The organism is Streptomyces sp. NPDC007991 (assembly GCF_042958445.1).
Classification (GTDB): domain Bacteria; phylum Actinomycetota; class Actinomycetes; order Streptomycetales; family Streptomycetaceae; genus Streptomyces.
Window position 1 is genome coordinate 229,607 of sequence record NZ_JBIBJD010000011.1, and the last position, 53,546, is coordinate 283,152.

Annotated in this window: 58 protein-coding genes, 3 tRNA genes and 3 pseudogenes (2 of these 64 running past the window's edge); 32 read left to right on the forward strand and 32 right to left on the reverse strand. The window is 71.3% G+C overall.

Annotated elements, in window-relative coordinates; translation table 11 throughout:
* Both ACFZDA_RS30255 and ACFZDA_RS30260 read right to left on the reverse strand, forming a co-directional pair.
* Window positions 1-3,471 carry the 5' portion of a PAS domain-containing protein gene (locus ACFZDA_RS30255; protein WP_391087761.1) on the reverse strand. 1,449 nt of this gene lie to the left of the window's left edge, so the window shows 3,471 of its 4,920 coding nt (coding positions 1-3,471); the start codon lies at window positions 3,469-3,471; its stop codon lies beyond the left edge, outside the window.
* Between the two features lie 334 nt (window positions 3,472-3,805).
* Window positions 3,806-4,372 carry an SSI family serine proteinase inhibitor gene (locus ACFZDA_RS30260; protein WP_391087764.1) on the reverse strand — a complete coding sequence of 189 codons (567 nt, stop codon included), beginning with the start codon at window positions 4,370-4,372 and terminating at the stop codon, window positions 3,806-3,808.
* Between the two features lie 211 nt (window positions 4,373-4,583).
* Here ACFZDA_RS30260 and ACFZDA_RS30265 point away from each other — a divergent pair.
* A tRNA-Ser gene (locus tag ACFZDA_RS30265) sits at window positions 4,584-4,674 on the forward strand.
* Between the two features lie 198 nt (window positions 4,675-4,872).
* Window positions 4,873-4,945 (forward strand) — tRNA-Arg (locus ACFZDA_RS30270).
* Window positions 4,946-5,143: 198 nt separating this feature from the next.
* Here ACFZDA_RS30270 and ACFZDA_RS30275 read toward each other — a convergent pair.
* A complete protein-coding gene (locus ACFZDA_RS30275; protein ID WP_391087767.1) occupies window positions 5,144-5,980 on the reverse strand; it encodes a protein kinase in 837 nt (278 codons plus the stop codon).
* A 324-nt stretch (window positions 5,981-6,304) separates the two neighbouring features.
* Complete coding sequence (locus ACFZDA_RS30280) at window positions 6,305-6,547, reverse strand: hypothetical protein (protein ID WP_391088112.1); 243 nt, start codon at window positions 6,545-6,547, stop codon at window positions 6,305-6,307.
* A 134-nt stretch (window positions 6,548-6,681) separates the two neighbouring features.
* Here ACFZDA_RS30280 and ACFZDA_RS30285 point away from each other — a divergent pair.
* From ACFZDA_RS30285 to ACFZDA_RS30295, 3 genes and pseudogenes are all read left to right on the forward strand, one after another.
* Window positions 6,682-7,397 (forward strand): annotated as a pseudogene (locus ACFZDA_RS30285) (XRE family transcriptional regulator).
* Between the two features lie 2 nt (window positions 7,398-7,399).
* On the forward strand, window positions 7,400-7,870 hold the full coding sequence (locus tag ACFZDA_RS30290; RefSeq protein ID WP_391087770.1) for an NUDIX domain-containing protein: 471 nt from the start codon (window positions 7,400-7,402) through the stop codon (window positions 7,868-7,870).
* Between the two features lie 547 nt (window positions 7,871-8,417).
* Window positions 8,418-8,744: a GYD domain-containing protein gene (locus ACFZDA_RS30295; RefSeq protein ID WP_391088115.1), complete on the forward strand. Its 327-nt coding sequence runs from the start codon at window positions 8,418-8,420 to the stop codon at window positions 8,742-8,744.
* 14 nt (window positions 8,745-8,758) lie between these two features.
* Here the strand turns inward: ACFZDA_RS30295 and ACFZDA_RS30300 are convergent, their stop codons facing one another.
* Together ACFZDA_RS30300 and ACFZDA_RS30305 are read right to left on the reverse strand one after the other, a co-directional pair.
* The gene (locus ACFZDA_RS30300; protein ID WP_391087773.1) at window positions 8,759-9,001 is read right to left on the reverse strand and encodes a hypothetical protein; all 243 of its coding nucleotides are present in this window, start codon (window positions 8,999-9,001) and stop codon (window positions 8,759-8,761) included.
* A 258-nt stretch (window positions 9,002-9,259) separates the two neighbouring features.
* Entirely contained in the window at window positions 9,260-9,736 is a 477-nt protein-coding gene (locus ACFZDA_RS30305; protein ID WP_391087776.1) for a MarR family transcriptional regulator, read from the reverse strand.
* 104 nt (window positions 9,737-9,840) lie between these two features.
* Between ACFZDA_RS30305 and ACFZDA_RS30310 the strand changes: the two genes are divergently transcribed.
* From ACFZDA_RS30310 to ACFZDA_RS30345, 8 genes are all read left to right on the forward strand, one after another.
* Window positions 9,841-10,236 (forward strand): HGxxPAAW family protein, encoded by a 396-nt coding sequence (locus tag ACFZDA_RS30310; protein ID WP_391087779.1) that lies wholly within the window; start codon window positions 9,841-9,843, stop codon window positions 10,234-10,236.
* A 59-nt stretch (window positions 10,237-10,295) separates the two neighbouring features.
* Window positions 10,296-11,174 carry a DUF2797 domain-containing protein gene (locus tag ACFZDA_RS30315; RefSeq protein ID WP_391087782.1) on the forward strand — a complete coding sequence of 293 codons (879 nt, stop codon included), beginning with the start codon at window positions 10,296-10,298 and terminating at the stop codon, window positions 11,172-11,174.
* 174 nt (window positions 11,175-11,348) lie between these two features.
* Window positions 11,349-12,089: a response regulator transcription factor gene (locus ACFZDA_RS30320; protein ID WP_306965605.1), complete on the forward strand. Its 741-nt coding sequence runs from the start codon at window positions 11,349-11,351 to the stop codon at window positions 12,087-12,089.
* Complete coding sequence (locus ACFZDA_RS30325) at window positions 12,086-13,675, forward strand: ATP-binding protein (RefSeq protein ID WP_391087787.1); 1,590 nt, start codon at window positions 12,086-12,088, stop codon at window positions 13,673-13,675. Before ACFZDA_RS30320 ends, ACFZDA_RS30325 begins: the two co-directional genes overlap by 4 nt.
* Before the next feature lie 14 nt (window positions 13,676-13,689).
* Window positions 13,690-15,156 carry a glycosyltransferase gene (locus ACFZDA_RS30330; RefSeq protein ID WP_391087790.1) on the forward strand — a complete coding sequence of 489 codons (1,467 nt, stop codon included), beginning with the start codon at window positions 13,690-13,692 and terminating at the stop codon, window positions 15,154-15,156.
* Complete coding sequence (locus ACFZDA_RS30335) at window positions 15,153-17,345, forward strand: glycosyltransferase family 39 protein (protein ID WP_391087793.1); 2,193 nt, start codon at window positions 15,153-15,155, stop codon at window positions 17,343-17,345. Before ACFZDA_RS30330 ends, ACFZDA_RS30335 begins: the two co-directional genes overlap by 4 nt.
* A gap of 106 nt (window positions 17,346-17,451) precedes the next feature.
* Window positions 17,452-18,948, forward strand: coding sequence for a DHA2 family efflux MFS transporter permease subunit (locus ACFZDA_RS30340; protein ID WP_391087796.1), 1,497 nt, complete (start codon window positions 17,452-17,454; stop codon window positions 18,946-18,948).
* A gap of 135 nt (window positions 18,949-19,083) precedes the next feature.
* Complete coding sequence (locus tag ACFZDA_RS30345) at window positions 19,084-19,851, forward strand: TetR/AcrR family transcriptional regulator C-terminal domain-containing protein (RefSeq protein ID WP_391087799.1); 768 nt, start codon at window positions 19,084-19,086, stop codon at window positions 19,849-19,851.
* Window positions 19,852-19,864: 13 nt separating this feature from the next.
* Here the strand turns inward: ACFZDA_RS30345 and ACFZDA_RS30350 are convergent, their stop codons facing one another.
* Complete coding sequence (locus ACFZDA_RS30350; protein WP_391087802.1) at window positions 19,865-20,335, reverse strand: TIGR03618 family F420-dependent PPOX class oxidoreductase; 471 nt, start codon at window positions 20,333-20,335, stop codon at window positions 19,865-19,867.
* A 10-nt stretch (window positions 20,336-20,345) separates the two neighbouring features.
* The gene (locus tag ACFZDA_RS30355; protein WP_391087805.1) at window positions 20,346-20,639 is read right to left on the reverse strand and encodes an STAS domain-containing protein; all 294 of its coding nucleotides are present in this window, start codon (window positions 20,637-20,639) and stop codon (window positions 20,346-20,348) included.
* Between the two features lie 276 nt (window positions 20,640-20,915).
* Between ACFZDA_RS30355 and ACFZDA_RS30360 the strand changes: the two genes are divergently transcribed.
* Entirely contained in the window at window positions 20,916-21,638 is a 723-nt protein-coding gene (locus ACFZDA_RS30360; protein ID WP_391087808.1) for an ANTAR domain-containing protein, read from the forward strand.
* Window positions 21,639-21,695: 57 nt separating this feature from the next.
* Window positions 21,696-22,397: an ANTAR domain-containing protein gene (locus ACFZDA_RS30365; RefSeq protein WP_391087811.1), complete on the forward strand. Its 702-nt coding sequence runs from the start codon at window positions 21,696-21,698 to the stop codon at window positions 22,395-22,397.
* Here the strand turns inward: ACFZDA_RS30365 and ACFZDA_RS30370 are convergent.
* The 3 genes from ACFZDA_RS30370 to ACFZDA_RS30380 all read right to left on the reverse strand — a co-directional run bounded on the left by ACFZDA_RS30370 (window position 22,380) and on the right by ACFZDA_RS30380 (window position 26,373).
* Entirely contained in the window at window positions 22,380-23,234 is an 855-nt protein-coding gene (locus ACFZDA_RS30370) for a YceI family protein (RefSeq protein WP_391087814.1), read from the reverse strand. The two genes, ACFZDA_RS30365 and ACFZDA_RS30370, sit on opposite strands and share 18 nt — an antisense overlap.
* A gap of 90 nt (window positions 23,235-23,324) precedes the next feature.
* On the reverse strand, window positions 23,325-25,871 hold the full coding sequence (locus ACFZDA_RS30375; RefSeq protein ID WP_391087817.1) for an MFS transporter: 2,547 nt from the start codon (window positions 25,869-25,871) through the stop codon (window positions 23,325-23,327).
* 13 nt (window positions 25,872-25,884) lie between these two features.
* Window positions 25,885-26,373, reverse strand: a complete 489-nt coding sequence (locus ACFZDA_RS30380) for a MarR family transcriptional regulator (protein WP_391087820.1) — start codon at window positions 26,371-26,373, stop codon at window positions 25,885-25,887.
* A 215-nt stretch (window positions 26,374-26,588) separates the two neighbouring features.
* Here ACFZDA_RS30380 and ACFZDA_RS30385 point away from each other — a divergent pair, with 215 nt between their 5' ends.
* Window positions 26,589-26,786, forward strand: coding sequence for a hypothetical protein (locus ACFZDA_RS30385; RefSeq protein WP_391087824.1), 198 nt, complete (start codon window positions 26,589-26,591; stop codon window positions 26,784-26,786).
* A 286-nt stretch (window positions 26,787-27,072) separates the two neighbouring features.
* Here the strand turns inward: ACFZDA_RS30385 and ACFZDA_RS30390 are convergent, their stop codons facing one another.
* The 8 genes from ACFZDA_RS30390 to ACFZDA_RS30425 all read right to left on the reverse strand — a co-directional run bounded on the left by ACFZDA_RS30390 (window position 27,073) and on the right by ACFZDA_RS30425 (window position 31,904).
* Complete coding sequence (locus ACFZDA_RS30390) at window positions 27,073-27,978, reverse strand: SigB/SigF/SigG family RNA polymerase sigma factor (protein WP_391087827.1); 906 nt, start codon at window positions 27,976-27,978, stop codon at window positions 27,073-27,075.
* A 315-nt stretch (window positions 27,979-28,293) separates the two neighbouring features.
* Window positions 28,294-29,151, reverse strand: a complete 858-nt coding sequence (locus ACFZDA_RS30395; RefSeq protein ID WP_373432239.1) for an RNA polymerase sigma factor SigF — start codon at window positions 29,149-29,151, stop codon at window positions 28,294-28,296.
* A 157-nt stretch (window positions 29,152-29,308) separates the two neighbouring features.
* Entirely contained in the window at window positions 29,309-29,602 is a 294-nt protein-coding gene (locus ACFZDA_RS30400) for a Dabb family protein (protein WP_391087831.1), read from the reverse strand.
* A complete protein-coding gene (locus tag ACFZDA_RS30405) occupies window positions 29,602-29,778 on the reverse strand; it encodes a hypothetical protein (protein WP_391087834.1) in 177 nt (58 codons plus the stop codon). Before ACFZDA_RS30405 ends, ACFZDA_RS30400 begins: the two co-directional genes overlap by 1 nt.
* 83 nt (window positions 29,779-29,861) lie before the next feature.
* Window positions 29,862-29,946: transfer RNA gene (locus ACFZDA_RS30410), tRNA-Ser, on the reverse strand.
* Between the two features lie 55 nt (window positions 29,947-30,001).
* Entirely contained in the window at window positions 30,002-30,433 is a 432-nt protein-coding gene (gene tadA, locus ACFZDA_RS30415; protein ID WP_391088118.1) for a tRNA adenosine(34) deaminase TadA, read from the reverse strand.
* A 413-nt stretch (window positions 30,434-30,846) separates the two neighbouring features.
* Window positions 30,847-31,383: a hypothetical protein gene (locus ACFZDA_RS30420; protein WP_086564720.1), complete on the reverse strand. Its 537-nt coding sequence runs from the start codon at window positions 31,381-31,383 to the stop codon at window positions 30,847-30,849.
* A 275-nt stretch (window positions 31,384-31,658) separates the two neighbouring features.
* Window positions 31,659-31,904, reverse strand: coding sequence for a hypothetical protein (locus tag ACFZDA_RS30425; protein ID WP_391087837.1), 246 nt, complete (start codon window positions 31,902-31,904; stop codon window positions 31,659-31,661).
* A 132-nt stretch (window positions 31,905-32,036) separates the two neighbouring features.
* Between ACFZDA_RS30425 and upp the strand changes: the two genes are divergently transcribed.
* Entirely contained in the window at window positions 32,037-32,672 is a 636-nt protein-coding gene (gene upp / locus ACFZDA_RS30430; RefSeq protein ID WP_391087840.1) for a uracil phosphoribosyltransferase, read from the forward strand.
* Between the two features lie 18 nt (window positions 32,673-32,690).
* Here upp and ACFZDA_RS30435 read toward each other — a convergent pair whose 3' ends face one another.
* The 5 genes from ACFZDA_RS30435 to ACFZDA_RS30455 all read right to left on the reverse strand — a co-directional run bounded on the left by ACFZDA_RS30435 (window position 32,691) and on the right by ACFZDA_RS30455 (window position 35,313).
* Window positions 32,691-33,308, reverse strand: coding sequence for a LytR C-terminal domain-containing protein (locus ACFZDA_RS30435; protein WP_391088121.1), 618 nt, complete (start codon window positions 33,306-33,308; stop codon window positions 32,691-32,693).
* 122 nt (window positions 33,309-33,430) lie between these two features.
* Window positions 33,431-33,727 carry a type II toxin-antitoxin system VapB family antitoxin gene (locus ACFZDA_RS30440; RefSeq protein WP_003991361.1) on the reverse strand — a complete coding sequence of 99 codons (297 nt, stop codon included), beginning with the start codon at window positions 33,725-33,727 and terminating at the stop codon, window positions 33,431-33,433.
* A gap of 193 nt (window positions 33,728-33,920) precedes the next feature.
* Entirely contained in the window at window positions 33,921-34,067 is a 147-nt protein-coding gene (locus tag ACFZDA_RS30445; protein WP_391087844.1) for a hypothetical protein, read from the reverse strand.
* A gap of 59 nt (window positions 34,068-34,126) precedes the next feature.
* Window positions 34,127-34,465: a hypothetical protein gene (locus tag ACFZDA_RS30450; protein ID WP_391087846.1), complete on the reverse strand. Its 339-nt coding sequence runs from the start codon at window positions 34,463-34,465 to the stop codon at window positions 34,127-34,129.
* A 254-nt stretch (window positions 34,466-34,719) separates the two neighbouring features.
* Window positions 34,720-35,313: an HhH-GPD-type base excision DNA repair protein gene (locus ACFZDA_RS30455; RefSeq protein WP_391087848.1), complete on the reverse strand. Its 594-nt coding sequence runs from the start codon at window positions 35,311-35,313 to the stop codon at window positions 34,720-34,722.
* Here ACFZDA_RS30455 and ACFZDA_RS30460 point away from each other — a divergent pair.
* The 3 genes from ACFZDA_RS30460 to ACFZDA_RS30470 all read left to right on the forward strand — a co-directional run bounded on the left by ACFZDA_RS30460 (window position 35,296) and on the right by ACFZDA_RS30470 (window position 38,121).
* Window positions 35,296-35,565 carry a hypothetical protein gene (locus tag ACFZDA_RS30460; protein WP_391087850.1) on the forward strand — a complete coding sequence of 90 codons (270 nt, stop codon included), beginning with the start codon at window positions 35,296-35,298 and terminating at the stop codon, window positions 35,563-35,565. The two genes, ACFZDA_RS30455 and ACFZDA_RS30460, sit on opposite strands and share 18 nt — an antisense overlap.
* The gene (locus ACFZDA_RS30465) at window positions 35,562-36,044 is read left to right on the forward strand and encodes a cupin domain-containing protein (protein WP_391087852.1); all 483 of its coding nucleotides are present in this window, start codon (window positions 35,562-35,564) and stop codon (window positions 36,042-36,044) included. The genes ACFZDA_RS30460 and ACFZDA_RS30465 overlap by 4 nt, the downstream gene beginning before the upstream one ends.
* A 205-nt stretch (window positions 36,045-36,249) precedes the next feature.
* A complete protein-coding gene (locus ACFZDA_RS30470) occupies window positions 36,250-38,121 on the forward strand; it encodes a copper resistance protein CopC (protein ID WP_391088123.1) in 1,872 nt (623 codons plus the stop codon).
* Here the strand turns inward: ACFZDA_RS30470 and ACFZDA_RS30475 are convergent.
* Window positions 38,021-38,992: a DUF72 domain-containing protein gene (locus tag ACFZDA_RS30475; protein ID WP_391087855.1), complete on the reverse strand. Its 972-nt coding sequence runs from the start codon at window positions 38,990-38,992 to the stop codon at window positions 38,021-38,023. The genes ACFZDA_RS30470 and ACFZDA_RS30475 overlap by 101 nt on opposite strands.
* 222 nt (window positions 38,993-39,214) lie before the next feature.
* Here ACFZDA_RS30475 and ACFZDA_RS30480 point away from each other — a divergent pair, with 222 nt between their 5' ends.
* The 3 genes and pseudogenes from ACFZDA_RS30480 to ACFZDA_RS30490 form a co-directional block, all read left to right on the forward strand.
* The gene (locus tag ACFZDA_RS30480; protein WP_391087857.1) at window positions 39,215-41,737 is read left to right on the forward strand and encodes a SpoIIE family protein phosphatase; all 2,523 of its coding nucleotides are present in this window, start codon (window positions 39,215-39,217) and stop codon (window positions 41,735-41,737) included.
* Between the two features lie 13 nt (window positions 41,738-41,750).
* Window positions 41,751-42,218 carry a DUF4383 domain-containing protein gene (locus ACFZDA_RS30485; protein WP_391087860.1) on the forward strand — a complete coding sequence of 156 codons (468 nt, stop codon included), beginning with the start codon at window positions 41,751-41,753 and terminating at the stop codon, window positions 42,216-42,218.
* 18 nt (window positions 42,219-42,236) lie between these two features.
* Window positions 42,237-42,383 (forward strand): annotated as a pseudogene (locus tag ACFZDA_RS30490) (pyrimidine dimer DNA glycosylase/endonuclease V); the annotation flags it as partial.
* A gap of 22 nt (window positions 42,384-42,405) precedes the next feature.
* Here ACFZDA_RS30490 and ACFZDA_RS30495 read toward each other — a convergent pair.
* Window positions 42,406-43,473 (reverse strand): hypothetical protein, encoded by a 1,068-nt coding sequence (locus tag ACFZDA_RS30495; RefSeq protein WP_391087863.1) that lies wholly within the window; start codon window positions 43,471-43,473, stop codon window positions 42,406-42,408.
* A gap of 121 nt (window positions 43,474-43,594) precedes the next feature.
* Between ACFZDA_RS30495 and ACFZDA_RS30500 the strand changes: the two genes are divergently transcribed.
* A complete protein-coding gene (locus ACFZDA_RS30500; RefSeq protein WP_391087866.1) occupies window positions 43,595-43,930 on the forward strand; it encodes a metalloregulator ArsR/SmtB family transcription factor in 336 nt (111 codons plus the stop codon).
* The gene (locus ACFZDA_RS30505; RefSeq protein WP_391087869.1) at window positions 43,930-44,649 is read left to right on the forward strand and encodes a cation transporter; all 720 of its coding nucleotides are present in this window, start codon (window positions 43,930-43,932) and stop codon (window positions 44,647-44,649) included. The genes ACFZDA_RS30500 and ACFZDA_RS30505 overlap by 1 nt, the downstream gene beginning before the upstream one ends.
* Before the next feature lie 112 nt (window positions 44,650-44,761).
* On the opposite strand, the gene ACFZDA_RS30510 is transcribed toward ACFZDA_RS30505, so the two are convergent.
* Together ACFZDA_RS30510 and ACFZDA_RS30515 are read right to left on the reverse strand one after the other, a co-directional pair.
* Window positions 44,762-45,229, reverse strand: a complete 468-nt coding sequence (locus ACFZDA_RS30510) for an ArsI/CadI family heavy metal resistance metalloenzyme (protein WP_391087872.1) — start codon at window positions 45,227-45,229, stop codon at window positions 44,762-44,764.
* Between the two features lie 28 nt (window positions 45,230-45,257).
* The gene (locus tag ACFZDA_RS30515) at window positions 45,258-46,622 is read right to left on the reverse strand and encodes an NAD(P)-binding domain-containing protein (protein ID WP_391088126.1); all 1,365 of its coding nucleotides are present in this window, start codon (window positions 46,620-46,622) and stop codon (window positions 45,258-45,260) included.
* 146 nt (window positions 46,623-46,768) lie between these two features.
* Here ACFZDA_RS30515 and ACFZDA_RS30520 point away from each other — a divergent pair, with 146 nt between their 5' ends.
* A complete protein-coding gene (locus ACFZDA_RS30520) occupies window positions 46,769-47,149 on the forward strand; it encodes a metalloregulator ArsR/SmtB family transcription factor (protein ID WP_391087875.1) in 381 nt (126 codons plus the stop codon).
* Here the strand turns inward: ACFZDA_RS30520 and arsB are convergent.
* Both arsB and ACFZDA_RS30530 read right to left on the reverse strand, forming a co-directional pair.
* Window positions 47,127-48,215, reverse strand: a complete 1,089-nt coding sequence (gene arsB, locus ACFZDA_RS30525; protein WP_391087878.1) for an ACR3 family arsenite efflux transporter — start codon at window positions 48,213-48,215, stop codon at window positions 47,127-47,129. The two genes, ACFZDA_RS30520 and arsB, sit on opposite strands and share 23 nt — an antisense overlap.
* Window positions 48,212-48,520, reverse strand: a complete 309-nt coding sequence (locus ACFZDA_RS30530) for a metalloregulator ArsR/SmtB family transcription factor (protein WP_391087880.1) — start codon at window positions 48,518-48,520, stop codon at window positions 48,212-48,214. The genes arsB and ACFZDA_RS30530 overlap by 4 nt, the downstream gene beginning before the upstream one ends.
* A 46-nt stretch (window positions 48,521-48,566) precedes the next feature.
* Between ACFZDA_RS30530 and ACFZDA_RS30535 the strand changes: the two genes are divergently transcribed.
* Together ACFZDA_RS30535 and ACFZDA_RS30540 are read left to right on the forward strand one after the other, a co-directional pair.
* On the forward strand, window positions 48,567-48,986 hold the full coding sequence (locus ACFZDA_RS30535; protein WP_391087883.1) for an arsenate reductase ArsC: 420 nt from the start codon (window positions 48,567-48,569) through the stop codon (window positions 48,984-48,986).
* Window positions 48,987-49,108: 122 nt separating this feature from the next.
* Window positions 49,109-49,186: pseudogene (locus ACFZDA_RS30540) on the forward strand (hypothetical protein); the annotation flags it as partial.
* Between the two features lie 138 nt (window positions 49,187-49,324).
* Here the strand turns inward: ACFZDA_RS30540 and ACFZDA_RS30545 are convergent.
* Window positions 49,325-49,987 (reverse strand): methyltransferase domain-containing protein, encoded by a 663-nt coding sequence (locus tag ACFZDA_RS30545; protein WP_391087887.1) that lies wholly within the window; start codon window positions 49,985-49,987, stop codon window positions 49,325-49,327.
* Window positions 49,988-50,060: 73 nt separating this feature from the next.
* On the opposite strand from ACFZDA_RS30545, the gene ACFZDA_RS30550 reads away from it, so the two are divergent.
* The 4 genes from ACFZDA_RS30550 (at window position 50,061) to ACFZDA_RS30565 (ending at window position 53,021) form a co-directional block, all read left to right on the forward strand.
* The gene (locus ACFZDA_RS30550) at window positions 50,061-50,300 is read left to right on the forward strand and encodes a hypothetical protein (protein WP_391087890.1); all 240 of its coding nucleotides are present in this window, start codon (window positions 50,061-50,063) and stop codon (window positions 50,298-50,300) included.
* Between the two features lie 501 nt (window positions 50,301-50,801).
* Window positions 50,802-52,007, forward strand: coding sequence for a cellulase family glycosylhydrolase (locus ACFZDA_RS30555; protein ID WP_391087893.1), 1,206 nt, complete (start codon window positions 50,802-50,804; stop codon window positions 52,005-52,007).
* Between the two features lie 367 nt (window positions 52,008-52,374).
* A complete protein-coding gene (locus ACFZDA_RS30560) occupies window positions 52,375-52,623 on the forward strand; it encodes a hypothetical protein (RefSeq protein WP_391087897.1) in 249 nt (82 codons plus the stop codon).
* Complete coding sequence (locus ACFZDA_RS30565; protein WP_391087900.1) at window positions 52,620-53,021, forward strand: DNA-binding protein; 402 nt, start codon at window positions 52,620-52,622, stop codon at window positions 53,019-53,021. Before ACFZDA_RS30560 ends, ACFZDA_RS30565 begins: the two co-directional genes overlap by 4 nt.
* Window positions 53,022-53,349: 328 nt before the next feature.
* On the opposite strand, the gene ACFZDA_RS30570 is transcribed toward ACFZDA_RS30565, so the two are convergent.
* Window positions 53,350-53,546 carry the 3' portion of an MFS transporter gene (locus ACFZDA_RS30570; RefSeq protein ID WP_391087903.1) on the reverse strand. The gene runs 1,060 nt beyond the window's last position, so only the last 197 of its 1,257 coding nucleotides appear in the window; its start codon lies beyond the right edge, outside the window — the gene reads right to left on this strand; it ends in the stop codon at window positions 53,350-53,352.

The window sequence follows — 53,546 nt, forward strand, 5'->3', positions numbered from 1 at the left end:
GTTCGGGGGTACGGGCCGGGTGGCGCCGTTGGGGGCCACGGACTGTGCCGCCTGTGCCGCTTGGGCCACGCCGTTCGGCGGTACGGACTGCGCCGACCCGTTCGGCGGTACGGCGACACCGGCCCCCGAGCTGTCGTCGGCGGCGGGCCAGTGCTGGGGCTGGGGGGCAGGGGTGCCTTGGGCCGGGGCTCCGGGGGCGGCGGTGCCCTGCGCCGGGGAGCCCTGCGCCGGGGTGCCCTGCGCCGGGGTGCCCTGTCCGGGGGCGGCCTCGGCGGGGAGCGGCTGACCGGCGGAGGGCTGCTGCGGCAGAGGCTGTGCGCCGAGGGGCTGGTTCGGGGACACCGGCTGAAGCGCCTGCCCCGGGAGGGCCGCGGCCTGCACGCTGTGCCCGAGACCGCCCGGGGCGGGGACGGACACGCCCTGCGGAGGTACGGCGACGCCCTGGGGCGGGAGCGCGGTGCCCTGCGGTTGGGGGACGTTCCCCTGGGGATGAACGGCGTTCCCCTGCGCCGGAACCGCCACGCCCTGCGGCGGCACGGCCGCGACATCCTGCTGCGCGGGAACCCCCCGCACGGCCCCGGCGGGCATGGGACCTTCCTGCCCGGAAGCCTGCTGCCCGGGGCTCTGCTGTCCGACACCCTGCACCGGCGAACCAGCCACCGCACCCGCCGTACCCGGCGCCTGCGCTCCGGCCCCATCGGCCGGCTGAGCCGCCACGGCCCGCCGCCGACGCCCGGTCGGCGCACTCGTGGGATGCGGCTGGGGCGGGGTGTGATCGCCGGACTGGTCGTGCGGGACGGCGTCGTGCCGCCCCTCCTCGGCCACCCCGGCACCGTCGGCATCGGCAGCCGAACCGTGAACCGCCACGCCCCCGCGCGCCTGGTCCGGCACCTGCCCCTGACCGGGCACACCACCTGGCGCGACTTGCTGCCCCGGGTCGGGCATCTGCCCCTGACCCGGCACACCACCTGGCGCGACTTGCTGCACCGGGCCGGGCACCTGCCCTTGACCCGGCACACCACCTGTCGCGACCTGCTGCCCCGGGCCGGCATGGCCGGCCGGCCCGACCGGGGCCTGATCCGCCTCGGCCGGCGGCAGGGCGAACACGGGACGCGGCCCCGACGCCTCCTGCGCAGCCGCCCGCTCGGCTGCGGCAGCCAGCGCCCGCCGCCGACGCCCGCCCGGCTGCGAAGCCTGACTCTGACCCGGCCCCTGTCCCTGTCCCTGTTCCTGGCTCTGGGGCGCATCGGCGGCCCCGGCGGCCGCTTCGCCGGACGGCGCGGGCAGCGCAGGCGGCAGCGCGTGCTGCTCACCGGGCTCACGCCGGGCCCGCCGACCGGAGGGCGCGGGCACGCCCTGCGGCGGCACGGTCCCGCCCAGCCCCGTACCCGAGGCGGCGGTCCCCGCCGCATGCTCCGCGGCCGTGACGACGGCCCCCTCGGCGACACCCTGGACGGCACCTCCGACAGGCAGGGCCGCCGCCGCACCGGAACCCTCGGCCGCACGCCGCCGGCGCCCGGTACCGCCCGACACGGCCGCACCCTCACCGGAAGCCTGCGCGGGAAGAGCAGCCGGTTCCCCGGCGGCCCGCCTCCGCCGCCGCCCGGTGGGCGCAGCCCCCTCGGCACCGGACCCAGGGGCACCACCAGGCCCCTCATCCTCAGCAGGAACGTCACCGTCCAGGAAGGCATCGGTGGTGGCCCGCCGAGCCCGGCGCCGCCCCCCACCGGACGTCTGCCCACCGGACGTCTGCCCACTGTCGTCAACGGCGTCGACCGCCTGGTCGGCCGCCTCCGCGGCGACGGCTCCGGCCCCGCCCCCGATCGGCACTTCGAGGACGTACGCGTTACCGCTCATCCCCGGCACCTCATGCGTCTGGAGCACGCCGCCGTGAGCCCGGACGATCCCGCGGACGATGGGCTCGTGCACGGTGTCGCCGCCGGCGTACGGCCCGCGCACCTCGATGCGTACGACCTCGCCGCGCTGCGCCGCCGCCACCACGACGGTGTTGTCCAGGTAACCGCCCGCCGACACAGGCGTGTTGCCGGTCGCGTCGACCCCCGCCACGTCCGCGACCAGATGCGCGAGGGCGGTGGCGAGCAGCCGGGAATCGACCTCGGCCTCGATGGGCGGCGCGTGCACGGCGAACTGCACCCGCCCGGGCCCGATGAGCTCGACGGCCCCGTCGACACCGGCGGCGACGACGGCGTCCAGCATGACCTTCGTACGGGAGATGCCCTCACCGCCCGCGTCGAGCCGCTGGTAGCCGAGGACGTTGTCGATGAGGGTGGTGATACGCGAATAGCCGGCGGACAGGTGGTGCAGCACCTGGTTGGCCTCGGGCCACAGCTGCCCGGCGTCGTCCGCCGCCAGCGCGGCCAGCTCGCGCCGCAGCTCCTCCAGCGGCCCGCGCAGCGACCGCCCGAGCAGCGTCAGCAGCTGCTCGTGCCGCGCGGCGAGCGCCTCGTACCGGTCCTTCTCCCGCTCCCCGAGGGCGGCGTACCGTTCCTCGTTCGCGCCGAGTTCCTCGGCGTGCCGCTCGCGCAGCTCCTCCAGCTCGGTGACGTGCTGCTGGCGCAGCGCGGTCAGCTCGGAGGCGTGCTCCTCGGCGATCCGCTCCAGCTCTTCCTCGTGGCGCTTCGCCGCCGTCTCCTTCTCCTCGACGACGGCGTCGTACGGCCGCCGGTCGGTGAAGGTCATCACGGCACCGACGAGCTGCTCGCCGTCGCGTACCGGCGCGGTCGTCAGATCGACCGGCACCTTGCCGCCGTCCTTGGCGTACAGCACCTGCCCGCGCACCCGGTGCTTGCGCCCGGAGCGCAGGGTGTCGGCGAGCGCCGAATCCTCGTACGGGAAGGGCGACCCGTCGGCACGCGAGTGCAGCACGAGCGTGTGCAGCTCACGCCCGCCGAGATCACTGGCCCGGTAACCCAGGATCTGAGCGGCGGCCGGATTGACGAGGACGATCCGCCCGTCGGTGTCGGTGCCGACGACGCCCTCGGACGCGGCCCGCAGGATCATCTCGGTCTGCCGCTGCGAGCGCGCCAGCTCGGCCTCGGTGTCCACGGTCCCGGACAGATCGCGCACGACGAGCATGAGCAGCTCGTCGCCGGTGTAGCCGTAACCGTCGTAGGCCTGCTGCCCGTTCTCCAGATTCGCACTGGTGACCTCGACGGGGAACTCCGTCCCGTCCGTCCTGCGCGCGATCATCCGGGTCGGCTTGGTCCGGGCATGCGGATCGAGGTGCTCCGGCCGCCGCATGGACCCGGGGATGAGCTTGGAGTCGAACTGCGGCAGCAGATCGAGCAGCCCGCGCCCCACCAGAGCGGTCCCCGGCGTCTCGAAGGCCTCCAGGGCGATGGTGTTCGCGTTGACGACCGTGCCATTGGCGTTGACCAGCACCAACGCGTCGGGGAGGGCGTCCAGTATGGCTGCGAGGCGAGCAGCGCCTCGGGATGGCCTGCTGCTCACGAGACGCTTCCTCCCTGTTACCGCACCTTGCCGACCGCTCGGGCCATCTTGCCAACCGTCCCGCAGCGTGTCACGCGAGGGAGTCTAAGGGCTGCGGTTGCGCTCGCGACGCCGGATGGGAGTGAGGTCGCCCGAGGAAGTGACCCCGAACTGACGTCCGAGTAACCGTCATACGCCCGCCCTCCTGCGACGACGTCGCGGGACCTTCGCGGGACCTTTACGTGGGCAGTGTTTCTGTACCTTTTCGCCCGGGTGGCCGAATGGGGCCATGAGGTGGCCGGATAGGGCGAGGAGGCGAGTGCGTCGCCACGGGCGCACTCGCCACGGGCCTCCCTCAGCCGCGCTTCCGGGACCCCATGTCCGGCAGCAGCGGCACGAGCCGGTCCCAGCGGGCGATTCCGCAGCCGTCACGGCGGTCGTACGTGGCGTCGACGGGCCGTCCGGCCCAGGTGCCGGTGACATGCGCGGTGGCCGGCCCGCCGTACTGCATGGTGCAGAAGCCGCCTTCCGGGGCGGGTGCGAAGACGTCCGTCCCCCACCGCGTGTCCCGCTCCAGCGCGGCACAGGCCCCGCGCGGGTCGGGATGACTGCCGCCGTCGGGCCCGCAGTACAGCTCGTACGTCCCGTCGAGCCCACTGCCCGCGTTCCGCACGGCGACGGTGAGATGGTCCCGGTCCGCGCCCTGGCCCCCGCCGGGCCGGACCGGGGACGGGCCCGCCTGGGCATACGCGGCGGCCGGGGACACCGCGGCCAGCGCCCCGAAGGCGGCGACGGAGGCGGCGGCACCGACGACGAGCCGCCGCAGACCGGGACGGGCGGTGGACGGGAAGTCACCGGGGGTCTGAGGGGTCCGGGACGCGTTTGCGGGGCCGTCCCGGCGAATGGCATGTGAGATCGACATGACCTGACTAACGCGGCGCGGCCCACTACGTTGCGCGCCGGTCGGCGGCGCCGCACGACTCCACCGCACACCCGCCCGCCCCCACACCCCCACAAGGCCTTTGCCCTGCGACCTTCCCGCCTAGTACCGTGGGGGTCGATTGGTGACAGCACGCTCGACTGTGTCATCATCGGCACGCACCGACTCGCGCTCGCGCGGGAGGATGTGCACTGGAGGCGTCGCCTAGTCCGGTCTATGGCGCCGCACTGCTAATGCGGTTTGGGTCTTAAAGCCCATCGAGGGTTCAAATCCCTCCGCCTCCGCACCTGATCACGAAGCCCCGGTCACCCGACCGGGGCTTCGCTGTCACCGCCCCCGTCACCGATACGCCTCTGAGGCCATTTCCGCAGGTCACAAGGGGTATGGCAAACGGATTTCACATGGCGACGGCAGTCATGTAATGTTCTTCCTGTCGCCGCGAGCGAGCCGGAAGGCCCGAGAGCGGCGAAAAAACAGAACAAGCACTCGTAGCTTAACGGATAGAGCATCTGACTACGGATCAGAAGGTTGCAGGTTCGAATCCTGCCGAGTGCACAGCAGACCAGAGGCCCTGTGGAGTGATCCACAGGGCCTCTGGCTTTTGCCTTGACGGCAGTGTTTGACGGCAACCGTCTGTGCGAGTCGATCAGACTGCTACCGGGACACCGGCCGGGCCGTCGTCATCGACCGGACCACCCGGAATGCTGTCCAGGCCGAGGCGTGGTCCGGTCTTCTAGATCGTGGATCTACGGTTCAGCTCAGGGCCTCACCGACCTCGTAGATCGTGGGCCTGTCTTCGGGCACTGGGCTGAGCATGGCGTCGATCAGTTCGCCCAGCTCGCCACCCACCTTCACGGGCCGACGCCTGCCGCTTGCCACTGCCCTTCTCTGCTCGGGGCGCGGTGCGTCGTCCGGATACTCGACGGCCCGCCAGCCCGTGGCGGAGATGAGCAGGGAGGCGCCGAGCGCGTAGATGTCGGCTTCCTGCGTAGGCTCCGCCTCTCCGGTCGCGAGCACGCTACGGGCGATCTCCGGCGCCTCGTAGTGGACGAGGCAGCCGCGGAAGGGGAAGTCGTACCCGTCGGGGACGCGTCCGCCGCGCGCCAAAGCCAGATCGATGAGGTGCGTCCGCTCCGGCCCGATGATGAAGTGTGCGGGCTGCACGTCGCCGTGGGCCCAGCCCTTGCCGTGCAGTTCGGCCAACGCCTCTACGCAGCCGAGGGCCACACCGGTATGCGGCTCCCTACGAGAGTCCGGCTCGCGACAGGGCTTCCACTGCTCGTAGAGGTCGGGCCCGTCGCGCCAAGGCTGGAAATTCCATGTGCCCCGCTCCCATTCGCCGTACGCGAAGTCATCGAAGCCGAGCCGGTACAGCACGGCCCCTTCGCGTGCGGGGGCGAGTGCCGTCCAGGGCTGGGCGGGCCAGTCGGCCGTGGACTCGATCGGGTAACCGACCTTCACGGCGTACTGCCCCCGATGGCTCTCGACCTCCCAGACCATCGAGCCCCGGCGGTTGACGACCAGGCGCTGAGTCTTGGGCATGAGTGCGTCGAGCACGACGATGGGCAGTTCGGGGGATGACCCGGACAACGTCTGTTCTCCTTCCAGGCAACGGGGCCGACCCCGCATCGAGGCCGGCCGCGTCGCCGTGTCGTGTCGTGTCGCTACGCCTGACCGTACGGACGGCCGCAGTCCGCGTCGCACTGCGCGAGGTTCGTGCTGTGGTGGAGCAAGCGGCCCGCGTACCGGTCGCAGAGAGCGGCGTACTCCTTCGTGTGCAGGATGGGCTCGTGCATCCCCGTTCGGGGCGACCGGTCTACTGGCCGATACCGAGGGCTATGCCGATCACCAGGCCACAGGACCCGCTGATCATGATGATGAACAGGACCCCCGCGTACCGGCCGATGGCGCGCATCACAGCCCGTCCCGGCTGTTGCCGTTCCTGATGGCAAGGCGGGCGCTCAGTTCCTCCCGCGCTGTCAGTGCCACCACGTCGTCCGGCCGAGCGTCCCACTCGACGCCGCCAGTGATGGGCCTTATCTGCACCCGGGCGCCGACCTCACCCATGACGACGCCGATTCGTCCACTGGCAGTGTCTTTCGCCAGTTCACCGATGCCTGGCCTGGTCTGCTGGTTGCTCGCCATGCGGACGAGCATCCCGTCGCCCACCAGGACGTCGGAACCACCGACAAACCCCACTTCGGGACGTCCCGCGTCGGGTAGAACGTCCCTATTGCCGTCCCCGAGTGTTAGGAGACATTGGGGTGCCGAACGAGAGGTTACGTGCTGCCATGGCGGTCGGCGGTTGGACGTATGCCGCCCTTGCGGACAAGGTCGAAGTCGATCCCAAGTCCGTTGAGCGATGGGTCAATCTGGGGCGTACGCCGCGCCGTGCCACGGCCATGCTGGCAGCGGAAATACTGGGAGAAGACGTGCACGCTCTATGGCCCGCGCTCCGGCAGGCTCGCCCTGCCCGCGCCGTCAGTCCGGAACTTGTGGCTCTCTACGACCAGCGGGCGGACCTCCCATATCCACCTTCGTGGACATGCTGACCCAGGCCCGTGAGCACATCGACGTGTTGGTGTACGCCGCCGTTTTCCTGCACGAGGCGTACCCGCGGCTCAATGACCTGTTGCGCGAGCGAGCTGCCGACGGTTGTGCGGTCCGCATCGCGATCGGCGATCCGGACCGTACGAACGTCCAACAGCGCGGCGCCGAAGAGAGGTTTGGTCACGGAATCGAGTCCCGCTGCCGACTTGCCCTCATGCACTATCGCCCGCTTGCCGGGGTATCCGGCATCGAAGTGCGGACCCATGCCACCACGCTCTACAACTCGATCTATCGTGCGGATGACCAGGCGCTGGTCAACGCCCATGTCTGGGGCGTGAACGCCTACGGTGCCCCTGTGTGGCACCTTCGGCGCAGCCGAAAGGGCGGCGTGTTCGACACCTACGCAAGCAGCTTTGATGCGGTGTGGGAGACCGCAACACCGGTAGGAGAAGGCTGACCATGGCAAGGACCGAGTACTACGACGACCCAGCGGCACCGGAGCCGAACAGCTTGGTGGTCGCCGCGTCCGCCGTGGTTACCGACGACGAAGGACGCGTGCTCCTGCAGCGCCGCCGAGACAACGATCTTTGGGCGCTACCTGGCGGCGGCATGGAGATGACCGAATCACTCCCAGGCACAGCCGTCCGCGAGGTGAAGGAAGAAACGGGCCTGGAGGTAGAGATCACCGGGCTCGTGGGCACGTACACCGATCCTCGCCACATCATCGCCTACTCGGACGGTGAGGTACGCAGGCAGTTCAACGTCTGCTTCACCGCACGTGTGGTCGGGGGCCGGCTTGCGATCTCGGAGGAGTCCACCGAGCTGCGATTCGTCCAGCCGGCGGAAGTTGCACAACTGCCGATGCATCACACGCAGCGGCTCCGAATCCGTCACTTCATGGAGCACCGTGAGCAGCCCTACCTCGGCTGATCGCAACCTGCGACATTTGATTCGCGTAGAGAGTCTGGGGCGCCGAACGGGTGCCCTGGGCTCCTTTCGGCCGAACTGACACGCGGGGATACGTCTGACCTGTCTCCGAAGGAGAAGTCCATGACCGTCACGCTCGACCGACCTGCGAGCACCGCACACGGGACCCGAAGGAACTCCTCAACGCCGTCCAGCCCAACATCAAGCACCTGACGCTCAACGTACTGGACAGCGGCATGACCCTCTGGGACCGCGAGGTCGCCCTTCACACGCGTCTCACGGACGGGCAGAGAGAAGGCGGCCGGACGGTGACGCGCCGGGCTCCCAAGGGCTCCACAAGGACCACACGGAAGGCCAGGAAGCCCTTCATTGTCGTACGGCAGGGAAGTACAGCAACTCCAGCAAGCGGCCCCGGTCACTCTGGGGCCTCTGGCGTTTCTCCGGCTCGATGGGCGCCCGTCATCCGCGGCCGTTCGGGGGACGTCCGGCTCGCCTCCGGCGCTTTCCCGCCCCGCATGGGCATCCCTTGAGGCAACGAAAGGGAGACATGATGCCGCTCTACCTGTCGAGGTTCAGCTACACCCCGGAGACGTGGGCGAGACTGATCGATCGGCCGGAGGACCGGGCCCAGGCCGCTCGGTCGTACATCGAGTCCGTCGGCGGGAAGCTCCATGGCTTCTGGTACGCCTTCGGCACGCACGACGGGTACAACCTGTGGGAGGCCCCGGACAACGTGTCCATGGCCGCGGTTGCCCTGGCGATCAGCGGAGGCGGGGCACTGCGTTCGTTCGAGACGACGGTTCTCCTGACCGTCGACGAGACGATCGAGGCCCTGCGCGCGGCCGAGCAGGTCCAGTACCGGGCTCCTGGCGCGTAACAGAAGGCCTCGGCTCAGACCTTCTCCACGCTCACCCGGCGATGCTCGGCGGTGAGCAGCCCGATGTCCTCCGAGTCGGACGTCAGGATCGTCACCCTGCCGGGACGCTGTAGGGCGGTCGTGCACTGCATCGCGTCGATGGCGTACGTGTGGCCGTGCAGGTCCGCCGTGCGCAGCATGGCGGCGGCGGAGTGCGCGATGGACTTGGTCGGCCTTCGCCAGGCCTTCGCTGTCGAGGACCAGGGCACACCAGTCATGTCGCCGCGCCGGCGTCGGAAGAGCCGCCGGTCAGCCGGGTGCGCTTGGCGGCCACGGCCTCCGGGTCGGCCGGGCCGTGCTTCCGGTCGAAGTCCGCGAGCAGTTCGTCGCGGTTGTCCCGCTCGGTCTGCCGCTGCGCGGCCCTCTCCAGGTACGCCGAGACGGCCCGCTTGCCGACCCCTCACGGATCGCCCGCAGCGTTCCGGAGGCCAGGGTGATCGAGATACCGCTGGTGGGGTATCTGCCCTGGTCGGCGTTCAGTCGGCGCGGCAGTGTTCCTCCAAGTAGTTCGCCGCCAAGCCGCTCGCGCGGGTGAACCAGTCGTTCAGGACTGCGATTTCGTCGGTGGAGTAGTCCGCGAAGAGTTTCCTGAGGCGGGCGTAGTACGGCTCGTAGACCTCTCGGACGCGGGCGACCGCGTCGGGCTGGGCGGCTACGCGGATGCGGCGGCGGTCGGTCGGGTCGGGGCGGCGGGTGATGTAGCCGGTGCGTTCCAGGCGGTTGAGGATGCCGGTGACCGCGCCTGTCGTGACGTGGACGCGGGCCGCCAGGTCGCCGGCCGTGGGCAGGTTCTCACCGGCCTCGATGACGTAGGCGAAGCAGGTGAGGTCGGTCACACTCAGCCCCACCTGCTGGGCGATCTCGTGCTGTCCGACCAGGTGGGTCGCGATGAGGTGGTCCATCGCCGAAAGCGCCTGCTCCGGTGTGGCGGCCGGACGCGGCTTGGCTTGCATTCCCAGATCCCTTAGTCCGTGAGATGTTTGGGCTTTAAAAGGCTTAGTTGGTGAGGGGTTCGGGGCGCGGGTTCCCCGGGTCTCGGTGTGTAAGGGGGCAGTGGATGAGCGCACATCAGTATGACCACGGGCATACCGTCGCGGGATGGGTCGGAACCGGGATCGGGAGTGTCGGGGCCGTCGCGGCGGGGGCGGGGGTGTGTTTCGGCTCCGGTGTGCTGATCGCCGGGGGGCTAGCCATCGGGGTGGTCGGGCTGCTGGTCACCTGGGCGCTGCATCTGGCCGGCTGGGGGAAGGGGCCGGGGACCCGGCCCCGGGCGGAGTGGGGCTGGCGGGTGCGGGACTCGGGGGCGCGGGCCGGGCATGCCGGGTGCCTCGGGTGCCGGCTGGCCGGGCGGGGGCGGACGGCGCAGGTGGCCGGGCGCCTTGTCGTACGCGGTGACGCGAGTGCGGACGGGGAGAGCGAACCCGCTGCCGTGGGGGCCGACTCCGGGCGCTGAATCGGACGCTGTCGCTCGCCCGACGCCGTTGTCAGTGGTGGGCTCTAGTCTCGGCAGAGATGGCACAGGCATGGAGGTGCTCGGGGCTGCGGTGGTCCGCCGGCGGTCCCGTGCTGGTGTGGGACGGTGGCCGGCGCAGTGCGCTGACCTGGGGGAAACACGTGGCCTTCGGGGTCGCGGAAGGGGGCGTGCGGACATGCGTGGGGGCTCGGGGGAATGCCTGTCCGACGGGGGCGGCCGTGTCGGCGCGGAGTACGGGGGCGCGGTGCGAGGAGTGCGCGCGGCTGGACCGGGCGCACTCCGTGGCCGCCGACACGATCGCGGACGACCCGCGGCCGTACCACGTATATCTGGCCTGGTTCGGGCCCGGCATGGTCAAGGTCGGGATCACGGCCGAAGAGCGGGGCTCGGCGCGGCTGCTGGAACAGGGGGCCGTCTGCTTCAGCTGGCTCGGTGTCGGACCGCTCATGGCCGCCCGGCGTACGGAGGAGCTGTTGCGGGCCGCCTTGGGGGTGCCCGACCGGATTCCCTACGTCGAGAAGCGGGCCGTACGGGCCGTGCTGCCGGAGGCGGCGGCTGACCGGGCCGTCGAGGTCGCCGAGCTGCATGCGCGGGCCGTGGCGCTTCCCGCGTGGCCGGAGTCGCTCGTGCGGGAGCCGCTGCGCGTTGTCGATCACACGGAGGTGTTCGGGCTCGCCGGGCTGCCCGCCGCCGTCGGGGAGGTGGGCGAGCTCGTCGCCGGCGGGGTCGTGAGCGGGGAGCTCGTGGCTGCCGCCGGGCCCGATCTGCATCTGGCGACCGGGGGCGGGGTCGTCGTACTGGATACGCGGCTGATGCGCGGGTGGGGGCTGGTGCCCGCCGGAGGTGCGGAACTGACCGTGCCGGTGCGGGCGTTCAAGGAGGAGGTGGAGGCAGGGGTGCAGGACGGGTTGTTCTGACCACGTCCGGCCGCCGCGAAGCCACCGCCGGCGCCCAGGGGGAACCGTGCCGCCGAGAGCTCATGAACCTTTCCGGCATTCCCAGGCGTTCCCTGAGAAGCGCCTGTGTGTTTCTCAGGGAAATCACAGGCTGCCGAAAGGGCGCTCTCAGAGCACGCCCACATCGTGTTCACCATGACCACGACCTCGCCCCAGGGGCGCACCGAACTGCTGAGGCCGGACGGGAGCCCGGTCCGAGTGCTTGTGGTGGACGACGAGATGTCGATCACCGAGCTGCTGTCCATGGCCCTGCGCTACGAGGGATGGCAGATCCGGAGCGCCGGTGACGGCACGGGCGCCCTCCAGACCGCGCGCGACTTCCGGCCCGACGCCGTCGTGCTCGACATGATGCTGCCCGACATGGACGGGCTGGCCGTGCTCGGGCGGCTGCGCCGTGAACTGCCCGACGTGCCGGTGCTCTTCCTCACCGCCAAGGACGCGGTCGAGGACCGGATCGCCGGGCTGACGGCCGGCGGGGACGACTACGTCACCAAGCCGTTCAGCCTCGAAGAGGTGGTCGCGAGGCTGCGCGGGCTGATCCGGCGGTCCGGTGCCGCCGACCGCCGCTCCGACTCCACGCTGGTCGTCGGCGACCTCACCCTCGACGAGGACAGTCACGAGGTGACCCGGGCCGGTGAGAACATCCACCTGACCGCGACCGAGTTCGAGCTGCTGCGGTTCCTGATGCGCAATCCGCGGCGCGTGCTCAGCAAGGCGCAGATCCTCGACCGCGTGTGGTCGTACGACTTCGGCGGGCAGGCCAATGTCGTCGAGCTGTACATCTCGTATCTGCGGCGGAAGATCGACGCGGGGCGGGAGCCGATGATCCACACCCGGCGTGGTGCCGGTTACCTGATCAAGCCCGCGGTTTCATGAGCGGGCGGCGACGGCCGGGTACGCAGCGGAGGGTGGGCAAGCCGCGCACGCTGCGGTCGCGGCTCGTCGTCGCGTCCGTGGTGCTGATCGCCGTGGTGTGCGCGGTGATCGGGACGGTGACGACCCTCGCCCTCAGGTCGCATCTGTACGAGCAGTTGAACGGGCAGGTCGCCGACGCGGGCAAGCGTCTGTCGGGACCCATGAAACCAGGGGCCGACGACGACTCCGGCCCGATGGACAGGCTCACCGGCTTCGTCCGGGGACCGGCCCAGCCGGGGACCATCGCCGCCGAGGCCGGTGCCGACGGCACGGTCACCCGGGCGTTCCTCGCCAAGGAGGCCTCCTCCAGCGAGATCGGCCCGTTCCAGCGGAACTCGGCCGTCAGCCTCACCGGCGAGCAGAAGGCCGCCCTCACCGGCGTGCCCACCAGTGGCATGCACACCGTCGACATCCCCGGCCTCGGGGAGTACCGCGTGCAGTTCGTCCCCGGGACCGACGCAGGCAGCTACTACGTCGCCCTGCCCACCGAGTCGGTCACCACCACGATCAACACCCTCATCCTGGTCGAGGTGAGCGTCACCGGCGCGGGTCTGGTCGCCGCCGCCATCGCCGGTTCCGTCCTCATCGGCGTCGCCACCCGCCCCCTCCGCCGCGTCGCCGCCACCGCCACCCGGGTCTCCGAACTGCCCCTGCACTCCGGTGAGGTGAACCTCAGCGAGCGCGTCCCCGACTCGGAGACGGATCCGCACACCGAGGTCGGCCGGGTCGGGGCCGCGCTCAACCGGATGCTCGACCACGTCCACGGCGCCCTGCACGCACGGCAGCAGAGCGAGACACGGGTCAGGCAGTTCGTCGCCGACGCCAGTCACGAGCTGCGCACCCCGCTCGCCTCCATCCGCGGGTACGCCGAGCTGACCCGGCGCGGCAGAGAGGCCGTCGGGCCCGACACCCGGCACGCCCTCGGGCGGATCGAGTCCGAGGCCGGGCGGATGACCCTGCTCGTCGAGGACCTGCTGCTGCTCGCCCGGCTGGACGCCGGGCGGCCGTTGCGGTTCGAGCAGACCGACCTCGTACCGCTCGTGGTGGACACCGTCAGCGACGCCCGTGCGGCCGGCCAGGACCACAACTGGCGGCTCGACCTGCCCGACGAGCCCGCGCTCGTGTCGGCGGACGCGGCCCGGCTCCAGCAGGTCCTCGTCAACCTGCTGGGCAACGCCCGCACCCACACCCCGCCCGGTACGACCGTCACCGCCCGCGTCCAGCGGCGCGGCCCCTGGCTGTGCGTGGACGTCGAGGACGACGGGCAGGGCATCCCCGCCGCGTTGCTGCCGCACGTCTTCGAACGGTTCGCTCGCGGCGACTCCGCGCGCTCCCGCGCCACCGGCTCGACCGGGCTCGGCCTCGCCATCGTGCAGGCCGTGGCGAGCGCGCACGGCGGTGCCGTGACCGTCGACAGCGTGCCCGGGCGGACCGTGTTCACGGTGCACCTGCCCGCGCTGCCGGCCCCACCGCGGCAGGAAATGAGCCGGCCGCAGCACTCACAGGCACGCCACAGCGTCACCACACGGGCGGGACAGGGCGTCTGACGAAAGTCGGTTCCATGCGAACCGACTCTTCTCCCGGCACCCTGCCGGCGCGGGAGCACCTCCCGGCCGCACCAGCCGGTACGCCTGTCCTGGACGTAGTGATCCCCGTCTACAACGAGGAGAAGGACCTCCGGCCGTGCGTCCGCAGACTGCACGAGCACCTCGCCCGCACGTTCCCGTACGCGTTCCGCATCACGATCGCGGACAACGCCTCGACGGACACCACCCCGCAGGTGGCGGCACGGCTGGCGGCGGAGATCCCCGAGGTCACCACCTTCCGACTGGAGCAGAAGGGCCGCGGCCGGGCCCTGCGGGCCGTCTGGTCGGCCTCGGACGCCCCCGTCCTCGCCTACATGGACGTGGACCTGTCCACCGACCTCAACGCCCTGCTCCCGCTGGTGGCGCCGCTGATCTCCGGCCACTCGGACCTCGCGATCGGCTCCCGGCTGGCCCGGGCCTCGCGCGTGGTGCGCGGCCCCAAGCGGGAGTTCATCAGCCGCGTCTACAACCTCATCCTGCGCGGCTCGCTCCAGGCCCGCTTCTCGGACGCCCAGTGCGGGTTCAAGGCGATACGCCGTGAGGTGGCGCAGGTGCTGCTGCCGCTGATCGAGGACACCGGCTGGTTCTTCGACACCGAGATGCTGGTGCTCGCCGAGCGCGCGGGCCTGAGGATCCACGAGGTGCCGGTCGACTGGGTCGACGACCCCGACTCGACCGTGCACATCGTCAGGACGGCGACCGACGACCTCAAGGGCGTGTGGCGGGTCGGCAGAGCCCTGGCCACCGGTTCGCTGCCGCTGGACCGGCTCGCCCGGCCGTTCGGCGACGACCCGCGTGACCGTGAGATCAAGGACGTACCGCGGGGCCTGGCCCGCCAGGTGGTCGGTTTCTGCGTGGTCGGCGGCCTCTCCACCCTCTTCTACCTGCTCCTCTACAGCGGCTTCCGCGTCTTCACCGGCTCCCAGGCCGCCAACGCCCTCGCCCTGCTGGTCTCGGCGGTCGCCAACACCGCCGCGAACCGGCGGCTCACCTTCGGGGTGCGCGGGCGCGGCGGGGCCGTACGGCACCAGGCGCAGGGCCTGGTCGTCTTCGGCATAGGGCTTTCCCTGACCAGCGGCTCGCTCGCGGCCCTGGACGCGGCCACGTCCGAGCCCGCGCACTCCACCGAACTGGCGGTCCTCATCGCCGCCAACCTCGCGGCGACCGTGCTGCGCTTCCTGCTCTTCCGGGCGTGGGTGTTCCCGGACCGGCACGACGGCGAGACGACGGTGGCCGCCTCGTACCCCACCGACCGGTTCCCCACCGACCGGTTCCCCACCGACCGGTTCCGCGCCGGCGAAGCCGCGGACGGCACATGGCTGGACGCCACCCAGGACCACACCCAGGACCACACCTGGCAGGGCACCACCCGGCAGGACGCCACCGTGCAACTGCTGCCGGTGCGGCGCCCCCACGACACCGATGCGAGGGACTTCCGATGACCGTCCACTACGACCAGCAGCTCACCGGCAGAGGCCAGAGCCCCGACGCCGGGTCCGGGACCACCCCTCGCCCCCCTGCCCCCGCACCGGCCCCCGGCGCCGGTGAACCCAAGCGCCCCCTGCCCCATCGGCTGTGGCGAGGCAGGCCCGAGGACCCCCGCTGGGCCCGCCCGGCCTTCCTCGCCCTGCTCTTGGCGACCGCCCTGCTCTACCTGTACAACCTGAGCGCCTCCGGCTACGCCAACTCCTTCTACTCGGCGGCCGTCCAGGCCGGCAGCCAGTCCTGGAAGGCGTTCTTCTTCGGCTCGCTGGACGCCGCCAACGCCATCACCGTCGACAAGCCCCCGGCCGCGCTGTGGCCGATGGCCCTGTCCGTGCGGCTGTTCGGCCTCAGCTCCTGGGCGATCCTGGTCCCCGAGGTCCTCATGGCCGTCGGCACGGTGGCCGTCGTCTACGCCGCCGTACGCCGCCGGTTCAGCCCCGCGGCCGGTCTGATCGCGGGCGCGGTGCTGGCGCTCACCCCCGTCGCCGCGCTGATGTTCCGCTTCAACAACCCGGACGCGATGCTGGCCCTGCTGATGGCGCTGGCCTGCTACCTCGTCATCCGGGCCCTGGAGGACGGCCGTACCTGGTGGCTGGTGTGGGCCGGTGTGGCCATCGGCTTCGCGTTCCTCGCCAAGACCCTCCAGGCCTTCCTGATCCTGCCGCCGCTGGCCCTCGTCCACGGGGTGTGCGCACCGGTGCCGGTGAAGAAGCGCCTCGGGCAACTGGCCGCCGCCACGGTCGCGTTGGTCGTCTCCGGCGGCTGGTGGGTCGCGATCGTCGAGCTGTGGCCCGCCTCCTCCCGCCCGTACATCGGCGGCTCGCAGAACAACAGCTTCCTGGAACTGACCTTCGGCTACAACGGCCTGGGCCGCCTCAGCGGGGACGAGACCGGCAGCGTCGGAGGCGGCGGTGGCGGCGGCAACGCCGGTGGCAACTGGGGAGAGACCGGCTGGGACCGCCTGTTCGGCTCCAGCATCGGCGGCCAGATCTCCTGGCTGATCCCGGCCGCGCTGATCCTGCTCGTGGCGGGCCTGGTGGCCACCGGCAGGGCACGGCGTACGTCGGTGACGCGCGGCGCGTTCCTCGTCTGGGGCGGCGCGCTGCTCACGACCATGCTGGTCTTCAGCTACATGCAGGGCATCTTCCACGAGTACTACACGGTGGCGCTCGCCCCCTACATCGCGCCGCTGATCGGCATGGGCTCGGCGCTGCTCTGGGAGAAGCGGGACAAGGCGTGGGCGTCGCTGACCCTGGCGGCGGCGATGACGGCCACCGCGGCCTGGGGTTACGTCCTGCTCAACCGCTCCTCCGACTACCTGCCCTGGCTGAAGTGGCTCGTCCTGGTCGGCGGCCTGACAGCGGCCCTCGGCCTGGTCTTCGCCGGCCGGCTGGGACGTGGACTGGCCCTGGGAGCGGCCGGGCTGGGCCTGGTCGCGGCGCTGGCCGGTCCGGCGGCGTACACGCTCACCACGGTGAACGAGGGACACACGGGCTCGATCGTCACGGCGGGCCCGGCGGTCGCGGGCGGCCGGGGCGGTCCGGGCGGCGGTGGCGGGTTCCCGGGCGGTGACGGTTTCCCGGGCGGCGGCCGGAACCAGCAGAACGGCACCGGCAACGGCAACGGCACCGGCAACGCCCAGGGCGGGCAGGGCAACGGCTTCCCCGGCGGCGGCTTCCCGGGAGGAGGCCCGAACCAGCAGGGCCAGAACACCACCCCCGGAGGCCGGACCGGCGACGGCGGCCGGATGGGCGGCATGGGCGGCGGCATCGGCGGTCTGCTCAACGGCGCGAGCGTCGGCTCCGAGGCCAAGAAGCTGCTGACGACGGACGCCGACCAGTACACCTGGGCGGCGGCGGCCATCGGCGCCCAGAACGCCGCGAGTTACCAGCTGTCCACCGGCGAGCCGGTGATGGCCATCGGCGGCTTCAACGGCACGGACCCGTCCCCGACCCTGGCCCAGTTCAAGGCGTACGTGGCGGAAGGAAAGATCCACTACTTCATCGCGTCCGGCGCGGGCGGCGGCATGCGCGGCGGCAGCGACGGCACGTCCTCGCAGATCACGTCCTGGGTCGAGGCCAACTTCAAGAAGGTCACGGCCGGTTCGGCCACCTTCTACGACCTCACGCGGGAGCCGGGTAACTGACCGTCCCTGACCGGCAGAAGGGCGGTGGCCGAAAGCCACCGCCCTTTCTCTGCCGGCCCGAATACTCGGTTGTACGGCGTATGGGAATTATTCTACGGTGTACAGCATGACGACATCCCCCCAGGAGAAGGCCCCGCCGCAGACGGCACCCGGCGGTCACCCCCAGCGCTGGCTGATCCTCGGCGTCATCTGTCTCGCGCAGCTCACCGTGCTGCTCGACAACACGATCCTGAACGTGGCGATCCCCTCGCTCACCCGCGAGCTGGACGCGACGACCGCCGACGTCCAGTGGATGATGAACGCCTACTCACTGGTGCAGTCGGGCCTGCTGCTCACGGCGGGCAACGCCGCCGACCGCTACGGCCGCAAGCGGCTGCTGATGGCCGGCCTGGCGATCTTCGGCGTGGGCTCGCTCGTGGCCGGACTGTCCCAGAGCCCGGCCCAGCTGATCGCGGCCCGCGCCGGCATGGGCGTCGGCGGCGCGCTGCTGATGACCACGATCCTCGCCGTCGTCGTGCAGATCTTCGACGACGAGGAGCGGGTCAAGGCCATCGCGCTGTGGTCCACGGTCAGTTCGCTCGGGTTCGCGGCCGGGCCGCTGATCGGAGGAGTGATGCTCAACCACTTCTGGTGGGGCGCGATCTTCCTGATCAACCTCCCGGTCGCCCTGCTCGGCCTGATCGCGGTCGCCGCGCTCGTGCCGGAGTCCAAGCACAACGCGGGCGACCGGCCCGACCTGGTCGGCGCGGTGCTGTCGACCATCGGCATGACATCCGTCGTCTACGCGATCATCACCGGCCCCGAGCACGGCTGGACGTCCGGCCAGGTGCTGGTCTCCGCGCTGATCGGCGCGGTCGTACTCGGGCTCTTCGTGGTGTGGGAGCTGCGCACCGAGAACCCGATGCTCGACATGCACTTCTTCCGCAACCAGAGGTTCGTCGGCGCGGTCGCGGGCGCGATCCTCGTCGCGTTCGGCATGACGGGCTCGCTGTTCCTGCTCACCCAGCACCTGCAGTTCGTGCTCGGCTACGAGCCGCTGGACGCCGGTCTGCGGACGGCGCCGCTGGCGTTGACCGTGGTCGCGCTCAACTTCACGGGGGTCGGCGCGAAGCTGGTGCTCAAGGTCGGTACGCCGGCGGCCATCGCGCTCGGCATGACCCTGGTGTCGGCGGGGCTGGCGGCGATCGCGCTGCTCGGCGGGCACGGGTACGGCGGGACGCTGCTCGGCCTGGTCGTGATGGGCGCGGGGGTGGCGTTGTCCATGCCCGCGATGGCCAACGCGATCATGAGTGCGATACCGCCGGAGAAGGCCGGGGTGGGAGCGGGGATCAACGGGACGCTCGCGGAGTTCGGGAACGGGCTCGGGGTGGCGGTCCTCGGTGCGGTGCTCAATGCGCGGTTCGCGTCGCTGGTCGCCGTGTCGGCGGCGTCGTTGCCGGCGGCGCTGGCGGCGGCCGGCAGTGCGGAGGAGAAGGCGCGTATTTCTGACGCGTTCGCGTCCGGGCTGGAGACCAGTCAACTGGTCGGGGCGGTTGCTGTGCTGGCCGGGGGGTTGGTGGCAGCCGCGTTGCTGCGTCGGGCGGAGCGGGCAGAATCCGCCTGAGAGCTCATGGCATACGGTCGTCTCGCGGGTGCGGGGCCGTTGTGGCTGGTCGCGCCCCGCGGCGGAGCCGCAGGTCGACACAGCCCCGCGCCCCTGAAAGCATGATCGGCGTTGGCAAGTCGAGGAAGGTGCGCCATGGCGAAGGCGTCCGACAAGGCCGCGCGGTCCAGCGTCTGGCTGGAGAGCACAGCGCACCGGCGACGTGGCGGCAAAGGGCAGCCCTCCGGGCTGGACCGGGCCCGCATCGTCGAGGTCACCGTCCGGCTGCTCGACGCCGAGGGGCTGGCCAAGTTCTCGATGCGGCGGCTGGCCGGTGAGCTGGACGTCACCGCGATGTCCGTCTACTGGTACGTGGACACCAAGGACGACCTCCTCGAACTCGCCCTGGACGAGGTCATGGGCGAGATGCGGCTGCCCGATCCGGACGCCGACGAGGACTGGCGGGACCAGGTGCGGGCCCTCGCCCGGGAGTACCGGACGCTGCTGGTGCGTCACCGCTGGGTGTCCGCGCTGGTCGGCGTCTTCCTCAACATCGGCCCCAACAACCTGGCCTTCTCGCGGGTCGTGCAGCACGTCGTGCGCCGGACCGGGCTGCCCGCGAAGCGCCTGACGAGCGCGATCTCGGCCGTCTTCCAGTTCGTCTACGGCTACGGCACGCTGGAGGGTCACCTCTTCGCCCGGGCCGCGGCCGGGGGCATGACCGTGGACCAGTACTTCCAGCACTCCCTGACCACGGCGAACGCGGCCCCGCAGGACGCCGACGTCATCAGGGAGTCCCAGGAGATCATGGCGGCGCGCGGCGGTGACACCGTCGCCGAGATGCTGGAGCGGGACTTCGAGTTCGCGCTGGAACTGCTGATCGCGGGCATCGAGGCGATGGTCGCCCGGGAGCGAGGGGTCTGAGCGGGAGGGCCGGCTACTCCCCCTCGACCAGCCGCGCCGGGAACCCGCCGGTCGCCACCGGCCCCCACCGCTCCGGTGTGATGCGGATGATCGACTTGCCCTGCTTGACCATCGCCGCGCGGTACTCGTCCCAGTCGGGGTGCTCCCCGGCGATGTTCCGGTAGTACTCCACGAGCGGTTCGACGGAGTCGGGCGGGTCGATGACCTCGGCCGTGCCGTCGATCTGGACCCAGGGGCCGTTCCAGTCGTCGCTGAGGACGAGCAGGCTCACCCGGGGGTCCCGCTTGGCGTTGCGGGTCTTGGCCCGCTCCGGGTACGTCGAGACCACGATCCGGCCGGAGTCGTCGACCCCGCAGGTCAGCGGCGATCCCTGGGGGCCGCCGTCGGAGCGGCGGGTGAGCAGGATCGCGTGGTGCCGGGGCCGTACGAAGTCGAGCAGCTCGTCGAGGGAGACGCGGGTGTTCGTCGCGATGTTCGGTGCCATGCCAGGCAGCCTACGACGCCAGGGCCTCGGCGATGTTGTCGTACACGGGCACGTCCCGGCGCAGGCCGGTCAGTTCCAGTACGCGGCTCGCGAGCCCGTCCGGCCGGGCCACCAGACGCATCCGGGCGCCGGGGCGCAGCCGGTGGCGTACGTCGTTGATGAGGCGGACGCCCTGTGAGTCCATGAAGTCGGTCGGCGTGAGGTCGAGGACGAGCACCTCGAGCCGGTCACCTCGGGACAGGGTCTCGGACACGATGAGCGGAAGCAGTTGCTCCGCGTTGCCGAAGTCGATCTCCGCGGGCATGGGGAGACGGACACGGCCGGGCAGGTCTCGGGATTCGGTGGGATTCGGGAGGAAAGTCACAGCACTCACCTGGCAGACGTTCGTCCGGATTCCGGTAAGGCCGCTTCCTGACCCTCGGGCCCATTCCACCACGCCGGGCCGCGGCTGCGGAAGCGCCCGTGGCGGCCGTCGGCCGGACGTCACCTGGACGCAACCGAGCAGCTAGAGTGCTGTCCGTCCTGTGCTCGCAGTCGGGAATGTGCTGCGGAGCTCTCCTGCGCACGGCCATGGTCGTGCATGCCGAAGAGGTTCGTGGTGGCTGCGTCCGAGTTTCCTGATTTGCCCCGTTTTCCGGGCGGCTTCGAGCTGGCCGAGGCCCTGACGGTGGCGGCTCGGCAACTGCACGAGACGCCCTCGCCGGACAACACGCTGCGTACGGCGGTCCGGCTGGCCGTGCACATCATGCCCGGGGCCGAGCACGCCGGCATCTCCGAGATCGAGCGCGGCAACAAGTTCCGCACGCTCGCCTGGACCGACGACGTCGTACGCTCCGCCGAGGCCCGGCACGGCGGCCGCGAACCGCACGGGCACTGGGACCAGTTGTGGCACAGCCCCGTGGTGCGGATGACGGACAGCGAGGCCGAGGACGGCTGGGACGTGCTGTCGGCCCTGGGACTGCGCTCGGCCCTGTCGCTGCGGCTGCGTGCCGACCGCCGCCGGCTGACCGTGCTCACCGCCTACGCGCGCAAACCGGGCGCCTTCGACGAGGACGCGACGCGCATCGGCCGGCTGTTCACCGCGCACGTCAGCATCGCCCTGGACTCCGCCACCGTGCGCGAGCAGCTCACCGAGGCCATGCACACCCGGGACCTGATCGGCCAGGCCACCGGCATCCTCATGGAGCGCCGGGGCATCGACGCGGCCGCGGCCTTCGAGAGCCTGGTGCGGGCCTCCCAGCGGGAGAACGTGAAACTGCGCGATCTGGCCCGCGAGATCGTCACCGCTCACAACTCCGCATGAGCCGCCGTGAGTTAGGGCGGGGGCGTTAAGGGACGCCGACGGGATACCCGTACGTTCATGAGCTCCGAGACGTCCGACACGCTGGACCAGGCGATGGTGCGCAGCAGTGGTCTCGACACCCTGCTGCGCGATCTGACCGACCGTGCGGTGCAGGAGGTGCCGGGCGCCGCCGCGTGCAGCATCACGGTGCGCCGCGCCGGCCGGCTGCTCACCCTCGCCGGCAACGACGGCCTGCCCAGCGGCCTGGACCAGCGGCAGTACGAGAACGGCTCGGGCCCCTGTGTCGAGGCCGCAGAGACCGGCGTCGAGCAGTACGCCCCCGACCTGGCCGCGGAGTCCCGCTGGCCGGCGTACACCCCGTACGCGCTGGCCAAGGGCGTCCGGTGCGTGCTGGCGATGCCGCTCGCCGTCGAGGGCGAGACGGGGGCGGCCATCAACTACTACGGCCTGCGGCCCGGGGCGCTCGGCGGGGCCCGGGACACGGCCCGGACCTTCGCGGCCCGGGCGGGGGGCGCGATCGACGTCGCGCTGCGTATCGAGCGCCGGCGCCAGTCGGCGGCCGACGTGCGCACCGCGCTGCTCTCCCGCAGCGTCATCGACCAGGCGATCGGCATCCTCATGGCCCGGGAGCGGATCGACGCCCGGGACGCGCTGGAGCGGCTGCGCCGCGCCTCGCAGCACCGGAACGTCAAACTCCGGGACCTGTGCGACCAGTTGGTGGCGAAGGTCTCCGCACCGGCCTCAGACGGCCGGAAGTGACTCGCCCTGCACGGCCTGGATGTCCAGCTCCACCTTGAGCGTGGTGCCGATGGCGGCGATCCCGGCCTGGAGGACCTGGTTGTAGTTCATCGCGAAGTCCTCGCGGTGCAGTTCCGTCGTGGCGCGGAACGCCGCGCGGGTACCGCCCCACGGGTCCGGGCCCGTGCCGAGGTAGGCCAGGTCCAGGTCCACGGCCCGTACCACCCCGCGCATGCCCAGCTCGCCGTGCACGGTCCACCGGTCGGACCCGGTCGCCGTGAGCCCCGTCGAACGGTAGGTGATCTCGGGGAACCGCTCGACGTCCAGGAAGTCCGGCGACTTCAGGTGCCCGTCGCGCATGCCGTTGCCGGTGTCGACGGACGCGGCCCGGATCACCGCCTCCACCCGTGACTTGGTGACGTCGTCCGGGGCGATCTCGATCGAGCCGGAGAACTCCGTGAACCGGCCGTGCACACTGGAGATGGCCAGGTGCTGTGCCACGGCGGCCACACTGGAGTGCACCGGGTCGACGGTCCACGGCCCCGGCGGCGGCAGCTCGGTACCGCCCTGCCGTGCCAGTGTCACCGTGCCGACCTCGGCCCGGCCTCCCCCACTCTCGGCTTCGCCGCGGGAGGTGCCCCCACCCGTGACGATCACGCTGGAGGCGGCGGGCGCGTAACCGACGGCGGTGACGATCACGGTGTACGCCCCCGGCTCCAGCGGTGTCGCGTCCCGTACGACGCCCTCCGCGTCGGCCTCGGCGCGCAGCGCCTGCGTACCGGTCATGTCGACCACGGTGACGACCGCGTGCGACACGGCCCAACCGTCCCGGGTACGGATCCTCGCGGTCAGTCCCATCTCCGCTACTCCTCAGAATGAAAACCGGCCCGCGACTGGGGGCGCACCTCCGCTCGGAGCGCGCCCACCTGTCACGGGCCGGGGTCCGTACTACTCGCCGGGGTGGGCGAGTTCGATGTCGTGGGCGTCGGTGCCGCGGCCCGTGACCGTCAGCGCGGTGGCCACCGGCGGGTAGCCCGTGGCGATGACGGTGTACTCGCCGCCGTCCAGGTCGGTGAAGGCGTACGCCCCGTCCGATCCGGTCGTGGCCGAGCCGACGACGTTGCCCGCCTGGTCGACCAGCGTCACCCGGGCATCGGCCAGCGGGCCGTGCGGGGCGCGGACGACACCCTGGACGCGGGCGCCCGAGTCCAGGTCGATCTCGACCCGGGTGACCCCGGTGCCGCCCACCTCGACGGGCAGGGCGCGCGGCCGGTACCCGGCGGCGTTCACCGCGACGGTCACCGCCCCGGGCACCAGCTCGGCGAAGGAGAACTCGCCCTGCTCACCGGTGGCCTGGGTGGCCAGCAGGTCACCGCGCACATCGGTCACGATGACCATCGCGTCCTTGACCGGCTGCCCGCCCTCGGCGGCCCGCACCAGGCCGGTCAGCCCGCTGGTGCCGCTGAGCAGGATGTCGTAGGCGACCGGCTCGCCGTTCACCACGACCGTGGACGCCTGCGGCTGGTAGCCGTCGGCGGAGGCGATCAGCACGTACGAGCCGGCGCCCGGCGCGTCGAGGGTGTAGGAGCCGTCGGCGTGCGCCACGGACCGGCCCAGCTGACGCCCGGCCAGCGAGATCAGCGTGACGGCGGCCCGCGGCACGGGGGTGCTCTCGTTGCCGCGGACGAAGCCGCGGACCGGCACGCCGTTCCCGCCGGACGCGGGCTCCCCGGCCCGGGTCGCCGTGGCGACGGCGGCGAGCCGCTGCGTGCCCTCGCGCCCGGTGTCGTCGGCGGCCTCGGTGTCCGCCACGGCCCAGCCGGGCACGGCCTTCTCCGCGGCGGGAGCCTCGGCGGCCGCCTCGGCGGGGGCCTCCTCGCGGGCGTCGGCGTCCGCCGCCTGCGCCAGCCCACCCTTCGTCTTCAACGGGACCTCCTTGATGAACAGCGACACCAGCAGCGCGAGCAGCGCCAGCGGGGCCGAGTAGAGGAACACGTCCGCGACACCGTGGCCGTAGGCGCTCTCCATGACGGTGCGGATCGGCGCGGGCATCGCGTCGAGGTCGGGGATGTTGCCGTCGCCCGTGCCGGCGTGGCCGAGGGCCGCGCCCTTGGGGCCGAGACCGGCGAGGCCGTCCTTGACGTAGTCGGTGATCTTGTTGGCCAGGACGGCACCCAGCGCGGAGACGCCCATCGCACCGCCGAGGGACCGGAAGAAGGTCACCGTGGAGCTCGCGGCTCCGAGATCACCCGGCTCCACCTGGTTCTGCGTGCACAGCACCAGGTTCTGCATCATCATGCCGATGCCGAGACCCATCAGCGCCATGAAGATCGCTATGTGCCAGTACTCGGTGTCGTACCGGATCGTGCCCAGCAGACCGAGGCCCGCGGTCACCAGCACACCGCCGCCGAGCAGCCAGCCCTTCCAGCGCCCGGTCCGGGTGATGACCTGGCCGGAGACGGTGGAGGAGACGAACAGGCCCGCGATCATCGGGATGGTCATGACGCCGGACATCGTCGGCGACTTGTCCCGCGCCAGCTGGAAGTACTGGCTGAAGAACACGGTCCCCGAGAACATCGCGACACCGACGAACAGCGAGGCCACGGAGGCCAGCGTGATGGTGCGGTTGCGGAACAGCCGCAGCGGGATGATCGGCTCACTGGCCTTCGCCTCGACCAGGACGAACAGCGCCAGCAGCACGACCGACCCGCCGACCATCGCGTACGTCTGCCACGACAGCCAGTCGTACTTGTCACCGGCGAAGGTCACCCAGACCAGCAGCAGGCAGACGGCCGCGGTGATGAAGAAGGCCCCGGCCCAGTCGACCTTGACCTTCCGCTTCACCACGGGCAGGTGCAGGGTCTTCTGCAGCACGATCAGGGCGATCACGGCGAAGGGCACACCGACGTAGAAACACCAGCGCCAGCCGAGCCAGTCGGTGTCGGTGATGACACCGCCGACCAGCGGACCGCCGACCATGGCCGTGGCGAACACGGCACCCAGGTAGCCGTTGTACCGTCCGCGCTCACGCGGCGAGATCATCGCCGCCATGATGATCTGGGCCAGCGCGGACAGACCGCCCATGCCGATGCCCTGGACCGCGCGGAACGTGATGAGCATGCCGGGGTTCTGCGACATGCCGGCCGCCGCCGAACCCAGGACGAAGACGACCAGGGCGACCTGGATCAGCAGCTTCTTGGAGAACAGGTCGGCGAGCTTGCCCCACAGCGGCGTCGAGGCGGTCATCGTCAGCAGGGACGCGGTCACGACCCAGGTGTAGGCGCTCTGGCCGCCGCCGAGGTCGCCGATGATCCGGGGCAGGGCGTTGGAGACGATCGTCGACGACAGGATCGCGACGAACATGCCGAGCAGGAGACCGGTGAGGGCCTCCATGATCTGCCGGTGCGTCATCGGAGCGCCGCCGCCGGAGGGGCCGTGGGAGCCTCCCCCGTGCTTGGCATGAGCCCGCACACCGGCTGGTGTGGTCGTTGCCATGGGCTTCCTTTTCTTACGTGCTTGCGGGTGTACGGGTGGTCTGTTCGACAGCGGGTGGTGCCGCCCGGGGCGCGGTGCGGCAGTCGAAGCTCTCCCTGAGCCGCGCCATCAGGTCCGTGAGCCGGCCGACGTCCTCGTCGGTCCAGTCGCTCAGGCGCTCGGCGAGCACCTCGGTGGTCCGCCGGGACAGCTCGGCGAGCTGTGCGTGGCCCGCCGGGGTGAGGCGCAGGATCCGGGAGCGCTTGTCCGCGGGGTCGGGGGAGCGTGCGATCCAGCCCCGGGCCACGACGTGCGCGACATGGCGGCTGGTGACGGACATGTCCACCGCGAGCAGCTCCGCGAGCTTGCTCATGCGCATGTCGCCGTGGCGACCGAGGATGGTCAGTACGGTCGCCGACCCACCGGGGCAGTCGGCCGGCATGATCCGGCCGAGCTCCCGCTTCACGGCGCCGAAGGCACTGAACTGGCGGACCAGCTCTTCGTACTGCGCCCTCTGGGCCATGACACCTCCCGCTTTCGTTGCTTAGGGCAACCATAGGAGAGGTTGGTTGCTGCAGGCAAATAACAGGAGGCGGGGAGGCCTAAAAAGTTGGCAAAGGCAAGTGTTGCGGCAGTAAATGTGCAGGTCGTGAGGCTGGGGGGTGGGGTCGGGTGAGACTGAGCGGAATGCCAACCCCCACTTGGGGAGCCCCGGCGTTTTCGCTAGGGTCTCGGGCCATGGCTAACAACCAGGCCCCGCAGGGCAATCACGACCCCGCCGGCAGCACCCAGATGTTCCGCGCGTTCGTCGACGAGGCGCCGCAGGGGCGGCAGGCCGCGGCGACGAGCGGTGGCGGGCCGCGTATCGGTCTCATCCTCGGCATCGTCGTCGCCGTCGCGGTCATCGCGGCGGTGGCGTGGCTGGCGCTGGGCTGACGGGGACCGTGCGGCGCGGGCGGTTTTACTGAGGCCGGGTGGGGGCACCTCCCAGGCCCTCAAGGCACTGGGGGAGGCACGATTGCCCGCAGTTGGGGCAATCACGACGCGCCCGCACCCGCCCACGGCGCGAAGGGGACGTGTCGGGGGGTGTCCGCCCGCAGCGGTTGGCGCGTCAACGGACGGTTAATTGGTGTCCGACCCCATCGCGCCGTTCCGAGGACGGACACCCCCCGGCGCGGCCCCGACCCACCACCACCGGGTGGGCGCCGGGGCGCGCGCATGCTCAGTCCGAGATGAGACCTTCCCGCAGCTGGGACAGCGTCCTCGTCAGCAGGCGGGACACGTGCATCTGTGAGATGCCGACCTCCTCGCCGATCTGCGACTGGGTCATGTTCGCGAAGAACCGCAGCATGATGATCCGCCGCTCACGGGGCGGCAGCTTCGCCAGCAGCGGTTTCAGCGACTCCCGGTACTCGACGCCCTCCAGGGCGCTGTCCTCGTACCCCAGCCGGTCCGCCAGCGAGCCCTCACCGCCGTCGTCCTCCGGCGCCGGGGAGTCCAGCGAGGACGCCGTGTACGCGTTCCCCACCGCCAGCCCGTCGACGACGTCCTCCTCGGAGACTCCGAGCACGGACGCGAGTTCGGTGACCGTCGGCGAGCGGTCCAGCTTCTGCGAGAGCTCGTCACTGGCCTTCGTCAGGGCCAGCCGCAGCTCCTGAAGCCGGCGCGGCACCCGCACCGACCACGACGTGTCGCGGAAGAACCGCTTGATCTCGCCCACGACCGTCGGCATGGCGAACGTCGGGAACTCCACGCCCCGTTCGCAGTCGAACCGGTCGATCGCCTTGATCAGCCCGATCGTGCCGACCTGGACGATGTCCTCCATCGGCTCGTTGCGGGAGCGGAACCGCGCCGCCGCGTACCGCACCAGCGGCAGGTTGAGCTCGATCAGCGTGTCACGGACGTACGCACGCTCGGGGCTGTCCTCGTCGAGCGCGGCCAGCCGCAGGAACAGGGAGCGGGACAGGGTGCGGGTGTCGATGGCCCCCGTGGCCACAGGCGCCGGGGCGGGCTCGGTCGCCAGCTCGGCCGGAACGTCGTCGATGGGGCCGAGTGAGTCGAGAGCATGGGGAGCTGTGTCGCTCTCCGCGAGCGTGAGCACCTTCGAGCTGCCCTGTTCTGCGGACATGCCACCCCCTTTGGGTCGCGGGACGGTCGCGGCGAACGCCCCCGTCTGAGGAACGCAGCCTTCACCTGAATACCGGCGCCGAAGCCCCGGCAAACGCGCTTCCCGCAGAATGTCACATGTCGGCAACACGCTGTAGTGACATGTCGACATCTGAGACGCGAATCCGCCCTGCAAGCAAGGGGTCTGACGCCTTTTCGGCCCGCAACTTCCGGGAACGGCCCTGATGAGCGGTTCCCTCGCCATGGTTATCACTCGCAACTGTTTGCGATTACGCGCCGAGGGGGCTCGCGGCCGCCCATCAGCCTCCGTTCGCGGCTACGCGTCGATCCGGTTCGCGGACCGCAACCGCTGGAAGCTACGCGCGAGTAGCCGTGAGACGTGCATCTGCGAGACGCCGAGTTCCGCGCTGATCTGAGACTGCGTGAGGTTGCTGTAGTACCGCAGCAGCAGGATCCGCTGCTCCCTCTCGGGCAGTTGTACGAGCAGATGCCGTACGAGATCCCGGTGCTCCACCCCGTCCAGCGCGGGATCCTCGTAACCGAGCCGGTCCAGCAGCCCCGGCAGCCCGTCGCCCTCCTGCGCGGCCTCCAGCGAGGTCGCGTGGTACGACCGCCCGGCCTCGATGCAGGACAGCACCTCGTCCTCGGTGATGCGCAGCCGCTCGGCGATCTCCGCGGTCGTCGGGGTGCGCCCGAAGGCGGTCGTCAGGTCCTCGGTCGCGCTGTTGACCTGCACCCACAGTTCGTGCAGCCGGCGCGGCACATGGACCGTACGGACGTTGTCGCGGAAGTAGCGCTTGATCTCGCCGACCACCGTCGGCATCGCGAACGTCGGGAACTGCACGCCCCGGTCCGGGTCGAAGCGGTCGATGGCGTTGATGAGTCCGATGGTGCCGACCTGGACGACGTCCTCCATCGGCTCGTTTCGGGAGCGGAAGCGGGCGGCCGCGTAGCGCACGAGCGGGAGGTTGGCCTCGATGAGCGCCCCGCGTACCCGGTCGTGCTCCGGCGTTCCCGGCTGGAGTTCCTTGAGCTGTGCGAAGAGGACCTGTGTGAGGGCGCGGGTGTCCGCGCCGCGGCTCCGCTGGGGAGCCGGTTCCGAGGATGGTGCCTGAGGTGCGGTACTGGCCAGCACGGTCAACTCCACCTCGTCATCAGTCAACCCATCCGTCATCTCTCTCTTCCATCAAAAGCGGTCATAGCATCACAAGACATGTGCACTGTGTGCAAGCACCCCATAACTACGTGTTGAGGGATGAATTACGGCATAGATGTACACCTACAGCAGAAGAGCCCCCCGTCGGAGCGACGGGGGGCTCGAAGCGGCGGGATCAGAACTCGTAGTCGGCGATCACCCAGGTGGCGAACTCGCGCCACAGCGCGACCCCCGCCTGGTGGTCGGGATGCTCCACGTACCGGCGCAGCGCGTCCGCGTCGTCGAAGGCCGAGTTGATGGCGAAGTCATGGGCGATGGGACGGTTGCTGACGTTCCAGCCGAGCTCCCAGAAGCGGATCTCGGGGATCGCGCCGTCGAGCGCGCGGAAGGCCTCGACGCCCTTCACGACGCGCGGGTCGTCGCGCTCGACGCCCTCGTGCAGCTTGAAGAGGACCAGGTGGCGGATCATCACTTTCCTCCGTTGGCGACCCAGGTGGCGAAGTCGCCGAGGGCCTGCGCGGCGTCGGATATGCCCTCAAACCCTATCTGGACGTAGTCGGCCGCCTTCTTGGGGTCTGTGACGATCACGTACATAACGAAGACCACGACGACGTAGACGGCGACCTTCTTTGCGTTCACCGCCATCGCGGCCTCCCCTGTTCCTGGTGTCCCATGCAGCGCACATGATCGCACGAAGGGCCCCGTCTGACGACGGGGCCCTTCTCCAGCGGTAGCGGAGGGATTTGAACCCTCGGTGACTTGCGCCACACTCGCTTTCGAGGCGAGCTCCTTCGGCCGCTCGGACACGCTACCGAGGGAGACCTTACAGCAAGGTGCGGCGTGCTTTGAAATCGGTATGCGGCGACGGTCAGCGACCGCGGAAGAACTCCGTGAGCAGCCCGGCGCACTCCTCGGCGAGCACGCCCCCGATCACCTCGGGCCGGTGGTTGAGCCGCCGGTCGCGGACGAGATCCCAGAGGGAGCCGGCCGCGCCGGCCTTCTCGTCGCGGGCGCCGTAGACGAGCCGGTCCACGCGGGACTGCTGGATCGCGCCCGCGCACATCGTGCAGGGCTCCAGCGTCACCACGAGGGTGCAGCCGGCGAGCCGCCACCGGCCGAGTGCGGCCGCGGCCCGCCGGAGAGCGAGGACCTCCGCGTGGGCCGTCGGGTCGCCGCCGGCCTCGCGCTCGTTGTGCCCGGCCGCGAGCACGGTCGTGCCGTCCGGTGCCAGGACGACGGCACCGACGGGAACGTCCCCGCCCCGGACAGCCTCGACGGCTTCCCCCAGGGCGATCCGCATGGCGGCCCGCCAGGGCTCCCGCACCGGATCCGGTGGCTCCGCCGACTCCACCACTCCCGACGGCTCCGCCAGTTCCGGCGGCTCCGCCAGTTCCGGCCGCCCCGCCACTCCCGGCGACTCCGGCTGTCCGGGCGGACCTGGGGGTCCGGTGGGTTCCGGGGGGCCCGACGGCTCCGGGGGTCCCTTGGGGCCTGGGGGCTCCATCGCTCCGTGCGGTCCCGAGTGGGCCGGTGGTCCTGCGGCGCCCCGTGGGTCCGGCCGCCCCGGCGTTCCCGGGGAGTCCGGAAGTGCCGGCGCTCCAGGCGCTCCTGGCGGTCCCATACGATGCGGCCGGCCCGGAGTTCCCGGAGCGCCCGGGCCCGGCGGGGCCGGCCGTCCCGACGGCTCCGGCTGTTGCGGGGTGGGGCGAGTGGTCAGCGGACCGTCTCCAGGGTTTCCGAGGCGCCGAGGGCCTCGGCGATCTCCGTGACGGCGTCCGTCGCCAGAGAGCGCAGTTCCTTCTCGCTCACGCCGAGGTCGTCCAGGATCTGGGCGTCGCCGACCGGGCCGTGCGGCACGGCCTCGCCGGTTCCGGCGACCGGGTCGGCGTCGTCGGCCTCGTCGTCGCCCGAATCACCGTCCTCCGTGCCGTCGAGATCGAGGGCGTCCAGGTCGTCCCCGTCGTCCGGATCGCGTCCGAGCAGCTCGTCGGTGAGCAGGATCTCGCCGTAGCTGCTGCGGGCAGCGGCGGCGGCGTCCGAGACGTAGATGCGAGGGTCGTCCTCGCCGTCCACGCGGACGACACCGAACCAGGCGTCCTCCTGCTCGATGAGCACGAGCACCGTGTCCTCGTCGGGGGAGGCTTCACGGGCCAGGTCGGCCAGATCCGACAGGGTTTCCACATCGTCGAGCTCTGTGTCGCTCGCTTCCCACCCGTCTTCGGTGCGCGCGAGCAGTGCGGCGAAGTACACCGTGACTCTCCCACTGGTCATAGGCGTGCCGGTTGGGGATCCCCCCGGCGGAGGTTGCGGGCGGGGAGTGCTCGTCCGAGCCCCACCCACTCGGAATCGTGGCAGAAACAAGTCGTTCAGGGGACGTCTTCGGCTCCCTGTGTCCGGCAGTTTTGATCGCGCGCTCGTTGCCGCCACCTGCGGATCGTACGCGGCTTTGCCCCGCTCCACGCACGGCCACCTCGACAACGTCCGCGCGGTTCGTGATCTTCCCCGGGGGTTTCCTCACCCGTTTCCTACCAGCGGAACGTGCGCATGCGCATCGCGTGCCGCAGCCGGGCCACCTTGACGCGGCGCGGCTGGACGCGGTCGCGCAGCTCCCGGGCCTCGGCCAGATCGCGCAGGAACCGGGCGCGCCGCCGCCGGCGCTCGGCGTCGGTCTCGTGGGTTCCGGCCTCGTGGGTTCCGGTCTCGTACGTCTCCGGGTCCGTCGCGGGCTGTGCGCGCGGCGACGGAACGTCTCGGGAATCCCGGTCGGGCATCAGGCTCACCACCCCCAGTCCGTCCTTCCCACTTTCCCCCGGACGGGCGGTTTGACGCCAGCGAACGGGTGACGGGCGGGCGGCGGGCTTGCCGTGCGGACGGGGGCAGTGGGCCCGGCTACTGTTGTCGGCATGCGTCTCCACGTCGTCGACCACCCCCTGGTCGCCCACAAGCTCACCACGCTGCGCGACCAGCGCACCGACTCCGCGACCTTCCGTCGTCTCGCCGACGAGCTGGTCACCCTGCTCGCCTACGAGGCCACGCGGGACGTGCGCACGGAACAGGTCGACATCCAGACGCCGGTGGCCAGGACCACGGGCGTCAAGCTGTCCCACCCGCGTCCGCTGGTGGTGCCGATCCTGCGGGCCGGCCTCGGCATGCTGGACGGCATGGTCCGGCTGCTGCCGACCGCCGAGGTGGGCTTCCTCGGCATGATCCGCAACGAGGAGACGCTCGAGGCCTCCACCTACGCCACGCGTATGCCGGAGGACCTGTCGGGCCGTCAGGTGTATGTGCTGGACCCGATGCTCGCCACCGGCGGCACGCTGGTCGCGGCGATCCAGGAGCTGATCCGGCGCGGTGCCGACGACGTGACCGCCGTGGTGCTGCTGGCCGCGCCCGAGGGCGTCGAGGTCATGGAGCGCGAGCTGGCGGGCACGCCGGTGACGGTTGTGACCGCGTCGGTCGACGAGCGGCTGAACGAGCACGGCTACATCGTGCCGGGCCTCGGCGACGCGGGGGACCGGATGTACGGCGCGGCCGAGTAGGCCCCGCGCCCGGGCGGTTCAGCAGCCCTTCTTCGACGACGGCGCCGGCTCGGGCGTGGCCAGCTTGGTCAGAGCCCGGTCGGCGTCCGGCTTCTTGGCCAGCTCCTTGAAGCCGTCGCCGATGACGAGGTCGAGGTCAGCGCCCTTGCGGGCCGGCTCGGTACGCCGTTCGGCGCCCGGGAGCTGGGTGCCGAGCACCGGCAGCGAGGTGTCGAGGGCGGAGGCGGGGCCGAGTAGCACGCCGGTGCCCTTGACCTTCTTGTCGTACTGCTGGGGCGCGTTGCCCACGTCGCCGATCTTGAAGCCGCGCTTCTTCAGCTCGTCGGCGGTCTTCTTCGCCAGGCCGCTGCGGGTGGTGGCGTTGAGTACGTTGACTGTGATCGCGCGCGGTTCGGGCAGGGCCTTGGGGCGGGGGGAGGGGCTCGACTTCGTCTTCTCGGGGGCGCAGTCCGTCCCGCTGCCGGCCGCCGAGGCCTTGTCGCCGCCGGTGAAGACGTCGATGAGCTGCAACGTGCCCCAGCCGCCCACCGCGAGCACGGCGGCGGAGGCGACGACCAGGACGACGAGCCTGCCGCGCCGCCGGGGGCGGCGCATCCGCGGGTACTTGTTTCCCTTGATGCGGTATTTGCCGCCCATGCCGGGGGGAGTCAGCATGCTCATGAGCGCAGCGTAGTGCGCCTGGGCGACGATGCCTACTAGATGATCATTCGACGTTGCCCAGCGGTACCCGAAAGGGCCAACCCCGTGACCTGCGTGGGTCAGTCGAGTTCGAGCACGCGCGCGTGCAGCACCTGGCGCTGCTGGAGCGCCGCCCGCACCGCGCGGTGCAGACCGTCCTCCAGGTACAGGTCGCCCTGCCACTTCACGACGTGCGCGAAGAGGTCGCCGTAGAACGTGGAGTCCTCGGCGAGGAGCGTCTCGAGATCGAGCTGCTGCTTGGTCGTCACGAGCTGATCGAGGCGGACCGGGCGCGGCGCGACGTCCGCCCACTGCCGGGTGCTGTCCCGGCCGTGGTCGGGGTACGGCCGGCCGTTTCCGATGCGCTTGAAGATCACACGGAAAGCCTACCGGGCAGGACCTTCCGGGCGCAGCCGCGGCGACGGAGTGTGACGCTGAAAAAAGCCCCACAAAGCGGTACGAACCAGGAATAAGGGCGTGAATATGCCGGACCGCGAGACCATGCGTTCCCGGGGTCGATCCCGCGGACCGTGTGCCTGATTCGCTCGAAAGGGCGCGGCGCCCGCTCGGTCAGCCGCGCTCCCTCTCCTTCGGGGGCTGCTGCCGCTCCCGCGTCTCCGGCCTGGGATGGGGCTGGTGCTGGGGCGGCTTGGGGGCGTTGCGGACGGCCTCGGCGCGCAGGAGGGCGCGCAGGACCGCGTAAGGGTCTTCGAGCATGGCTGTGTTCCTCGTTCCGTGTTGCTGCGTACGGGCTGACGGACCGGTGTCCGATCCCGTCAGCAGCGCAGGACCTCACAGCGCAGGGGCCGAGGGTCGTACCGGGGCCCCGGCGGCCCGGGCACGGGGTGCGGCGCGGCGTAAGCGGACCCGGAGCTCGGGAGCGGGGTGGGGCGCACGGGAACGGCGGTGCGCCGGGCGCCCTGGGCCGGTGGGCGCGGGGCGGCGTCGAGGACGTCGCGCTCGACGGCCGTGCTCTCCCCGGAGACAGCGGCCGTCGGCCCTGCGTGCGCCTCGGCGTGCGCGCCGGGCACGAGCAGGGCGAGCAGCAGGACGAGCACCCGCGCCCATGTGGTCCGACGGGTGCCGCGGGTGGCCGGCTGGCGTGCGGGGTTCACGAGAGGTGGTTCCCCGTCGCGGGTGCGCCGTTCATCCCACTCGCGGCGAGTTCCGCTCGCTCGGCGTACGACGGCCCCGGTCAGGCAGGGCGGTGACGCGGACACCCGCTGAGCCCTGGGACGGGAGGGGCCGCGCTCCGGGCCCCGGGAGGAGCCGCTCGATGGCTCGCTCACGAGCCATGTTCGGCCCGACCGGGACAGTCCCGCCACCGGGGCCGGGCCGCATGGCTGACTGAGGGGGTGCCCCCGGTCCGCTACTTGCCCGTCGCCTTCGCTGCCTTGGCCGCTGCCTTCATTTCCTGTTTGTGTGCCCGGACCTTTGCCAGCGAGTCGGGGCCGGTGATGTCGGCCACCGAGCGGAAGGAGTTCGGCTCGCCGTAGGAGCCCGCGGCCTCTTGCCAGCCCGTGGGCCGCACCCCGAGCTGCTTGCCGAGGAGGGCGAGGAAGATCTGGGCCTTCTGTTTGCCGAAGCCGGGCAGCTCGGCCAGGCGCTTCAGGAGTTCCTTGCCGGTGGTGGCGTCCTTCCAGACGGCCTCGGCGTCACCGTCGTAGTGCTCGACGAGGTACTGGCACAACTGCTGGATCCGCTTGGCCATGGAACCGGGGTAGCGGTGCACCGCCGGTTTCTGCGAGAGTAGCGCGGCGAAGGCCTCCGGGTCGTGCGCGGCGATCTCGTGCGCGTCCAGATCGTCCGTGCCGAGCCGCTGGGCGATGGTCGCCGGGCCCTTGAACGCCCACTCCATCGGGATCTGCTGGTCCAGCAGCATCCCGACCAGCGCGGCGAGCGGACTGCGCCCGAGCAGCGCGTCGGCCTCGGGGTCCTGGGCGAGGTGAAGAGTGACGTCCATGCACCGATCATCCCTCGGTGCGGGCCCGGACGCGTCCGGAGCCCGGTCCGCCCGGGGCTTGCCTGCGCGGACACCCTCTCCACCCACCACGCCTGCCTCGTCGCCCGCGACGGCGAGCCGGTGGTCGCCCTCCTCCAGACCTACGGAGCGCGCGCCGCCCGACCGCCGGCGGGGTCGTGGCCGAACGTGTACCTGCCCGGGAAGAAGGCCCAGTTCGCCTTCCTGGACCGGGAGATACTCTTCCCCGCGTGACGCCGGACGACCTCATCGCGCACTACGGCCTTGAGCCGATCCCCCGCGAGGGCGGCCTGTTCCGCCAGACGTGGGCGGGTCCGGAACGCCCCGACGGCAGACCCGAGGGCACGGCGATCGTCGCCCTGCTGACAGCGGGCCCCGACGACTTCTCCGCCCTCCACCGCCTGCCGACCGACGAGATCTGGCACTTCTACCTCGGCGATCCGCTGGAACTCCTCCTGCTCGCCCCGGACGGCAGCACGCGGACGGTGGTCCTCGGACCGGACGTCCTCTCCGGCCAGCACGTCCAGTTCACGATCCCGGCGGGAACCTGGATGGGCGGCAGGGTGCGCGAGGGCGGACAGTGGACCCTGTTCGGCTGCACGATGGCGCCCGGCTTCACCTTCGAGGGCTACGAACACGGGGACGCGGCTGAACTGACGGCTCGCTATCCGGCGGCGGCGGACGGGATCGCCGCTCTGTCCCGACCTTTTTGAGGGGCGCGGGGAACTGCGCGGCCGGCGCCAACGCACCCGCCACCCGCCAACCCACACACACCCACCCCCCGGCTGAGCGTCACACCACTCCCATCCGTACATAACCGGGAGCCGTACAGCCCGACCCCCGGAGAACCACGTGCACCAACGGCGGAACGAGGAGCACCATGTCGGACGCGGACACCCCCGGCGACTTCAAGCCCTGGTGCTGTTCGGCACCGTACTGGTCCTGCTCCTCCTCGGCGGAGCCCCCGCCTCCGCCCACGCGGCCCTGCGCAGCACCGACCCCGACGACGGGTCCGTCGTCCAGCGTGCCCCCCGCCACCTCACCCTGACGTTCACCGAGTCCGTCGGCCTGCTCGACGACTCCTTCCGCGTCTTCGGCCCGGACCAGCGCCGCGTCCACACCGGCGAGGCACGGCACGCGGACGGCCAGTCCGACACGGCCCGGGTCGGACTGCCCGGGAAACTCGCCCAAGGCACCTACACGGTGGCCTGGCGGGTGGTGTCCGCCGACAGCCACCCGGTCTCCGGCGCCTTCAGCTTCTCCGTCGGCAAACGGTCCGCGACGTCCGCGCAGGTCGACACCGGACCGGACGAGGACCCGCTGACCGGCGGCCTCTACGACGCCGCCCGCTATCTCGCCTACCTCGCCGCCGCGCTGCTCGTCGGCACGGTGGCGTTCGCGCTGCTGTGCCGGCCCGCGGACACGTCCCCGCTGCGCAGACCGCTGGCGGCGGCCTGGTGGACCCTGCTCGGCTCGACGCTCGTCCTGCTGGTGCTGCGCGCCCCGTACGAGACGGGCGCGGGCCCGGCCGCGGCCTTCGACCTCTCCGCCCTCGAACGCACGGTGACGAGCCGACCGGGGCTGGCCCTGCTCGCCAGGCTGGCCGTCCTCCTGCTGACCGCCGCGTTCCTGCTGTGGCTGTCCCGGCACCGCGACCTTCGGGCGCCCGTGCTGCGGGCGGTGGGCGCGACCCTGGCCGTCGCCCTCGCCCTGACCTGGGCGGCGGCCGAGCACGCCTCCGCCGGGATCCAGGTGCCGCTGGCGATGACGTCGTCCGTGCTGCACCTGGTCGCGACGGGCGTCTGGCTCGGCGGCCTCGTGGCACTGCTGCTGACCCTGCGCCGGGCCTCCGTCGACGCCCTGACGGAGATCGTGCCCCGCTTCTCCCGGATCGCCTTCGCCTCGGTGACCGTGCTGGCCGTCACCGGCCTCTACCAGTCCTGGCGCGGCCTCGGCTCCCTCGCCGCGCTGACCGGCACGTCGTACGGCCGGCTGCTGCTGGCCAAACTGGTCGCGGTGAGCGCGCTGTTGCTGGCGGCCGGGTACTCGCGCCGCTGGACGGCCCGCCTCGCCGCACCGACGGCCGCCGCCACCGCCCGGACGGCCGTACCGGCACGGGTCGCGCAGCCGGTCGGCGCGGGGGCGCCGGGCGAGCCCGGCGAATCCGGCGCTCCGGGCGAGGCCGGGGACCCGGAAGCGCCGGAGACACCGGAGATACCGGAGAACTCGGAGAGCCGGGAGAACCCGGAGAGGCCGTCGGAGCCGGCCTCCGCGCCCGGCGACGCGGACATCCGGCGTCGTGGTCTGCGCCGCTCCGTCCTCGTCGAAGTCGCCGTCGCCGCCGTGGTGCTGCTGATCACGACACTGCTCACCACGACGCTGCCGGGCCGCGCGCAGGCCGAGGCCGCGCAGCGTTCCCCGGCGGGTGCCCTGCCGCCCACGACCCTGGCCTCGGTGCCCTTCGACACGGGCGGCAGCAGCGGCACCCTGTCCGGCCGCGGCACGGTGGAGGTCACCCTGGACCCGGCCCGGGTCGGCGAGAACGGCGTCCAGGCCGTGGTCTACGGCGCCGACAAGGGGCTGATCGTCGTCCCCGAGGTGCGCATCACCTTCAGCCTCCCCTCCCGCAAGGTCGGCCCGATCGACGCCGGACTCACCGATGTCGGCGGCTACTGGAGCACCAACTCCGTCAACCTGCCCCTCGCGGGGACGTGGACGATGAAGACGACCGTGCGGGTGTCGGACGTGGACCAGGTGACGGTGGAGAAGAAGGTGCGGATCGTGTCCTAGGCAGCCTCGGTGCCGCCGTCGGAGGGGCGCCGTCGAGGAGCCGTGTCATGCGCTCGGCGGCGCGGACGGCCGCGTCGCCGCAGCAGTTGTTGAACAGGACGTGGACCTGTCCGGTCCGCTCGGCCAGGCGGCGCACGCGCGGCAGCCACTCGGCGAGTTCGTCCTCGCCGTAGCCGTACCGGAACCGGTCCTCCTTGCTGCCGGTCCCCCAGGCGGTGCTGCGGCCGTGGAACCGTACGACGGACAGCCGGGGCGAGGTGGCCGGGGTGACGGGCGGTATCGAGGAGGGCAGCGTCTGCGTCATGTCGACGGCGACCGCGGCCATGCCGTACCGGGCGAGCAGCGCGCGCGTCGCCTCCGCCCGGCCCGGCTCCCACCACGAGGGATGCCGGAACTCCACGGCGAGGGGCCACCCGCGCGTCCGCTCGGCGCACCCGTGGAGGAAGGCCTCCGCCCGCTCCCCGGGCCGGAACCACGGCGGGAACTGGAACAGCACGGTTCCGAGCCGCCCGGCCCGCCGCAGCGGCTCGATCCCGGCCGTGAACCGGGCCCACACCTCGTCGAGCACGGCAGGGTCGCGGTGCTCCGCCGGCAGCCCGGCCGGCATCGCCGCCGCCCGGGTGGGATGCCCGGTCAGCAGCGAGAACGCCTTCACGTCGAACACGAACCCGTCCGGTGTCCGCTCGGCCCACAGCCGGCTGTTCCGCTCGCTCGGCAGCGCGTAGTACGAGGCGTCGACCTCGACGACCGGGAACCGCTCGGCGTAGTGCCGTAACCGCCCCTCGGCGTCCCGCCGCCCCGCCGGGTACCAGCCGCTGCCGACCAGGGCCCGGTCGGTCCAGGAACACGTGCCCACCAGGATCTCGCCCATGGGGGACCGGTTACCCGGGCGGGACAGCGGCAGGCTCCCGGCCGGGCCGGGGAGCAGGGTAGGGACTGTCGCAATCGGGTAATCGGGGAGGATAGGTCACATATCGGATGACTGCCTTCGGGGCATCCGGATCACCGAAGGATCACCGAGGATTCCCCGCCGGATCACCGAAGATCCCCGCCGGATCACCGCAGATTCCCCGCCAGAGCGAGATGACCGATCATGGAGCAGCCCGTCACCGTCGGTCCGGCCGGCCACGGGGCCGACCGGCCGCTCGGAGCGGAACCCCACGTCCCCCAAGTCCCTGGAGCCACACGAGACCCTGAAACCCCCCAAGCCCTCGCGGATCTCGTCGGCGAGGACCTCACCGCCCGCGTCACCCTCGACGAGCAGGGCACGGTGACCGGCTGGAACCCGGGCGCCGAGCGGCTCCTCGGGTATTCGGCCCGGCAGATGACCGGCCGCCGTGCCGTGGACCTGCTGGCCGAGCCGATCCCCGCCCGGGGTGGCCCGCCCGAGTTCGCCGGACTGGCCCGGTGGAGCGGCGATGTCGCGCTCCGGCACCACGACGGCCGGAAGCTGACCGTCCGGGTCCTCGCCCACCACAGGGCGCCCGGCACCGGCGCGCCCGCCTGGCTGCTGCTGTCCGCCCTGACCCGCCGGCAGCCCGGGCCCGACTTGGACGAATCCCTCGTGAGCTGGAGCTTCACCCAGTCCCCGTGCTGCGCCCTGGCGCTCTACGACACCCGGCTCCGGCTCCGGCGGGCCAACGAGGGCATGCAGCGGGCCATGGCGCTCACCGAGGAGGAGATGCTGGGCCTGCGCGTGTCCGAGATCGTCGACGACGAGGCCGGTGCTCGGGCGGAACGCAACATGGCCCGGGTGCTGCACACCGGTGAGCCGCAGTACGAGGAGAACTATCTGCGCGCCCCGGGCGAGACCCGCGAACACGCCTGGTCGGTCTTCGAGTCCGCGCTGCGGGACGCCGAGGGCACGATCCGGGGCGTCTGCATCTCCGCGCACGACACGACGGAACAGTTCTGGGCCCGCAAGCGGCTGCAGCTGATCGCCGAGGCCGGCCGGCGCATCGGCGGCACGCTCGACGTGCGGCGCACGGCCGAGGAGCTGACGGACGTGCTCGTCCCGGTCCTGGCCGACTTCGTCAGCGTCGATCTGGTCGTCGCGCTGGACGACATACCCGAACCGCCCGCCCGGGTCCTTCCGGAGGACGGACCGCTGCTGCTGCGCCGGGCGGCACTGCGGTCGGTGACCCCGGGGGCCCCGGAGGCGGCCGTGGCGGCCGGCAAGGTGGACGCCTACCCCGAGGGCTCGGCGCCCTACGAGAGCCTGCGCGCGGGACGCGCCACCCTGCACGAGGTGACCGACCCGGCGTTCGCGGCGTGGCTCGCGTACGACCCGGAGCGGACCGCGCGGATCCGGGCGTTCGGCATCCACTCGGTGATGACCGTGCCGCTCGTCGCCCGCGGCGTCACGCTGGGGGTCGCGTTCCTCCTCCGGCACCGCAACCCCGACCCCTTCCGGCAGGACGACCTGGTCCTGGCCCGGGAACTGACGGCCAGGGCCGCGGTCAGCATCGACAACGCCCGCCGCTACACCCGGGAGCGCGCCACCGCCGTCACGCTCCAGCGCAGCCTGCTGCCACGGCGGCTGCCACGGCAGGTGGCCGTCGACGTCGCCTCCCGCTATCTGCCGGCGGGCGGGCACGTCGGCGTCGGCGGGGACTGGTTCGACGTCATCCCCCTCTCCGGGGCGCGGGTGGCCCTGGTCGTCGGCGACGTCGTCGGCCACGGCCTGCACGCCTCCGCGACCATGGGCCGGCTGCGGACGGCCGTCCGCACCCTGGCCGACATCGACCTGCCGTGCGACGAGCTCCTCACGCACCTGGACGACCTGGTCGCCCGGCTGAGCATGGAGGCGGAGGACGGGGAAGGCGGGGAGACCTCCGGGGACGTGGGCGCGACCTGCCTGTACGCCGTGTACGACCCCGTGTCCCGGCGCTGCTGCTTCGCCGGGGCCGGGCATCCGACGCCGGCCGTGGTGAGCCCCGACCGGAGGGTCGAGCTGATCGACCTCCCGGCCGCGCCCCCGCTCGGCATGGGCGGCCTGCCCCACGAGGCCACCGAGGTGGTCCTGCCCGAGGGCAGCCTGCTCGTCCTCTACACGAACGGCCTGATCGAGAACCGGGACCAGGACCCGGACGTCGGCGTCCGCCGGCTGCGGCAGGCCCTGGTCCGCCCGGCGCCCTCGCTGGACGCCCTGTGCGACGGCGTGCTGGCCGACCTGATGCCGCAGCGCCCGGCCGACGACGTGGCCCTGCTGGTCGCCCGTACCCGGGCGCTCGACGCGAGCCAGCTCGCCACCTGGGCGGTGCCGGACGACCCGTCCGCGGTCGCCCAGACCCGCAAGGACGTGGTGGCACAGCTGGAGAGGTGGGGGCTGTCCGACGCGGTCTTCGTCACCGAACTGGTCGTCAGCGAACTCGTCACCAACGCCATCCGGCACGCGCGGCCGCCGATCCAGCTCCGTCTGATCCACGACGGAAACACCCTGATCTGCGAGGTCTCCGACGGCGGCAACACCGCTCCCCACCTGCGGCGCGCCCGCGCCTACGACGAGGGCGGGCGCGGCCTGCTCCTGGTGGCCCAGCTGACCGGGCGCTGGGGCACGCGTCAGTACGCCACCGGCAAGACCATCTGGGCGGAACAGACACTGCCTCTCCAGTGAGGACCCACCGGCCATGACCGCACACCGTTCCCACCGGGCCCCGGCGGCGCCCGTGCAGCGGGCCGCGCAGCTGGTGGGCATCGTCTTCCTCGTGGCCGGCGTGCTGGGGTTCATCCCCGGCATCACCACCGACTACGGCTCGATGACGATCGCCTCCCACGAGTCGGACGCCGAACTGCTGGGGCTGTTCCAGGTCTCCGTCCTGCACAACCTCGTGCACCTGGTCTACGGCCTGGTCGGCCTGACCCTCGCCGGCACGGCCGCCGCAGCGCACTCGTACCTGCTGGTCGGCGGCGCCGTCTACCTGGTGCTGTGGGTCTACGGCCTGTCCGTGGGCCCCGACAGCGACGCCAACTTCGTCCCGCTCAACTCGGCGGACGACTGGCTGCACTTCGCTCTGGGCCTCGTGATGATCGCCCTGGCTCTGGCCCTCGGCCACCGCCGCCCGACCCGCACCTCCGGCACCGGCGCGCAGCGTTAGGAATCCGGACGGTACGGCGTGCAGCCCTTCCTCCCCCACCCCGGATTCCGGAAGTCGGCCCTGGCCCTGGACCGCCGCCGGCTCGGCGAACAGCGGGTCGGGGTCGTGCGGGTGCCGCGCGGCCTGGTCGTACCGGGGTACGGCCGGCGCCACCACCCGGCGGTCCTCTGAAGGAGCGGGCCGGCTGTCAGGGATCCCCGCTGACCACCTCGACGAGGCTCCACCGCCCGCCCACCTTCACCGCGGACAGCAGGATCCGCCAGCCGGTCCGGGCCCGGGCGGCGATCTCGGGGCGTACGGGGACCGGGCCCACCACCGGGCCGTCGTCCTCGCCGTATCCGTCGTCGTCCTTGAACGTGAGGGAGCTGTCGGCCACGTCCGTGATCGTCAGGTACTGGCAGTCGACCTGGTCCTCGGCGCGGGAGCGGTCGGGCCAGGGCACGAGATCGTCGTCGCCGAACCCGTCGACGAACTCCTTGATGCAGGCCCGCTCGTCCACGGTGATGTCGATGTCCGCCAGGTGGTCCCGGGCCGTGTCGGCGTCCAGGTGGCCTTGCGCGACCAGCCAGTTCAGCAGATCGGTCACCACGCGCTGCGCCGTCCGGAGTTCGTCGGCCGACGCGTGCTTCTTGTGGGGCAGGGTGGTGCTGAAGAAGGTGCCCAGTTCATCGACGACCTCGGCGGGCGCCATCTCCGTGGACGAGGTGTCGCCGTACCAGTCGGCGCTGAAACACAGCGTCGAGATGACGTCGTCGGCTGCCTCGAACGCGTGCATGTCGTCCCACCGCTCGGCCAGGAACCGCTCCACCGCGACGGCCAGCGTGTTCTCCTCGCTCCGCGCTCCCGCCCGCACCACCTCACCACGGTGCTGGTGGTAGGCCAGTTCGGCGGCGAGATCGCAGGGCCCTTCGTCGACCCACTCGTCGGGTTCCTCCCATGCGACGTGGTGCCGGGCGAGCAGCGGACGCAGCCTCTCCCACAGGTCCGGCTCGTCGGGCGGGCGGCGCTGGGCGCGCTTCTCGCGCAGGGTCTCGTCGGCCACGCAGATCCGCACCCGCGACGGCCGGGTCAGCGCCGTGAGCCCTTCCACGACGGCCGTCAGCGCCATCCGGTGCGGCGTCACACCGGTGCCGTTGCCGCTGCCGCTCATCTCGCGCCGGTGAGACCCGTAGGCCAGGACCGCCGCCCACCCGCCGTACCCGTCCTCGCATCTCCCGGCCGCGTGCAGCACGACCTCCCCCGAGGCAAGACCCATCCGCCCTCCCAGTGCGCGCCGAGACGACGCATGATCCCACCGCGACGCATGCGGGGGAAGAAGACGGACCGGCCAACGATCCACGGTTTCCTGAATTCAGGATTCGATGTACTGTCCCCGTGTGCTGACTGTTGCCCCCGACATCGAGGTGCTGGCCCGCTTCGGCCGCGCGCTCGCCGATCCGATCCGCTGCCGCATCCTGCTCGCGCTGCGCGCGGCCCCGGCCTACCCCGCCGAACTCGCCGACGCCCTCGGCGTCTCGCGGACCCGGCTCTCCAACCACCTCGCGTGCCTGCGCGACTGCGGACTGGTCGTCACCGTGCCCGACGGCCGCCGCACCCGCTACGAACTGGCCGACGAGCGCCTCGGTCACGCCCTGGACGACCTGCGGGCCGCCGTGGTGGCCGTCGAGACCGACCGCACCTGTGCCGAGGCCGACGCGAAGGGATGCTGCTGATGACGGCGATATCCCTCGCCCCCTCCCCGGCCCGCCGAGAGGAACTCGCCCGGCGGATCCGGCTGCTGGTCGCGGCGACGATCAGCTACAACGTCATCGAGGCGGTCGCCGCCCTCACCGCCGGTGCCCTCGCCTCCTCCACCGCCCTGATCGGCTTCGGCCTGGACTCGGTCATCGAGGTCTCCTCCGCCGCCGCGGTGGCCTGGCAGTTCTCCGCCCGTGAGCACGCCGTGCGCGAGGCGCGGGAGAAGGCGGCCCTGCGGATCATCGCCGTGTCGTTCTTCGCGCTCGCCGCCTACGTCACGGTCGACGCCGTCCGCGCGCTGACCGGAGCGGGGGCGGGGGAGGCGGAGCGATCCCTCCCCGGCATCGTGCTCGCGGCCCTCTCCCTCGCGGTCATGCCGTTCCTGTCGGCGGCCCAACGCCGCGCCGGCCGTGAACTGGGCTCGGCCAGCGCGGTCGCCGACTCCCGGCAGACGCTGCTGTGCACGTACCTCTCGGCCGTGCTCCTGGCGGGCCTGGTCCTCAACGCCACCCTGGGCTGGTCGTGGGCCGACCCCGTCGCCGCCCTGGTCATCGCCGCCGTCGCCGTCAAGGAAGGCCGCGACGCCTGGCAGGGCAAGGGCTGCTGCGCCCCCGCGGCTACGACGGCCCCGGTCACCGGCGTCGAGGCGGCCGGGGCGTGCGACTGCCGTCCGGGGTCCGCTTGCTGCGGCTGAGGGCACCGGCGAAGACGCCCGGACAGCCGGCCGTAGCCGGGCGGCGCGAGACCGTGACCGGTCCCCCGTACCGGTCACGGCCTCGCTCGGGTGGGGTTCGGTCATCGGCGGATCAGCAGCAGCCGCCCGCGACGGCCGGTTCCTCGGCGCCGGTTCCGGCCGGGGCCGGGTCGGTGCAGCAGGTGCTGCTCCGCTGCTTGGCCAGGGAGTCGGCGTCGGCCTTGACGACGTACACCTCCCAGGGTTCCCGGCCGGGGCCGTGGACCCAGACCTTGTCCTGGACGGCGTAGCAACAGGTCGTGTCGTTCTCCACGTCGGTGGTCAGGCCCGCCGCGCCCAGACGTGTGGTGGCGGCGTGCACCGCCTGGGCCGTCTCGACCTCGACGCCGAGGTGGTCCAGGCGGGTCGCCTCACCTGCGGCGCCTTCGATGAGAACGAGCTTCAGCGGGGGCTCGGCGATGGCGAAGTTGGCGTAGCCGTCGCGGAGTTTGGCGGGTCCGGTGCCGAAGAGCGTCGTGTAGAACGCCACGGACTCGGCGAGGTCGGGGACACGCAGGGCGAGCTGGACGCGGGACGTCATGGCAAACCTCCTGGAGTGGATGGGTGGTTCAGCAGCCGCCGGAGGGGCCGGCCGGGGCGCCGGTGCCGATCTGCGAGGTGGCCGGGGCGGCGCAGCAGCCTCCGCCCTCGGCGGTGGTCGCGTCGGGCTCGTCGAACAGACCGGCCCCGCCGCACACACCCGTCTCCGGCAGGGTCAGCTCGACCCGCTCGGCGGCCTCATGGTCACCGGCGAGCGCGGCGGCGACGGAGCGGACCTGCTCGTAGCCGGTCATCGCGAGGAACGTGGGGGCGCGGCCGTAGGACTTCATGCCGACCAGGTAGACACCCTGCTCCGGGTGGGAGAGCTCGTTCACGCCGTGCGGGTGAACGGTGCCGCAGGAGTGGACGTTGGGGTCGATGAGCGGGGCCAGGGCGGTGGGCGCCTGGAGGCGGTCGTCCAGGCCCAGGCGGAGCTCGGAGAGGAAGGACAGGTCCGGGCGGAGACCGGTCAGGACGATCACCTCGTCGACCGGGTCCAGACGGCGCCCGTCCTCGGCGACCAGGACCAGCCGGTCACCGTCCCGCTCGACGGCCTGCGTACGGAACCCGGTGACCGCGCTCGCGTGGCCTTCCTCCACCGCCGCCTTGGCGCGCAGGCCGAGGGCGCCGCGAGCGGGCAGCTGGTCGGCCTCGCCGCCGCCGAAGGTGGAGCCGGTGATACCGCGGCGCAGGACCCACACCGCGTGCGTGCCCGGCTCCTCCTGTGCCAGGTCGGCCAGGGCGGCGAGCGCGGTGAAGGCGGAGGCGCCAGAGCCGGCCACGACCGTGCGCCTGCCCGCGTACCGGGCGCGGACGACCGGGTCGCCCAGGTCGGGGACGCGGTAGGAGACATGGCCGGCGGCGGCCCTCTCGCCGAGGGCGGGCAGCCCGTCGGCACCCAGCGGGCCGGGGCCCGACCACGTGCCCGAGGCGTCGACGACCGCGCGGGCGCCGACCCGTTCCTCGCGGCCGTCGGCCGCGAGGACATGCACGGCGAAGGGCTGCTCGTCGCGGCCGGAGTCGACGACGCGGTCGCGGCCGGCGCGGGCGACACCGGTGACGGTGGCGCCGTAACGGACCCTGTCGCCGAGGACGTCGGCGAGCGGCTGGAGGTACCTCTCGGCCCAGTCGCCGCCGGTGGGGTACGTGGAGCCGTCGGGGCGGGTCCAGCCGGTCGGGGCGAGGAGCTTCTCCGCGGCCGGGTCGATGACCTCCGACCAGGTCGAGAACAGCCGCACGTGCGCCCACTCCCGTACGGCGGTGCCGGCCGACGGCCCGGCTTCCAGGACCAGCGCTTCCAGGCCACGCTCGACGAGACGGGCAGCGGCGGCCAGGCCGACCGGCCCGGCTCCGATGACCACGACGGGCTGTTGGTCGGCGGGCAGGCTGTTGATCGGCACGGCCACGAGAATCCCCTTTGATTCGACGCTCGTCGATGGCTTGTACTGACAGCGTCCCACCTGTTTCGACAAGCGTCAACATAGGCAGTTGTCGAATCACACCCTGGCCTCATGGGTTCGACACATGTCAACATTGACGCATGTCGAATACGAGTGCGCTGCCGCTGCTGGAACCGGACGCCCCCGAGGCCGTCGCGCCGTGCTGCCCGCCCCTCACCGAACGTCCGTTCACCGCTGAGGAGGCCGAAACGGCCGCGCGGATGTTCAGGGCCCTGGGAGACCCGGTGCGACTGCGGCTGTTCTCGGCGGTGGCCTCGCACGAGGGCGGAGAGGCGTGCGTGTGCGACATCTCCGACGTCGGCGTCTCACAGCCGACCGTCTCCCACCACCTGAAGAAGCTGAAGGAGGCCGGGCTGCTGACCTCCGAGCGGCGCGGCACCTGGGTCTACTACCGCGTCGAGCCGTCCGTACTGTCCGCGATGGGCAGGCTGCTGACGGTCAGGGAGAACGCCGGGCGCTGAACTTCCGCCGCCAGGCCAGCGATACGTACACGAGCGCCACCAGGACCGGCACCTCGATCAGCGGCCCGACCACGCCCGACAGCGCCTGCCCGGAGGTGACCCCGAAGGTGGCGATGGCGACCGCGATGGCCAGCTCGAAGTTGTTGCCGGCCGCCGTGAAGGCGAGGGTCGCCGTGCGGTCGTAGGCCAGGCCGATGACCTTGCCGAGGGCGAACGTCCCGAACCACATCACCGCGAAGTACACCAGCAGCGGCACCGCGATGCGGGCGACGTCCAGCGGCTGCGAGGTGATCGTCTTCCCCTGGAGGGCGAAGAGGATGACGATCGTGAAGAGCAGACCGTACAGCGCCCACGGGCCGATCTTCGGAAGGAAGCCGGACTCGTACGACTCCCGGCCCAGCTTCCGCTCGCCGAGGCGACGGGTGAGGAACCCGGCCAGCAGCGGGACGCCGAGGAAGACGACGACGTTCAGGGCGATCTTCCCCATGGAGATGTCGAGACGCTCGCCGTTCCCCAGACCCAGCCGGCCGGGCAGCAGGTCGAGGTAGAACCAGCCGAGCAGGCCGAACGCCAGAACCTGGAAGACCGAGTTCAGCGCGACCAGTACAGCCGCCGCCTCGCGGTCACCGCAGGCGAGGTCGTTCCAGATGATGACCATCGCGATGCAGCGGGCGAGCCCGACGATGATCAGGCCGGTGCGGTACTCGGGCAGGTCCGGCAGGAAGATCCAGGCCAGGGCGAACATCACGGCCGGGCCGACGATCCAGTTGACCACGAGTGACGAGGCCATGAGCCTCTTGTCGCCGGTGACGGCGTCGAGCCTGTCGTAGCGGACCTTGGCCAGGACCGGGTACATCATGATCAGCAGGCCGACGGCGATCGGCAGGGAGATGCCGCCGACCTCGACCTTGGCGAGAGCGTCGTCGAGCCCGGGGACCACCCGCCCCAGGCCCAGGCCGACGGCCATCGCGGCGAGGATCCACACGGCGAGAAAACGGTCGAGCGTGGAGAGCTTCGCGACGACCGAGGGCTCTTCCGCGGTCGTGGCCGCGTCGGTACGGGTCACGAGCAGGCCCTCTTGTTGCCGGCGGCGGTGCGTGCGGACTCGGCCAGGTTGGCGAACTGCCCGGCGAGCCGGGCGATGACGTCGGGGCGCAGCTTGTAGTACGTGTACCGGCCGCACGGCTCCGTCTCGACGAGCCCGGCCTCGCGCAGCACCCTCAGATGGTTGGAGAGGTTGGTCTGCCGGGCACCGGTCTCCTCCACCAGGTGGGTGGTGCACAGCGTCTCTTCCGCGAGCAGGGTCACGATCCGGAGCCTGAGCGGATCGGCCAGGATCCGGATCAGATCAGTATCGGCTGATGTCAGCATGGGCTGATACTTTCACACCGGTGCACCACTGACGAAGGAAGAACCGATGTCCTCCAGCCCGCTCGCCTCCGTACTGTTCGTCTGCGTCCACAACGCCGGGCGTTCGCAGATGGCTGCCGGCTTCCTCCATCACCTCGCGGGCGACCGGATCGAGGTCCGCTCCGCCGGCTCCGTCCCGGGCGACCGGGTCAACCCCGCCGCGGTCGAGGCCATGCGGGAGATCGGCATCGACATCGCCGCCGCCGAGCCGAAGCTCCTCACCACGGAGGCCGTTCAGGCGTCCGACTACGTCATCACCATGGGCTGCGGCGACGCCTGCCCGGTCTTCCCCGGCAAGACGTACATGGACTGGACCCTGGAGGACCCGGCGGGCAAAGGCGTCGAGGCCGTCCGCCCCATCCGCGACGAGATCAGGACGCGCGTCGAGGCCCTGATCACCGAGATCGACGCCGAGCGGGAGGCGTGAGCCCTGCCCGGCGAGGACTTCCTCACACTCGACGACCAGGACGGATCCGGGCGGTGTACCCCTTCTCCGCCACCTCCACCGCCCACCGGATCCGCCTCCCCGACGGCGCCGAGACGTGGCCGGTGTGCGCGATCGACGCCCCCGGCATCCCGGACATGCTCGGCACCGACCCCGTGATCACCTCCGCCGACCCGGTCACGGGCGAGCCCTTCACGGTCACCGTCACAGGCGGGCACATGACCTCTTCTTCACGAGCCGCCGCACCGCCCAGCGGTGGACCGAGTCGGTCGTCGGCGCGCTCACGGCGGGGACCGGGATGCCCGGCGCCCGGGGGACGTTCATGACGTACTGTCCGGTCGGGGGCGCTCGGCGATGCCGAGGATGTGGGTGGCCGACGGGGCGGGGACGCGGGTCTCGGGGAAGGAGAACTTCTCCAGCGAGGTGAGGGTGAACCCGGCTGCCGTGATGGCGGCTCCGGTGTCGCGGCCGGTGTGGCAGCCGCCCATCAGCAAGGGCCAGACGGTGGCGTCCACGACACGCTGCACACGGCGCATCGCGGGCGAGTCGGCGCGTACGTGCTCGAAGAAGCGGAGCTGTCCGCCGGGACGCAGGACGCGGTGGAGTTCGGCGAGGGCGGCGTGCGGGTCGGCCACCGAGCACAGGGTGAGGCAAGCGACGGCGGCGTCGAACGAGCCGTCCGGGACCGGCAGCTGCTCGGCGATCCCGTCGATCACATCCACCCGGACCGATGCCGTGCGGGCACTCCGTTCGGCCAGAGCCCGCAGTCGTGGCTCGGGTTCGACGGCCACCACCCGCTGCACCTGGGGCGGGTAGTGGGCGAAGTTCAGCCCGTTGCCCGCGCCGATCTCGACGACCTCGCCGGTCAGACCGGACAACAGGCGCCTGCGGTGGTCCGTGATCCCGGCCTTGTCCAGAGCGGGCCCTGCGACCTTCGTGTAGAAGCGGGCGAAGACCGGGTGCCGCCTCGTCCGTGGGGTCATTGCTGGTCACCGTCTTTCTCTGTGGCAGTGCCCCCGGACACCATCCTGCTACGTGACGTCCTGATCTCCGCGGATGTCATGCGCCGCGTTCGAGGCCGACCCGGAGCGCCGCGCCATGCCGACGTACTGCCTCACCTTCCCGTCCCGGAAGGACCCGGCGTGGGAAAGCCGGTATCCGGGACGCACCACCATCGACATCGCGGGACTGACCACCTGGTCGTTGTTCGAGCCGCACGCGGGCAGTGCGTGGATGCGCCGGGGCGCTCCGGCAAGGGCGGTACAGCTCCTGGGCGACGGACCGCCGCGCGCGTGACCGAACGCACCGCAAAGACGCCACACAGCGCCTCCCGCCCCTGCGATCTGTCGAATGCGCGTCGAAGTCAACCGAGTTGGGCGCCAATGATTGACAGATCGGCACCCGATCGTGACGCTGACTGTTGCAAGACGACGTGGGAACGCTCCCATATCAATTGCCACCTCGGTCGCTGCCACGGGCAAGACCGGGACGTCCTCCACCGTGCGCGACACTCCGATCGACCACCCCCCACGGCTATTCCCCCCGCCACCTCGGTCAGCGTCACCGCCGCAGCATCGCCGATGCCTCTTCCCGGCACCTGACCGAGCAGTGCTCCGCGCATCCCCCCACCTCAGGAGCCTTCATGACCATGCAACGGCGTAGGTGCCCGCCGGCTTCAGCAGCAGCCCGCAGAAGTCCGCCGAGCGCGTTCGCCGCGAGGCCGACCGCGGCGCAATCGACTGTGTGCCAGGCCCACTTGGGGGCCGACACCCTCAAGACCGCAAGAGAGGAAAGCCCATGGTTTCACTAGCAGGGAAGATCAGAGCCGTTTTCCTTGCCGTCCTGTTGGCGGTTGCCGTATCTGTGTACGGCGCGGTGAATCAGGCATCGGCCGATACCGTGACACGGTCGAGCGCGTCACAGATCGTGGCCGACATGGGTGCGGGCTGGAATCTGGGGAACCAACTCGAAGCCACCACCAACGGATACCCCAGCGAAACGGCATGGGGCCAGCCCGTCGTAACGCAAGCCCTCATCGACAAAGTGCGGGCGGCAGGGTTCAAGACGATCCGGATCCCGGTCTCCTACCTGGGATACATAGGACCCGGCCCGGAGTACACGATAAATCCCTCCTGGCTGAACAGGATCCAAGAAGTCGTCGACTACGCCTACAAGAGGGGCATGCATGTGATGATCAACATGCATGGCGACGGCTACAAGACCATCAACGGCTCCTGGTTGATCTGCGATTCGCCCTCCCAGGCGACGATCAAGGCCAAGTATCAGAAAGCCTGGCAGCAAATAGCGAACAGGTTCAAGAACTACGACCAGCGCCTGATCCTGGAGTCCATGAACGAGGAGTTTGACGGGCAGTACGGCCTCCCGACCCAACCGTGCTACTCGAACATCAACAGTTACAACCAGATCTTCGTGGACACCGTGCGGCAGACTGGCGGAAACAACAGTTCAAGGTGGCTGCTCGTTGCCGGCTGGAACACGAACATCGATTACACCGCGGGCAATTACGGCTTCACGCTTCCGTCCGACCAGTATCGATCCCCCTCCATTCCCGCCAACGAGCGGCGGATCATGATCTCCGTTCACCACTACAGCCCGTGGGACTTCGCCGGAGAGGAAAGCGGCGCCATCACGCAGTGGGGGCGAGGGGCGACCGATCCGTCGAGAACGTCGACCTGGGGACAGGAAGACTATCTGGACTCGCAGTTGAAAAAGATGTACGACGCCTTCGTCACGAAGGGGTATCCGGTAGTTGTCGGCGAATACGGTGCGATCGACAAGTCATCGTTCGATTCGTCGAACAACAGGTATCGCGCGGACTTCGCACGGGCCGTCGTGGCCACGGCCAAGAAGTACGGCGCAGCCACCGTCTACTGGGACAACGGTACGACTGAACAGTACGGGTTCGGGCTGTTCAACCGGCGCTCGCTCACGGTGACCCAGCAGGGCATCATCAACGCGATCATGAGCGGCGTCGGCGCATAGCGGGACCAGGACTCGGTCACGGGTACGTACTTAGGCCGGAGCCGGGCCCTGCGTTCCCGCAGGGCCCGGCTCCGGCCCCAGGACGCGGGCCTGCCGTCGTATGGGCGGCGGCGGGGTTCCGTCGGCTGGTGCCTCGGGCCACCATTCGCCGTCGTCGTCCTGGCGGTAGGGGTACCAGCGGGCGTCGGGGTGGTCGGTGTCGATCTGGCCGAGGACGGGCGTGTGGTCGCACGCTGCGCCCGGGGGTCGGTCCGACAGGACATCGGAATCCTGGACCTGCCGCTGCCGGAACCCGCCCCGAGGGCTCGCAATGGATCGAGGCAAAACGGAGAGCACGTGGCGCGCATACCGCAGTATGCTTACCGCTATGGCTGACACCACACGCATCACGGTGACACTCCCCACTGAGCAGGTGGCGGAGCTGAAGAAGATCACGGACAACATCTCCGGCTACGTGGCCGAAGCGGTCGCCAGGCAGATCCGGCACCAGCTTCTGGGGGCCGACCTGCGCAGCCACACGGACGAGCACGGGGCCTTCAGTGAGGAAGAGCTGGCCGAGGCGCGCGCGCGGATCTTCGGTACCACGCAGGCCGCCGGCGGCACGAGCGCCGCGTGAGCGGGCACATCGAGACAGTCGTCCTGGACAGCGAGGGGCTGTCGACCTGGGTGGCGCAGGACCGGAAGGTTCTGGCGATGTTCCAGGTGTTCCACGACATGGGAGCGGACCTTGTCGTCAGCGCCAACACCATCGTGGAGGTGAGCCACGCCAAGGTGAACCTGGCCCGACTGCAATGGGCGCTCTCCCGGGTCAAGGTGGAGCCGGTCACCGAGGCAGCGGCCAAGGCGGCGGCACAACTGCTCAAGGGCGCCGGTCTGCACGGACACAAGTACGCGATCGACGCCACTGTCGCCGAAGCGGCCTTGCGTCAGCCTGGCCCGGTCGCCATCCTCACGTCGGATGCCGATGACATGACCCGGCTGTGCGGCAGCGAGGTCCGGATGATCGGGCTATGACCGCGACATCGTCGCAGGACCATGGACAGATCCGCATGGATCCACCGAGAACCAGAGTTTCGCCTTCGTTTCGCCTGTGCAGGCGGCTGCGGGGGATACGGGATTCGATCTCGTGAGGGGTCGCCCCCGACACGCTTTCCACATGTTCGTCCGGGCGTCCGGCGAGGGCCGGGGACGTTCTGACCTTCGGTGGAGCGGGTGGTGGTGGCGGGCGTTTCGGACGGCGCTGGACGGGGCCGAGCCGGGCTCGGCACCGTCGATACGGGTCCGCAGCTTCAGAGCAGGCCGGTGCCGTCGACCGTGATGTCGGCCGAGGTGGAGGGGTTGGTCATCGGCTGCTCGCGGTGGCGGCTATGGCGGGCAGGACGGCGAGGGCGAGGATGCCGCCGGTGAGTGCGAGCACGGGATAGCCGGCGGCGGCCACGACGAGGCCGGAGGCCAGGCCGCCGGTGGCGCCTGCGATGGCGATGGAGACGTCCACCATGCCTTGGGTCCTCGCGCGGGTGGCCAGAGGGACGGTGTCGG

Coding starts and splice junctions, on each gene's coding strand:
- ACFZDA_RS30290 (WP_391087770.1), top strand. CDS start 7,400: ATGGCAAGGACCGAGTACTACGACGACCCAGCGGCACCGGAGCCGAAC.
- ACFZDA_RS30485 (WP_391087860.1), top strand. CDS start 41,751: ATGACCGCACACCGTTCCCACCGGGCCCCGGCGGCGCCCGTGCAGCGG.
- ACFZDA_RS30365 (WP_391087811.1), top strand. CDS start 21,696: ATGAGCTCCGAGACGTCCGACACGCTGGACCAGGCGATGGTGCGCAGC.
- ACFZDA_RS30380 (WP_391087820.1), bottom strand. CDS start 26,373: ATGGCCCAGAGGGCGCAGTACGAAGAGCTGGTCCGCCAGTTCAGTGCC.
- ACFZDA_RS30340 (WP_391087796.1), top strand. CDS start 17,452: ATGACGACATCCCCCCAGGAGAAGGCCCCGCCGCAGACGGCACCCGGC.
- ACFZDA_RS30520 (WP_391087875.1), top strand. CDS start 46,769: ATGTCGAATACGAGTGCGCTGCCGCTGCTGGAACCGGACGCCCCCGAG.
- ACFZDA_RS30495 (WP_391087863.1), bottom strand. CDS start 43,473: ATGGGTCTTGCCTCGGGGGAGGTCGTGCTGCACGCGGCCGGGAGATGC.
- ACFZDA_RS30435 (WP_391088121.1), bottom strand. CDS start 33,308: ATGGGCGGCAAATACCGCATCAAGGGAAACAAGTACCCGCGGATGCGC.
- ACFZDA_RS30505 (WP_391087869.1), top strand. CDS start 43,930: ATGACGGCGATATCCCTCGCCCCCTCCCCGGCCCGCCGAGAGGAACTC.
- ACFZDA_RS30320 (WP_306965605.1), top strand. CDS start 11,349: ATGACCACGACCTCGCCCCAGGGGCGCACCGAACTGCTGAGGCCGGAC.
- ACFZDA_RS30455 (WP_391087848.1), bottom strand. CDS start 35,313: ATGGACGTCACTCTTCACCTCGCCCAGGACCCCGAGGCCGACGCGCTG.
- ACFZDA_RS30385 (WP_391087824.1), top strand. CDS start 26,589: ATGGCTAACAACCAGGCCCCGCAGGGCAATCACGACCCCGCCGGCAGC.
- ACFZDA_RS30360 (WP_391087808.1), top strand. CDS start 20,916: ATGCCGAAGAGGTTCGTGGTGGCTGCGTCCGAGTTTCCTGATTTGCCC.
- ACFZDA_RS30280 (WP_391088112.1), bottom strand. CDS start 6,547: ATGCTCGTCCGCATGGCGAGCAACCAGCAGACCAGGCCAGGCATCGGT.
- ACFZDA_RS30335 (WP_391087793.1), top strand. CDS start 15,153: ATGACCGTCCACTACGACCAGCAGCTCACCGGCAGAGGCCAGAGCCCC.
- ACFZDA_RS30535 (WP_391087883.1), top strand. CDS start 48,567: ATGTCCTCCAGCCCGCTCGCCTCCGTACTGTTCGTCTGCGTCCACAAC.
- ACFZDA_RS30325 (WP_391087787.1), top strand. CDS start 12,086: ATGAGCGGGCGGCGACGGCCGGGTACGCAGCGGAGGGTGGGCAAGCCG.
- ACFZDA_RS30425 (WP_391087837.1), bottom strand. CDS start 31,904: ATGCCCGACCGGGATTCCCGAGACGTTCCGTCGCCGCGCGCACAGCCC.
- ACFZDA_RS30350 (WP_391087802.1), bottom strand. CDS start 20,335: ATGGCACCGAACATCGCGACGAACACCCGCGTCTCCCTCGACGAGCTG.
- ACFZDA_RS30300 (WP_391087773.1), bottom strand. CDS start 9,001: ATGACTGGTGTGCCCTGGTCCTCGACAGCGAAGGCCTGGCGAAGGCCG.
- ACFZDA_RS30370 (WP_391087814.1), bottom strand. CDS start 23,234: ATGGGACTGACCGCGAGGATCCGTACCCGGGACGGTTGGGCCGTGTCG.
- ACFZDA_RS30510 (WP_391087872.1), bottom strand. CDS start 45,229: ATGACGTCCCGCGTCCAGCTCGCCCTGCGTGTCCCCGACCTCGCCGAG.
- upp (WP_391087840.1), top strand. CDS start 32,037: ATGCGTCTCCACGTCGTCGACCACCCCCTGGTCGCCCACAAGCTCACC.
- ACFZDA_RS30305 (WP_391087776.1), bottom strand. CDS start 9,736: ATGCAAGCCAAGCCGCGTCCGGCCGCCACACCGGAGCAGGCGCTTTCG.
- ACFZDA_RS30560 (WP_391087897.1), top strand. CDS start 52,375: ATGGCTGACACCACACGCATCACGGTGACACTCCCCACTGAGCAGGTG.
- ACFZDA_RS30355 (WP_391087805.1), bottom strand. CDS start 20,639: ATGCCCGCGGAGATCGACTTCGGCAACGCGGAGCAACTGCTTCCGCTC.
- ACFZDA_RS30395 (WP_373432239.1), bottom strand. CDS start 29,151: ATGACGGATGGGTTGACTGATGACGAGGTGGAGTTGACCGTGCTGGCC.
- ACFZDA_RS30330 (WP_391087790.1), top strand. CDS start 13,690: ATGCGAACCGACTCTTCTCCCGGCACCCTGCCGGCGCGGGAGCACCTC.
- ACFZDA_RS30295 (WP_391088115.1), top strand. CDS start 8,418: ATGCCGCTCTACCTGTCGAGGTTCAGCTACACCCCGGAGACGTGGGCG.
- ACFZDA_RS30545 (WP_391087887.1), bottom strand. CDS start 49,987: ATGACCCCACGGACGAGGCGGCACCCGGTCTTCGCCCGCTTCTACACG.
- ACFZDA_RS30550 (WP_391087890.1), top strand. CDS start 50,061: ATGTCATGCGCCGCGTTCGAGGCCGACCCGGAGCGCCGCGCCATGCCG.
- ACFZDA_RS30375 (WP_391087817.1), bottom strand. CDS start 25,871: ATGGCAACGACCACACCAGCCGGTGTGCGGGCTCATGCCAAGCACGGG.
- ACFZDA_RS30260 (WP_391087764.1), bottom strand. CDS start 4,372: ATGTCGATCTCACATGCCATTCGCCGGGACGGCCCCGCAAACGCGTCC.
- ACFZDA_RS30405 (WP_391087834.1), bottom strand. CDS start 29,778: ATGGCGGTGAACGCAAAGAAGGTCGCCGTCTACGTCGTCGTGGTCTTC.
- ACFZDA_RS30390 (WP_391087827.1), bottom strand. CDS start 27,978: ATGTCCGCAGAACAGGGCAGCTCGAAGGTGCTCACGCTCGCGGAGAGC.
- ACFZDA_RS30475 (WP_391087855.1), bottom strand. CDS start 38,992: ATGGGCGAGATCCTGGTGGGCACGTGTTCCTGGACCGACCGGGCCCTG.
- ACFZDA_RS30315 (WP_391087782.1), top strand. CDS start 10,296: ATGGCACAGGCATGGAGGTGCTCGGGGCTGCGGTGGTCCGCCGGCGGT.
- ACFZDA_RS30480 (WP_391087857.1), top strand. CDS start 39,215: ATGGAGCAGCCCGTCACCGTCGGTCCGGCCGGCCACGGGGCCGACCGG.
- ACFZDA_RS30555 (WP_391087893.1), top strand. CDS start 50,802: ATGGTTTCACTAGCAGGGAAGATCAGAGCCGTTTTCCTTGCCGTCCTG.
- ACFZDA_RS30445 (WP_391087844.1), bottom strand. CDS start 34,067: ATGCTCGAAGACCCTTACGCGGTCCTGCGCGCCCTCCTGCGCGCCGAG.
- ACFZDA_RS30345 (WP_391087799.1), top strand. CDS start 19,084: ATGGCGAAGGCGTCCGACAAGGCCGCGCGGTCCAGCGTCTGGCTGGAG.
- ACFZDA_RS30310 (WP_391087779.1), top strand. CDS start 9,841: ATGAGCGCACATCAGTATGACCACGGGCATACCGTCGCGGGATGGGTC.
- ACFZDA_RS30530 (WP_391087880.1), bottom strand. CDS start 48,520: ATGCTGACATCAGCCGATACTGATCTGATCCGGATCCTGGCCGATCCG.
- ACFZDA_RS30400 (WP_391087831.1), bottom strand. CDS start 29,602: ATGATCCGCCACCTGGTCCTCTTCAAGCTGCACGAGGGCGTCGAGCGC.
- tadA (WP_391088118.1), bottom strand. CDS start 30,433: ATGCGGATCGCCCTGGGGGAAGCCGTCGAGGCTGTCCGGGGCGGGGAC.